Source organism: Chrysosporum bergii ANA360D (assembly GCF_029891735.1).
Classification (GTDB): domain Bacteria; phylum Cyanobacteriota; class Cyanobacteriia; order Cyanobacteriales; family Nostocaceae; genus Umezakia; species Umezakia bergii.
Genome location: NZ_JANQDH010000049.1, coordinates 1 through 57,615 on the forward strand (window position 1 = coordinate 1; position 57,615 = coordinate 57,615).

Sequence of the window (57,615 nt, forward strand, 5' to 3'; positions counted from 1 at the left end):
AGACAGTTAAATCGCCGTTTAGGTATAATTTCCCAGGATTTATTGTCACAGGTTCAACTCTTATCCTTATCACAGATAGAGACTTTAGGTGAAGATTTATTAGACTTTACCACCGTAAATGATTTGCAACAATGGTTACAGTCTCATCCAATTTAATACAGGCAAACTCAGAAATAAAGCAGAAACATCCCCTAGTGCGGGCAAAATGCCCGCTTACGTATAAAAAAGCCTGAAAGTTAGGCCTTTTACTCTTCCTTCTGCTGTAATTTACCAATTCATAAAAATGGTGCGTTAGGCATAGCCTAAACACACATTGATACTTCCATACAATCGGCAGTATTTATCAACTTGCTGATTCTGGCGAAGATTCCGATTTTTCCGGCTTGAGTAAAGGAAAGGCGATCGCATCCCGAATACTTGCACAATCAGTTAACAACATCACCAACCGATCAATCCCAATACCCAAACCACCTGTAGGAGGCATTCCATATTCCAAAGCTGTGAGAAAATCCTCATCAACACCCTGGGCTTCCAAATCACCAGCAGCTTTAAGGGCGGATTGGGCTTCTAAACGTTGTCTTTGGTCGATGGGATCTGTCAACTCAGAAAAACTGTTAGCAGTCTCTCGCCCCACAATAAATAACTCAAATCGTTCCACCAAACCAGGCTGAGAACGATGGGGTTTAGCTAGGGGGGAAATTTCTACTGGATAATCAATCACAAAAGTAGGCTGAATTAATTTTTCCTCTACCTTTTGTTCAAAAGCCTCATTCAACAACTTACCAATTGACGGCATATCTTCTATACCTTCTATCCCCGCATTATTACTAGCCGCCTTCGCCTCCGCCAAGGTAGAGAAAGAATTAAAGTCTAAACCTGTATGTTCTTTAACTAAATCGTGCATGGTCACCCGTCGCCAAGGTGGTGATAAATCTATCAGGGTTCCTTGGTAGGTAATTTGTAGTGTACCGAGTACCTCTTGGGCAACAGTGGTAATAATTCCCTCTGTGAGAGCCATCATATCCTGATAGTCGGCGTAGGCTTGGTATACCTCAATTGAAGTAAACTCAGGATTATGGCGAGTCGATACTCCCTCATTACGAAAAATTCGCCCCAATTCAAATACCTTTTCAAAACCACCCACAATCAAGCGTTTTAAATGAAGTTCTGTAGCAATTCGCAAATACAACTCCATTTCTAAAGTGTTGTGGTAAGTAATAAACGGACGCGCATCAGCCCCCCCGGCCTCACTTTGTAGAACAGGAGTTTCAATTTCCAGAAAATCCCGTTCTGACAAATAGCGGCGAATACCTGCCGTAATTTGAGCGCGACGGCGGAAAGTTTGCCGCACCTCCGGGTTAACAATCAAATCAACATAGCGCTGGCGGTAGCGTTTAGCAACATCTGTTAAACCATGCCACTTGTCCGGTAGGGGTAACAGGGATTTTGTGAGGATGGTGTATTCTGTGACGTAAACCGATAATTCGCCCTTTTCAGTCCGTTTAATTGTGCCCTTCGCTCCGATAATATCACCAGCATCGGTCAATTGTTTTAAGTGAGTAAAGGCATTGACATCAACATCTGCCATACCTTCTTGAATGCGATTTTTTTCTAGATAAAGTTGAATAGTGCCAGTTTCATCTTGCAAAGTGAAGAAAGCCAGTTTACCGAAAACACGACGCGCCATAATGCGCCCAGCAACGGCAACATCCAAATCAACCTCCTCACCACTGGCTAAATCGGCAAATTTTGCCTGCAATTCGGATGTGTTATGAGTAGACTCCCAACGATAGGCATAAGGATTAGATCCTAGCTGCTTGAGTTGATTGACTTTTTCCAGTCTAGTGGCACGGATATCTTCTTCCGACATGGTAACGAACTAAATAGGGCAAGATATTTAACAATACATTATAAATGCTGGAAAACTTGACCAACAGAATCTGATTAAAAGCTCTTCCTTCTAAGACAGCTTTTTTGGTTCCTATAGATTGCCATATTGAGAAATGCTTAGTTAAATTTATTGCCAACTTCAACCAATCAATAATTTGCTTGCCAAGACGATACTTCGCCCCGTCAGGGGCGAATTCTCATCTTCATTCTGAAATATATTTAAGCAATTTTCAAATCTGAATTGTTGAATTTTGCTGAAAATTGCCCATGGTTCAACTAGTCAGACTTTTTCATTTTGTTAATCTGTTCTTGCAATTCTTCAATTTGTTGGCGCAAAATTTCCGCTTCCTGTGAGGAATTTTCAGCCGTAACATCTACTGATCCTGATGCAGGCGATCGCTGATAATTTCCTGCGCGAATTTGCTGATAGTGTTCAGATACAAACCAATCTTGTAAATACCGTAAGCGTTCCCCCGGAAAAGGATGGCTCAACATCATGCCTTGAGCGCCATTATACAGCAAAAACTTATAAACCTGATTCAGTCCACTATCATCTAGTGAATGATAACTTTCTGACTGCTTAACAAATTCCGGTAAGCTACACTCATGAGCATATTTAATACTACCGCCAGAAACTTTCATCATGGATGACATAACAGTGTTTAAGTCATCCATGACCAACAAAGCAGCCCGGTCTGCCGTTAACTCGGCTTTACGTCGCCATTCAAAAAAGGCATAAATTAAAGCTTGAGAGACGAAATTGCCAATACCCAAGGTTAATTCCCCCAAGGCAGAAGCAGCACTCATAGCCCACATAGCCATTTGAATTAAAATAGTATGACCACATTTAATATGACCCAGTTCATGGGCTAAAACCGCCCTGATCTCAGACGGCTCAAGTAAGTCTAAGATCCCTGTGTTGATCACTATGTAAGGATTTTCTTGCCCCAGAGCATAACTATTAGCTTGGGGATTCTGCTCCACAAACAAAGCAGGTTCTGGGTAAACGTCCAAATCCCGCACACACTCCCGAAACATCTGGTAAATAGTGGAATATTGACGCGGACCAACTTGGATGGTGTTACCCATCAGATAGACTAATTGGGGGCGTTCGTAGACAAATTCCACAAATTTACGAGCTATTAAATCAAATCCTGGTAAATTTCGTAAAGCCTCCTCGGCTTGGCGATCCAGTGGATGCCTGAAAGCCTCGCTCGATATTCCTGTGTAAGTTGGCATAATTGAGGGTAATGGGTGATAGGTCTTGAGTAGTCGCTAACGACTAATCACAAGATAATAGAAATGGCACGATTGGAATTAGAAGTTACTTTGTATGGGATGAAAAGCTTGTGATTGAGGCTGAAGTTCACTTGTCACTACATAACTTCCTGCGATCGCAGGCGGGGTTTCCCTCCTGGCCGCATCATTTAACCATGGCGCGGTTAGTGGCACGCGCCTTGCGTCTAGGACGTAGCGCCTTAATTCAAGTCGGCGCAGTTTCTGGCTATCAAGGTCGGTATCGCACTAGTTTTGTGGCATCAGCCTTGATGTGGCACGGTCCAGTAATCATTGTCGCCCCAGAAGCAATCCAGCAAAGTCTTCTGCAAGTTGAAATTCCCCGGCTTCAGCCTTGGCTACAAGCTAACAAACCCATCCGAATCGGTGAAGTTTGGCCTGGATCAGACTTTCAAGGACTACTGCTAACCTCGCCTCAAGCATGGTTAAAAGGGCAGTTCACATTTGCTGATCATTTTCCTCCCAGTATTCCCACGATTATTGACGGAGTAGATGACTTAGAAGACTGGGTACGTCATCAACTTACCCAAGTTATTCAACCCCATGATTGGGATCAACTCATCTTAGCTTGTCCTCATCAAGCAGAAATCATTCGCTCTGCACAGGCAAAACTGGCTCACGAATTATTCCAGCACCCTGCTAATCCTTACCATTGCTATCTAATTTCTCCGTTAGAAATAGATATTTTGGGTGATCTATATTCACACTTGGACTCAGTATCAACATTACCAGATCCCTGGAAAAATTTCTGGCAGCAATTCCCACCGAATCATCACAATCCCTCCCCCTCATCCCCTTCTGCTCTATTTTGGGCAACCATTGCCCGTCGTCAAGGATTATTTTCTTTACACTATGCCCCCACGGAATTAGGAACAACTCTCGCCCCTATTTGGCAGAAACAACCAGTGGTATTAATTGGTAGCGCTTTAGAATCAGAAACTGAAGCTCCATTATTTCGTCAACGTCTGGGTTTAGCTCAAGTAACTTGCTTAAAATTCTCCAATGATACCCAAAACCCAGCAATTCAACTATATTTACCACCAAAGTTACCTCTACCCAATACCCCAGAATTTCAAGCCGCCTTTATTCACAAAGTCCGCACCCTGGTTTGTCTCAGTGCTACAGCCCCTGGTTTGACAGTGGTACTGGTGGGAGATGTACCACTAAAAGCTCAAGTCGGTGCCATTCTAGCCTCAGAGTTTGGTTCACGGGTGCAGGTGGAAAAAACTTGTTTAGATGAAAATGGAATTTTGGTCAGTGGGTGGGAATTTTGGCGATCGCATCAAACTGTTTTACCAGCACCCCATTTGTTCATTATTGCCACCCTGCCCCTACCATCTTTGGAAAATCCCCTGGTGGCTGGTAGAGTTGCTTATTACAAGCGATCGCATCAAGACTGGTTTCGTTTATTTTTATTACCAACTGCCTTAAATGAACTACAAAGAGCCATCGCACCAGTCCGAGAAAATCACGGTATTGTTGCTTTACTTGACAGTCGTGTAGTTAATCGCAGTTATGGCGCTCAAGTATTAGCTGTTCTCAGTCCCCTAGCCCGCATTAACTATCTTGATCCCAGTCTGTTTTCCCATCCAAATGATCAAAATTCTGATTAGCTAAGTATTTACGTTTTGTCAACTACCCCGCGATCCCGTCATAGCAAGCGCTATCATCAATTTTGGTGCAACTGTATTTAAACCTGATTAATTTTGAATTGAAATTTGAATTGCCGATTATGGGTGAAGCAAAGCGTCGTAAAACCACACTAGGAGAAAAGTACGGTCAAGAAGCCCGCATCTTGCCTTGGGTTCCCATCACCAAAAGCCAGTCTGAACAGTTTATGAAGTGGACAACTCGTGGAACCTGGTTCTGTATTGGTGTTATGGTAGTAGCTTGGATAACTATCCGTTTTATCGGTCCAGCTTTCGGTTGGTGGCAAGTGGTTTATTAAAATAACAACCGCTATACTCAAAATAACAGCTATGGCGGTGGTTTCCACTTTTAAAGTTTGTCACAATTTTTGACTTTAATTGGTTATGATCAAAATAGGTTTTATGTAGCCGATACAACCTTTTTTAATTACCCAGACTAAATTTTAGGTTTTTGGGTAGATGTTGTGGCAAAACCCCAAGCAGGGACAAAAGACTGGCAAAATGGCAACATACTGATCCAATGTTCAGTTATTGTCGGTATTAACTCACGGATGTTTATAGCATTTCTTAAACACGTGACATACAAATGTAAATGATCGTCTTGCAGTGCGGGCATCTTGCCCGCCAAGGATGTACCTCATTTGGGCAAAATTCGCCATAGGAGAAGTATTGGGCACTCTTGCGTAAATCACTTAAACATCCCTTGACCATTGCTCTTACATAGCCCATAGTCCTCAACCCCAAACTACCCAGTTATCCACCAAACCCTAAGAGGAGAAGTTGACTGTATGTACCCTATACCCGATCCCATGCCCACTAAATTCTCTTTTAGTCGCGCACAAATCATTTAACACTCTCCTCCCCAAAGCCTGAAAGACTCTCACCCTGAGTCTACTCACACCAGACTTCATAGATTCTATAAAAATGATATCCGTGGCTGTCCTGCTGTTGACCAATAACAAACTTACGTTGGGCTTAAGTCCGAATCATTTCAGGTAAGCATTGAATCGCACAGCGATATGTAAAGAAGATTTAAATTCCTGAAATCCGTCCGATAAGTCCGATTGGGAAACTGAATACTTTGATACAGAACAAAGCATACCTACAAACTAGCCTAGGCTGGGTAGTCAACTAAGTTTTTCATTAAGTTTTGCTAAATGTAATGAATAGTTTACAATACCAGTGGATGAAAAAATCTAAAGAAAATATAAAAGAAACTCAAATCACAGTGGTGTCTGGAGGAAAAACGTGTTTCTGAGACTAGCTTATCAACACCGACAATTCGTCCAAGACTTGGTAATGAACCTACAAGCCTTGGCAATCGTACTAGAACGACGTGGATACCCCGCGTCCTGTTACACCTGCGGCGACCAGATGAATAGTGCCTCGTTTATGGTTAGCTTGGGCGACAATCACTTGATTAGATTTTTGGTATCCGATTACGGGATTACTTGGACAGAAATGCGAGATGACAGGGAGTTGATGAAGTTAGAAGGCGCAGAGGCAATTAATCAACTACAAGAACTCGCTAATCTTGTCAAAGAATCCACACCAGCTATTTCAGGTAACAGAACCCTGTCCAAAAAGTATTAGAAATCGCTCTAATTGATGGGATAGCGGACACATCGAACAAAAAGATGTCAATGCAGCCAAAGTAATTTTAAATCCTGCAAACGCGGCTCCGTCCGGCAGACGGGAAGTAACCCCAGTAGAGATATTCCCTCTACTTCTATTGGACCTGCGTCCAGTAAAAGCAAGGAACGTCAGTGACACTGGAATCCCCCGTCTTTAGGCGTGGTGAGTGTCAATTGCTCATTATCGGGCTGTCACCCAACTTAAACTGGGTTAATAAAAACATTATGAGAAAATTAACTCAAAAATGTCCGAACAAAAACCAGGTTCAACACAACTACCACCAACTAGCTCCCTTGATGTTCCATCCCACCAGGACTTTGAGAGTTGGTTTGAGTATCCCGTCAGAGTCCAACCCCACCATACTGACTATGGCGGTATTGTCTGGCATGGTACTTACATTGCTTGGATGGAAGAAGCACGGGTAGAATCCTTACGCTCTATCGGCATTGAATTTGCTGATTTAGTCGCCCTAGGCTGTGATTTACCCGTTGTTGAACTTTCCCTACGTTATCACCGTGCAATTCAGTTGGGAATGGCAGTAATTGTTAAAACACGTATGGCCGAAGTTACTGGCGTGCGTATGAACTGGGATTATGCAATTGTCTCAACTGATGGACAGGAATTATATACTACAGCCAAGGTGACATTAGTAGCGTTAGATCGGGAACGGGGTAAGATCATGCGTCAGCTACCCACAAATGTTAAAGATGCCTTAGCTAAAATTACTAGGATACATATTTAGATTCGAGATTTGAGATTTGAGATTTGAGATTTTGGATTTTGGATTACTCCTATCCCAGCAAAAGCTTACTTAGATTTTTACTTTGGGGAAACTGTTTGAGCAAATTGCATAATCTGATCCCAAATATCTTGAGGTGTAATCCCAAACCCGATATTTAATAAAACCAGTATGGAAGCAATTATTAAGGCATTCTTCAACGTAGTTTTCAGAACTTTAAACAATATGACAAATACTATCCAAGCAACTATTAGGGTAGGAATCATAAAACTCAATTTCTTGAATGGTGTTTAAAAAATTTGAGGGATCAGAAATTTAAGTTAATTGCCTCACCATAACATAAATTATCGCAAAGTAGATAAAAGTCTCAGATGCTTATGTACTCATGACCAATGACCAATGATTAAACTAGCGAGAAGGTTTTTGTTAATAACCCTTCTCACTAGTACTTATGTACCGTAAATTGGTTTAGTGCAACGAAATCATCTGAGAAGAAGACTCTAACTTGTTAGCCGCGGTTAAAACTTCTTGTCTAGCCCATTGATCTGCTGCCAAAATATCATCTAACGAAGGATGATTACAGTTATGATGTAAGTGGCGATCGCAGACCATTTCGATACATCTGGGAATATCTAAAAATCGAATTTTTTCTGCCAAGAATAAAGCAACCGCCTGTTCATTAGCAGCATTTAACACAGCAGGCATAGAACCCCCAGCCCGACCAGCAGCATAAGCCAACTGCATACAAGGATACTTTTGGTGATCAGGTTCACGGAAAGTTAAATTACCAGCTTTGACCAAATCCAGCCTTTCCCAATCAGTGTAGATCCGCTCAGGCCAAGATAAAGCATAAAGTAAAGGCAAGCGCATATCAGGCCAACCGAGTTGAGCCAAAACAGATGTATCTTGTAACTCAATCAAAGAGTGAATAATACTTTGGGGATGAATGACAATATCAATATCTTGATAATCTAAGCCAAAAAGGAAATGAGCCTCAATCACCTCTAGTCCCTTATTCATCAAAGTAGCCGAATCTACAGTGATTTTTCGCCCCATTGACCAATTAGGATGCTTCAAAGCATCAGCAACTGTCACCTCTGCTAACTTTTCTACATCCCAATCTCGAAAAGCCCCACCAGAAGCCGTGAGCAAAATTCGCCGCAAGCCACCTTGGGGAACACCTTGAAGACACTGAAATATTGCTGAATGTTCCGAGTCAGCAGGTAATAGTTTTACACCATGTTTTTCCACCAGGGGTAGAACCACCGGACCTCCAGCAATTAAAGTTTCTTTATTTGCTAAGGCGATATCTTTACCTGCTTCAATAGCAGCGATGGTTGGTAGTAAACCAGCACAACCCACAATACCCGTAACAACAGTTTCCGCATCACCATAACGGGCCACTTCCATAACTCCAGAAATACCAGCTAGTAAAATCGGTTGGGGATCAAGGTCTTTGATAGCGGCTTGCAGTTCTGGTAATTTCTCCTCAGCAGAAATCGCCGCTATACTTGGCCTAAATTGGCGAATTTGATCCGCCAACATTTCCACATTGCTCCCAGCAGCCAATCCCACTATCCGAAACTGATCTGGGTACTGAGTAACGATATCTAAAGTTTGAGTACCGATTGAGCCGGTAGAACCAAGAAGAGTAATAGCTTTCACAATTTCTTAAGAATTTACACACAACTTCTAGTTTGACACTCTCCCGTACCACATTGTCCCGTATTTTTTCAGGATAAATCATCCCTTTGTGTTTTTCTCATTCATTCCTGACACATTTGAACCCAAATTTTGAGATAATACGTGAGTCTTAAGTAATAATTCCTATCACACAAATATGAATATGCTGACTAAAAATAATTTTTGGGTACGGTGGAAAAACAATGTCATTCACTCTGGTGTCGGTTGGATGATTTGTGTAAGTACTTTAGTGTTATTTGTCTGTAGCAGTTTAAGACACTTTTTATTTCAATCGACTGCTTTGGATTTAGCAGTGTTTGACCAATGGATATATTTAACGAGTCAAGGATTACCACCTATTTCATCTTTCTTCGGCTTTCACATGATCGGGGATCATGCTGCTTTTATTCTATATCTCATTGCTCTACCATATAGAATTTATCCAGATGTACATTGGTTATTTTTTATTCAAGCTTTCGCTCTAGGACTAGGATGTTTACCTATATACACCCTGGGTTTGCAAATCGGTTTATCTGTAACTTACGCCCGAACAGTAGCTATTTCTTACTTGCTATATCCCGCCTTATTTAATATTAATTTTTTTACTGATTTCCGCCCAGAGGCAATTGCAGTACCGGCAATATTATGGGCTATGTGGGCAGGAATTGCAGGCAAAAATAGACAGTTGATTATAGCTATTACATTAGTATTAATTTGCAAAGATACTTTAAGTTTAACTGTTATTGCTTTTGGAATCTGGTTGTGGTTGAGTCAGGATCGACGTATTTATGGAATTGGTTGTATATTAGCAGGTGTAGTTTGGTATTTCCTGACAATTGGTTATCTTGTTCCTCTGTTGAGAGGTGGAGAGGCAGGCGGTGTTATATTTTATAATTCTCTGGGTGATTCCCCTAGTCAAATTATATCGAATATAATCACTAATCCCGGCTTGATTTTAGGAAAATTCTTTTCACCTGACACAATCCTTTATTATTTGCTACTTTCATTACCAGTAATCATTGGCTTACACTGGCGGCAATTAATAACATTCTTACCAGCGCTACCCATGTTACTGCTTAATGTTATTTCCGACTATTGGGCTCAAAGAGATTTAATTCATCATTATTCTTTGCCAATTTTTCCGTTTATTATCGTGTGGCTACTGCGTTCATTAAAGCAGTATCAAAAAGAGAACAAAAGACGTTGGCTTAAGCCTCATACTTTAATAACCTGGGCTGTTCTTATGTTTCTGCTCTTAGGCAAGTATGAGTTTTTTGTCACTCGCTATTTATCAAATCTACCCAATCTTGATTCTTTGCATACGGCGGTTAGTTTAGTACCAAGTCAAGCCAGTGTCATCACCACCTCAAGAATAGCCCCCCATGTGAGCCAGCGACCAAATATTCAACTAACTAATACAAATTTAAATTCTGCAAAAATCAGTGACCAACAATTTGATTATGTGTTGTTGGATTTAAATAGGAATAAAAAGCACAATCTTGAGTTTAATCCTGATTTGCTAAATGAACTCAAAAATGACCAAGTATTTAATTTGCTCTATCACAAATCTAGTGTTTATTTATTTGTTAAATCACAGGTAAAAAAACTGATTACCAGAGAAAAAAAGAAGGTTTGAGGACAGGAATTAATTAAGGGGCGCAACTAAAGTAAACTCTTTATATGTGGCCAAAAATTTACTTTTAGGCAAATTCATATTTGCTAAAGTGGCATTATCTAATAGTAAATAACATTTATTTGACCACATTTGTTTTAATATAGGCTCACTGGCAGGTATGACTTGGCAATCACAGTAAAAATCTAAACTAGGACGACCATAAGCAAAAGAAGTATAAACTTTCGTTCCCGGAGAAACATGGGCGCGAATTAGTGCAGCAACCGGCTTGACCGGAAAGCTTTCGTTTAACTCCCAAATCCAAGACCCAGAACTCATTAATAATCCTAAAACTAAATACATCCCAAAAAACAGCACCAGAATAAAACCGCGATGGCGCTCTTTAATCAGCCATGCAGCCACAACCATACTGATAACTAACACAAAACTCATGACTATCAATATGGGCTGAGGATCAGCAAAGGTAAAGTAAATACATCCCCCCATACCTGCTATAGCGATGATAATTAAGAAGATCGCCCAATATTTATTAATTACATGGCGACGTTGCCAAACTTCGCTCAACTTTGCCCCAATAGCTAAAGCTAAAAAAGGATAAATCGGCATGATATACCAGGGTAATTTTGTTCTCATCACAGAAATACTGAAAAAATAAACAATTGTGCCGATGAGAATTAGACGCGCCCAAGTAGTATGATGTTTTTTTGCCGCTAGATGTAAACCACCCGGCAAAAATATTATCCAGGGAAAACCGTATTTAATTAATTCAATTAAATAGTACCAAAAAGGACCACCATGACCTTCTACAGATTGGGTTAGGCGATTAAAAGTTTGTGCCTGAAAATTGATTTGTAAAAAATTATCGCCATAATGTTGCCATTGGGCAATGTACCAACCTAAAGGACCAGCAGTTCCCAACAAAATTCCCCACCAGAAATAGGGGTTTTTCCACAGAGTTAATTCTCTCTCAGCAATCACGAATAAACAAGCGATCGCACCCAGCAATAAAACTAACATTCCTTTAGTCAGAGTAACTAGCCCCAAACAAATACCCACACCTAAAGCATACTGTTTATTTTTACGTGCTTTGAGTAAGAAAAATAACGATAAAAGAAAAAAAGAAATACTCGCCCCATCTAACATCGCTAATCTGCCATGACGTACCACAGGCAACATTGTTAAATAAACCAATCCTGCAAACACAGCTGGCAAATTTTCCTGAAAGACCAAACCTCCTATTAAATACAGTAGAGGTACTCCCAGGGCAGTTAATACAGCACTTGGTAAACGTGTTGTCCACTCATTCACACCTCCTAAAGAGTAAGCCCAAGCAATCAACAAGTGAATCAGGGGGGGTTTATTGTGATAAGGTTCATCTCCCAACGTGGGGTAAAGCCAACCCAGAGAACCAACTGAGTCCCGCCAAATTTCCCTGGCAACCTGCGCTACAGTACCCTCGTCCCAGTCTCGTAAAGGTAGGTTGCCCAAAAATATTAGCCACAGAATCAGAGATGCTACAACTAAGCTAAATAGCCATTCTTTGTCTCGGAATGGACGCATATCTAAAAATAAATGAGTAAATGGTATAGAGATTAACGACTTAGTTTAACTGAACAGTGGGAAACTATATACAGTTAATTATCGTCGTTTTATTTGGTAGCAGACAAAAGGTGGCACTCAGTCAGCTAAAAGTTTAACTTTTTCTTAAAACAGAACAATAGCATTCAGTAGTAAAATATACTATGTTTACTACATGATTGACCTGTTCTCCCATCTTGTTGCATAGATAACCCCAACCAGACAAAATACTTGGTTAGTGGAGAATAATCAGATTGTTAAATATCTACAAAATATTTACAAATATTACATGGCTATTGCTTATCCAAAGCCAAATGATTTAGGTTAAAGTTGAGTTCTTATCAACCCACAAACCATATTTATTGAGTTTTTACTAGTCTGTATCTAAAATTTCTGGATACTAGTAAAAATCTTTGTATTTAATATTTAGAAACAAGTGTGCTATTAAGTACCGTGAGAACCTTAATTAATTGGTTCTACCCTTGAAGGAGCTATGAAGTGGAAAATAATAAGTTTTTTCTTTGGCCACAAGGAATATTAATTGCATTGCTCGCCTTGAGTGCTACTTTTAGCCTCAGCTTAATGCTACTCATCAAGCCCAATGCTTCTGATGCACAGGGGCGAGCAAGTATAGATATAAATAATTGGCTACCTGCTAAAATCGGAACTCAGCAGCAAATTGAGAAATTTAAAGCCTCCATGCTTACCACTTGGCTGCAGGAAGCCAACACCAAAGGTTTTATCTCAGCTGCACCAGTACAGTTTCAAGGACAAACCCTCAACGAAGTCAAGCTGAATAAAGGTGAAAAAGTAATTGCTTTAACCTTTGATGATGGACCATGGCCAAAAACAACTTCACAAACGTTAGATATTCTCAAAAAAAATAATATTAAAGCCACATTTTTTGTCGTTGGAAGAAATGTCAAGAATTATCCCAATGAAGTTAAAAGAATCATCGCCGAAGGTCACGCCATTGGTAATCACACTTGGCATCATTGGTATCATTATATGAATCCCCAAGTAGCAGCCTACGAAGTCGCCCACACAACAGACCTAATTTATAAAACTACTGGTGTAAAAACAAATTTGTTTCGACCACCAGGGGGAATTATGCACAATGGAGTTGCAGCCTACGCTCGAAACAGTAAGTATGCCGTTATTATGTGGTCTTCTGACTCATTAGACTACTCTGTTCCTAGTGTTCCTAAGTTAGTTAATAATGTTTTTAGAAACGCAGCCCCCGGTGGCATCGTGTTATTACATGATGGAGGTGGGAATCGTTCCCAAACAGTGCAAGCTTTACCAGTAATCATTAATAAATTTCGCCAGCAAGGCTACAAATTTGTGACTGTTCCAGAACTTTTAGCCATGAAAGATCAGGAACAAGCAAAGATGGAAGGAAATTAAAAAAACATCATCAACCTCAGACACCCGACCTTTAAAAAAAAGTCGGGTATCTTATTGTTTTAAACTGAACTCAAATGTTTTTCTACCACAGCTTGGGGATTTGCTTCTGGACTATCAGCCTCAGAAGGTGGAACCAATTGCCAGAACTTAGGCAAATATTCTGGCCAGTTTTGGAGAATCATTTTCGCCTTTGGTGAACCAGTGCGATCGCCATGAGTTCTAATTAACTCTTGCAATTGTTTCGCCCCGGCTGCTGTTAGCACTCGCTGGATTTTGACAATTTCTGGATTGACTAACTCAGGGAATGAATTATCTTCATCCAAGAAATATGCTAGTCCACCAGTCATCCCCGCGCCCACATTACGTCCCACTTTACCCAGGACAACAATTACGCCACCAGTCATATACTCGCAGCAGTGATCCCCAGCACCTTCAATTACAGCCACCCCTTTAGAATTTCGCACAGCAAACCGTTCACCAGCCAAGCCGTTGACAAATAACACCCCACCAGTAGAACCATAAAGACAGGTATTGCCAACAATCACATTTTGTGATGGGTCATAAGTAGCATCACCAGGGGGTTGAATAATAATTTCACCACCGTGCATTCCCTTACCCACATAATCATTGGCTTCCCCTTCCAGTTTCAAAATCATCCCTGGGAGGTTGAAAGCACCAAAGCTTTGACCCGCACTACCATGGAAATTAAGATTAATTTGTCCCTCGAAACCACCATCACCATATTTACAAGCAATGGCACCAGCCAACCGCGCCCCCACTGTTCTGTCAGTGTTGACTAAGCATAAACTTTTGCTGACCGTGGATTGATTGCTAATAGCTGCTTGAATTTCTGGGTCAGCCAGCAATTGGTCATCCACCACCACACCGTTGCTGTGGACTTCTTCATGTACTAACCAGCTACGATCATTTTTGGTATCTGGTAATTGAAGTAAGCAGTCGAGGTTGAGGGCTTGGGTTTTGCTCACCTTTACCCCGTCGCGTATCTTCAATAAATCGGCACGTCCAATAATTTCTGACAGAGAACGATAGCCAAGTTTTGCCAGTATGTGACGCACTTCCTCAGCGATGAAGTAGAAGAAGTTGACCACGTGTTCCGGCATTCCTGTAAACCGTTTGCGGAGTTCTTCTTTTTGGGAAGCAACACCCACCGGGCAGTTATTGGTGTGGCAAATCCGCGCCATAATACAGCCTTCCGCAATCATGGCAATAGAACCAAACCCGAACTCTTCCCCACCCATCAAGGCCGCCATTACCACATCCCAACCACTTTTCAGTCCGCCATCTACACGCAAAATTACGCGATCGCGCAGTCCGTTTTGCAGCAAAACACGATGTACTTCACTTAAACCCAGTTCCCATGGTGAACCAGCGTGTTTAATAGAACTCAATGGTGATGCTCCAGTACCACCATCATGACCGGATATCTGAATAATATCAGCGTTGGCTTTGGCCACACCCGCAGCAATAGTACCAATGCCAATTTCTGCCACCAGCTTCACTGACACCTGGGCTTTAGGGTTAATTTGGTGCAAGTCAAAAATCAGCTGTGCTAAGTCTTCTATCGAATAAATATCATGGTGGGGCGGCGGAGAAATCAAAGTTACACCCGGCTTAGAACGCCTTAACATAGCGATGTAAGAACTAACCTTTGCTCCCGGTAGTTGTCCACCCTCTCCAGGTTTAGCCCCTTGGGCAATTTTGATTTCAATTTGTCTAGCGCTGCTTAAATATCCCGGAGTTACCCCAAAGCGTCCTGATGCCACCTGCTTAATAGCACTAGAGGCCGTATCACCATTTTTTAATCCATGTAAATGGGGTAAGGTAGCTGATTTACCACTTGCGTCTACATCCTTAAGCACCTCATAACGTACTGGATCTTCCCCACCTTCCCCAGAATTAGATTTCCCACCAATCCGGTTCATAGCGATGGCCAAAGTTTCATGGGCTTCTCGTGACAAAGCCCCCAAAGACATTCCCCCAGTGCAGAAGCGTTTGACAATTTCATTAACTGACTCTACTTCCTCCAGGGGAATTGACCCGCGTAGCTGGCTACCGTGGGTTGCAGTTTGCAAGTCCAACAAATCACGTAAAGCCGTAACAGGTCGGTTTTGTAAGTGTTGTTTGTAAACTTCATAGTGGTCATACTGCTTCCCCTCCACCGCCTTATGCAGCGTCTTAGCCAGTTCCGGGTTATTCATGTGGTATTCGCCCCTGGGAAGACACTGAACAAAACCCATATTTTCTAACTTCTTGACTGTCAATTCTGGGAAGGCTTTGCTATGGAAAGACATCACTTCTTGTGCCAATTCCCTGACACTCAAGCCACCGATGCGAGAAGTTGTGCCATAAAATCCCAGCGCCAATAAATTTCCACCGATACCAATGGCTTCAAAAATTTGTGCTGCTTGATAGCTAGAAAGCAAGGAAATTCCCATTTTGGAGAGAATTTTCAGTAAACCTGAGTTAACAGCCCGGCGATAATTACCCAAAGCTTCCTCTAGAGTCAGGCTAGGAATTTTACCCCGTTCCATAAACTTTTGGGTTTTCGGTTCAAACCACCAATCGCGGATACTATCCAAAGCCGTGTAAGGACAAACTGCATCCACACCATAACCAATCAAACAAGCAAAGTGATGTGTACTCCAGCACTGAGCAGTATTGACAATCAACGAAGTTTTAGTACGCAATCCCTCACGAATCAAGTGATGATGTACCGCACCCGCCGCCAACAAAGGGGGAATGTAACTATATTCTGCGCTGATGCCTTTTCCTGTCTTTAGGTATCCATCACTCAAAATCAAAATTTTTGCCCCCGCCTTGACAGATTCAGCAGCTTGTGTTTGTAAACACCGTACAGCCTCTTGCAAACCCTCTGGACCCCATTCAATGGCGAACAAAGTTGATAACTCAGCCGTAGCAAACCCTGATAACCGAATCGCCTCCAGTTCTGATTCCATCAACACCGGGGATTCTAACTTTAATTTGCGGGCGTGTTCTGGTTTCACCTCTAATAAGTTACCCCGTTCCCCTAATTCCACATTTAAGGACATGACCAATTTTTCCCGCAGGGGGTCAATGGCTGGGTTAGTGACTTGAGCAAAACGCTGTTTGAAATAGTCATACAACAAGTGGGGTTTTTCTGACAGCACCGCTAAAGGCGTATCATCTCCCATGCAAAAAGTCGGCTCTTTACCCTCAATTGCCATTGGTTGAATCACCATTTCTACATCTTCTGTGGTGTAGCCAAAAGCTAATTGATGTCGCAGTAAAGTTTGTTTGTCAATATTGTTGGTGGGAGTATGTCCCTTGCCATTAGAATAGTCTGAATCTTCTTCTACCAGATTTTTTAGTTCCAGGCGATATTTCTGCAGCCATTCTCCATAAGGGTATTGTTCGGCGACTCGCTGCTTAATTTCCCAATTCTTGAGGATTTCATGATTGACTAAATCCACAGCAATCATTTGTCCTGGTCCTAGTCTGCCCTTCTCGATGATGTTGGCTTCTGGGATGTCAACCACTCCAGCCTCCGAGGCTACAACAATATAATCATCTTTGGTAATGACATAACGTGCTGGTCTTAAACCGTTACGGTCTAATGTTGCTCCTACTTTTTCACCATCGCTAAATACTAACAGGGCTGGCCCGTCCCAGGCCTCTTGCAAACCGCTGTAATATTCGTAGAAATCAACTATTTCTGGATATTTAGCCAAAGAAGGCTGATTTTGGTATGCCTCTGGCACCATGATCATTAAAGCTTCCAGTGGGCTACGTCCTGATAGCACCATTAATTCTAGAACATTATCTAAGGTGGCTGAGTCGCTGTTATCAATGTGAACTATGGGCTTGAATTCATGGGAGCGATCGCCCCATACTGGATGATTCAAGGTAGCCTCTCGTGCCGTCATCCAATTAATGTTACCCAACAGGGTATTAATTTCACCGTTGTGACCTAAAAACCGCATTGGTTGAGCGAGAGGCCACTTAGGCATAGTATTAGTACTAAACCGACGGTGATAGACCGCAAAGGAACTTTTGTAAGCCGGATTTTTTAAATCCAGATAAAATTCTCCTAGTATAGCCGATCGCACCATACCTTTATAAACAATTGTCCGACTGGACAAAGAACAAACATAGGATTCCTCAGAAATCTGTTTAGTAGCTGTGGAGATTCTTCTGCGGGTAATGTAGAGTTCCCTTTCTAGTTCTTCACCCGTCTTGTCAGCTGACCCTAGAAAAATTTGTTCTATCTGGGGTTGATTTTCTCTTGCTTGTCTCCCCAGTACGCCAGGTTCCACCGGGACTACTCGCCAACCCAGTACCCTCAAATTTTCTTCCGCCGCTATTTGCTCAATTGTGGCTTTAACTTTTGCGGCTATCTCCGGATTTTGGGGCAAAAATAACATCCCCACTGCTATTTTGCCAGAGGAATAGTCTTTTGGGAACAATTCCCAAGGTATAGATGTCAATATTCCCGCACCATCACCAGAGTCTTGGTCAGCACTACAACCACCCCTATGTTCCAAGCAGGTCAAACCTGCTAAAGCCTTTGTCACAATTTCGTGGCTGGCATGATTCCGGCGATGAGCAATAAAACCTACACCACAGGCATCTCGTTCTTCTACTAACCACCTTTGTCCTTGGTAGTTGTCTTGAGAGTTGATATCCGAAATTTTCATTGTTTGTGATTGATGCATCGCTTTACGTTTCCTAGCCTCTTCCTGAGATGGTTAGTCACAAATATTGCCAGTATTTGTGAAAATATTAACAGTTATTTCCCTGATAAATACATAAATAACCGAAATTTAGGGAAAATTTTTCACTCCGGTCTGTTTTATTTTTTGACTCGATACCAAGAACGTAGTAATATTCTATACTATACTACTTGAACGCCAACTATCGCTGACCATTGGTGACCATTAAATATTCTCAACCAGCTTTCACCTCTCAAACTACTGTATATAGTTCGACTGACATTAGTGATAGTTAAAACACTTGGTAGCAGTGCTTTTGGTGGTAGGATTAATTTTTGAACTTTATAAGAGATAAAGATCCAATTTATAGAATATCATAATTTTTGCAAAAAATAAATCATTTTTTTTTAAGATTTATCCACAATTAGCTAATTGTTTTCATGACCTGGCAAAATGCAACATCTTCAGTGCTGAGTATCAACCCCAATGGCTAAATTACTTTCTTGCCATCAAGACCGTCTTCACCTATACGACTCAAGCTATAGTTGTCAAAAGTACGTAGTAAGTTATGGTAAAAATGTTTAATTGTCCGCTCCAAAAATCTGATAGTGCTGGTGCCAAAAAAAACAACCAAAAATTATTCCCGTCTCTAGGGAGAACAATTACAGCAATTATTATACTGTCCTTATCAGCCGCTGAGGTTACCGGCGCTCAGGAATCTCCAGTTAATACCAAAACCATTATTCCAAACCTGATTGTTCAATCAGGCACTGCAACAACCAGATTTCCGGCTTCTGGTAACCAAATTACCCTCAATGGTCGTACTTTATCAGGTGCTTGGTTACAGGAGATGGGAATAGACCGTCAGGTCAAAACATATTTGAGTGACGGAGCATTGGGACAGTTCATGGGAGTAGATTTTTTAAGCAGCAATAACCCAGCTAGACAACCAGTCAAGTGGTTTTCATCACCCACTTATCCTGTAGTGTTAGATACAAGAAATATGCAGGGGTATCGCTATGTAGATATTACTAATTTTGCTCAAACAGCAGGTTGGCAGATGCAAGCAAACAATAGTATCTTGGCCATTGCCTCCCCAAAAGCGCAAGTAAAAAATATTCGTCATAGTCAGCAGCCCTCAAAGGTCAATCATCTTCCCTTCCAGTCAGCTCGCATTGTTTTAGATTTAGATCGCCCCGCACCCTGGCAAGTTGCCCCAGGTTCACCCATAACCGATGTTGACCAGGACACACCCGCTGGATTTGCCAATCGAGAGTGGATAGTCACCGTGGAAGGTGTGGCTGATCCGGCTTTAATCCAACGCTACGCACTGGCTCCTGATTTGTCCAAACAACTACCACAACCACTAATTAGAAAGTTGGAGGTAGTCAACAACCGCACAATTATTAGTCTCAGTGTGCCTTTTGGTATGTCTCCCCAAATTATCACCCTACCAGATCCCCATCGGTTGGTGATTGATCTTCGTACCGATGCTTTGGTTAAAAAAGATATTACCTGGGCTACAGGATTGCGCTGGCGACAGCAATTTGTCAATTTAGGTACAGAACGCTTTCCTGTGGTTTGGTTAGATATTAATCCCCGGCAAGTGGGGATCACCGTAAAACCCATTGGCACAGACCCCAACAGCCAAACGGGTATTACACCGCTAATTAAAATGGCACAGCAGTATTCAGCTGTAGCAGCAATTAACGCCGGTTTTTTCAACCGCAACAATAAATTACCCCTAGGGGCAATTCGTCGAGATGGTCAGTGGTTGTCAGGGCCAATTCTCAACCGAGGAGCGATCGCCTGGAATGATTCCGGCCAATTTTACTTAGGTCGTCTCACCCTGCAAGAAACCTTAATTGTTGACGGTCAGAGATTACCGATTTTATTTCTTAATAGTGGCTATGTTCAAAGTGGTATTGCTCGTTACACCCCAACTTGGGGAACTAGTTATACCCCCTTAACAGATAACGAAGTCATCGTTGTTGTGGAAAAAGACCGAGTTACAAATCAGTTACCAGGCAGCAAAGCTGGTGAAACACCTTTTCCCATTCCCCGCGATGGCTACCTCTTAACTTTACGTGCCCATACCACTGCAACTGCCTCACAATTACCTATTGGTAAAGCAGTGACCATTGTTAGCACCACTAATTCGCAGCAATTTGAGCGTTACCCCCACATCATAGCAGCAGGTCCGCTGTTAGTACAAAATAATCAAATAGTGTTGGATGCTGAAAGCGAAAAATTCAGCCAGGCCTTTATCAGACAAAAAGCCATTCGCAGCGGCATTTGCACCACAGCCAACGGCTCTTTGATCATTGCTGCTGTACATAATCGTGCTGGTGGGTTAGGTCCGACCTTAGCGGAACACGCCCAAGTAATGCAAAATATTGGTTGTGTCAATGCCCTTAATCTAGACGGTGGTAGTTCCACTAGCCTTTATTTAGGAGGACAACTACTCGACCGTTCCCCCAATACTGCAGCTCGTGTCCACAACGGTATAGGGGTTTTCCTGCAAGCACCCTAATTTAAAGTTAAGAATAAGCAGCTATTTCTAAGATGAAGACTTGGTATGGAAACAGCCAGTTTAGCAGTAATCCTTTACACCTTTAAATTAGATTTTGCTATAGTTAGTCAGGGGTGAATGAATTAATGAGTTTTAGGTTGCAAAACTACAGCCAAATTTCCCACCAATACTTAACAATAATGACCGTTTGTTATGAATATCAATCAAGTAACTATGGCTCAAACTCAAGAAACCACACAAACAAACACTCTGTCTCTACCCGTTGCCATCGCTAATAAAAGTATTGCTGCAACCGAGCTGCGTCCTTGGGGTTCTTTTACAGTTTTGGAAGAAGGCAGAGGGTATAAAATTAAACGCATTGAAGTTAAGCCCGGACACCGCCTTAGTCTGCAAATGCACCATCACCGCAGTGAACACTGGATTGTTGTCTCTGGTACAGCTAAGGTGATTTGTGGCGACCAAGAAATTTTATTGAGCAATAATGAGTCAACTTATGTCCCCCAATGTACATCTCATCGTCTAGAAAATCCTGGTGTGATTCCTTTAGTGTTAATTGAAGTACAAAATGGCGAATATTTAGGTGAAGATGACATTATTCGCTACCAAGATGACTATGCCCGTAATAAAGGTTAAAACCGCAATAGAGATGCAAAGGGTGTAATAAATATCAACTTAATACCCCCTAATACTTGGTGCAGACCGTCTCAAGTAACTACATTCACATCCATGTCCCTGCTTAAATTTAGGTGGGGACTCAACAATAAATGGAAGCATAGGGAAAACTTCTGTAATATTTAAGAAGTGGTTTTTGATTGCCAACAATAATTCCATGATTCAACTGAGTCAAGCTGCCATCACTGAAATTGAACGATTACAACTGAAACATCCACCCCATAGTTTGCTAAGACTAACAATTAAATCAGGCGGTTGTTCTGGCTGGTTTTATGATATGTCTTTTGATCAAACTCTCAAAGCTGAAGATCGCCTCTTTGACTTGAATCCTATCAAAGTGGTCATAGATGAAGATAGCTTTAATTACGTAAACGGGTTGGCATTGGATTATTCAGAAGATTTAATGGGTGGGGGGTTTCGCTTCCACAACCCCCAAGCCATTGCTACCTGTGGCTGTGGTATCTCCTTCTCCATGGCTTCACCCAGTCCAGTTTAACTCAAAAATAAAAAATATAAGTTTGACATAAAAGCCCAAAAAAAGATATAATCAGGATTTGTTAAAACTTAGACACTCTCAACAGCTTTACGCGCTGTAACTCATGCCAACCATACAGCAACTCATCCGTACTGAACGCGAAAAAGCGCGTCAGAAAACCAAGTCCCCAGCCCTGAAGCAATGCCCACAACGTCGGGGTGTTTGCACCAGGGTATACACAACAACACCTAAAAAGCCTAACTCGGCTCTACGCAAAGTGGCAAGGGTAAGACTAACATCTGGATTTGAAGTAACAGCTTACATTCCGGGTATCGGTCACAACTTGCAAGAGCATTCAGTAGTCATGATTCGTGGTGGTCGGGTGAAAGACTTACCAGGTGTGAGATACCATATTATTCGTGGTACCTTAGATACAGCTGGAGTCAAAGACCGCAAGCAAGGGCGCTCCAAATATGGAACCAAGCGTCCGAAAGCAGCAAAGAAATAGAATTAGGCGATTAATCCCGTAGGCTGAAGATTTAGCGGATTCGGTGGGCAGCATTGAGAAAAGTGAGCCGAAAAAACACCCAATCCTGTAGAAAACAGCTAAAAGTAAGCAACTTGAAGCATTATTCAAGAAAGCAGTAGTAGCGGTTGCATCTAAATACTCAAATTTATGATGTTGTCGCCTTCTCTAGTTGTCGTCAGGCAATTTATAAGTCAGTTAAGCGACAACCGTAGAGAAAAAAAGTTTGCCCAACAGTATATCTAGTGTCTGATAGCATATAATTTCGTTGCCAAATCCGAATTAAAGGTGAAGTATGTCTCGTCGTGGTGTTATTCAAAGGCGTCCAGTTCCGCCTGATTCCGTATACAACAGTCGCTTGGTAAGCATGATGATTCGCCGGGTGATGCGTCATGGAAAAAAATCACTGGCTGCAAGACTGGTTTATGACGCGATGAAAACTATTGAAGAACGCACAGGCGCTGCTCCTTTAGAAACCTTTGAAAGAGCAGTGCGAAATGCCACACCCTTGGTAGAAGTAAAAGCTCGCCGGGTTGGCGGAGCAACCTACCAAGTACCAATGGAAGTGCGATCAGATCGCGGTACAACCCTAGCCCTGCGCTGGCTGGTAAAATTTTCTAGGTCTAGACCAGGCCGGACAATGGCAAGTAAATTAGCTAATGAGTTAATGGATGCTGCCAACGAAACCGGGAATACAATTCGGAAACGGGAAGAAACACACCGGATGGCAGAAGCTAACAAGGCTTTTGCCCACTATCGTTACTAAGACAATCGGCGGTATATCGTGCATCTAAAAGCGGTATATCCCGTACTCACAAAAAAAAATACGGTTTCCCGTAGAAGTATAGAATCTTAACAAAGAGTAATATACAAGATATCATGATGCAAAAACTATAATAGGAGGCTACTGTGGCACGTACAATCCCGCTAGAGAGAGTACGCAATATCGGTATTGCGGCGCATATAGATGCGGGCAAGACAACGACAACCGAGAGAATATTGTTTTACTCCGGCATAATTCACAAAATTGGCGAAGTTCATGAAGGAACTGCCGTCACAGACTGGATGGCTCAAGAGCGTGAAAGGGGAATCACCATCACCGCAGCTGCTATCACCACTAGTTGGAAAGATCATCAAATCAACATTATCGACACCCCAGGACACGTTGACTTCACCATCGAAGTAGAACGTTCCATGCGGGTGTTGGATGGTGTAATCGCAGTATTTTGTTCTGTAGGCGGCGTACAACCCCAGTCAGAAACAGTATGGCGACAGGCAGACCGTTACAAAGTACCCCGCATAGCCTTTGTAAACAAAATGGATCGCACAGGGGCGAACTTCTATCGAGTTCACGAACAAATGCGCGATCGCCTGCGGGCTAATGCCATTGCCATTCAACTCCCCATTGGCAGTGAAAATGAATTTCAAGGAATCGTTGATCTGGTACGCATGCGTGCCTACATTTACACCAACGACCAGGGAACAGACATCCAAGAAACAGAAATACCCGCAGAACTACAGGATAAAGCACAAGAGTACCGCGCCATACTTGTAGAAGCAGTGGCAGAAACTGATGACAATCTGATGAATAAGTACTTCGAGGGAGAAGAACTGACAGAAGAGGAAATTAGTACTGCCGTGCGTAAAGGTACAATTGCAGGTAGGATTGTCCCAGTCCTGTGCGGTTCGGCATTTAAAAACAAAGGCGTGCAGTTGATGCTGGATGCAGTAGTAGATTATCTACCAGCACCAACTGAAGTACCCCCAATTCAAGGTACATTGCCAACAGGTGAGACTGTGGAGCGCAAAGCGGATGACCAAGAACCTCTATCAGCTTTAGCCTTCAAGATTATGGCCGACCCCTATGGTCGTCTTACCTTTGTTCGTGTCTATTCCGGTGTACTGAAAAAAGGTAGCTATGTTTTCAACGCTACCAAAAATAAAAAAGAGCGCATTTCTCGTCTGGTGGTTTTAAAAGCAGATGAACGAATGGATGTGGAAGAACTGCGATCTGGAGATTTAGGAGCAGCATTGGGACTAAAAGACACCTTGACTGGTGATACCCTGTGCGATGAAGGATTACCAGTAATTCTGGAATCTCTATTCGTCCCTGAGCCTGTGATCTCGGTGGCGGTTGAACCCAAAACCAAGAACGACATGGACAAGCTCTCCAAAGCTCTGCAATCTCTTTCAGAAGAAGACCCCACCTTCCGCGTCAGTGTAGATCCAGAAACCAACCAAACCGTAATCGCTGGAATGGGAGAACTACACCTAGAAATTCTGGTAGACCGGATGTTACGGGAATTCAAAGTGGAAGCTAATGTGGGCGCGCCCCAAGTAGCTTACCGCGAAACAATTCGTAAACGAGTCTCCAAAATAGAAGGGAAATTCATTCGCCAAAGTGGTGGTAAAGGCCAATACGGTCACGTAGTGATCGATTTGGAACCAGGCGAACCCGGTAGCGGCTTTGAATTTGTTTCTAAGATTGTGGGTGGTGTCGTACCAAAAGAATACGTCAGTCCCGCAGAGCAAGGAATGAAAGAAAGCTGCGAATCCGGTGTGTTAGCAGGATATCCACTGATTGATGTGAAAGCAACTTTGGTGGATGGTTCATACCACGATGTAGACTCTTCGGAAATGGCTTTCAAAATTGCCGGATCAATGGCAATGAAAGAGGCCGTGCTAAAAGCTTCACCCGTACTCTTAGAACCTATGATGAAAGTTGAGGTGGAAGTACCCGAAAACTTCCTCGGGGATGTGATGGGCGACCTCAATTCCCGTCGTGGGCAAATTGAGGGTATGGGATCTGAAGAAGGACTGGCCAAAGTAACTGCTAAAGTACCATTAGCAGAAATGTTTGGCTACGCCACTGATATCCGCTCAAAGACCCAAGGTCGCGGTATCTTTTCTATGGAATTTAGCCACTACGAAGAAGTACCTCGCAATGTGGCTGAGGCAATCATAGCTAAAAGCAAAGGGAACGCTTAATTAACAAAGGAAACGAGTATTCATGGCACGCGCAAAGTTTGAAAGGACTAAACCCCACGTTAACATCGGTACAGTAGGCCACGTAGATCATGGCAAAACTACTTTAACAGCAGCCATTACCATGACCCTGGCAGCCCTGGGTCAAGCTACTGGTAAAGGCTATGATCAAATTGATAACGCACCAGAAGAAAAGGCGCGGGGTATCACTATCAATACCGCTCACGTTGAGTATGAAACGGGGGGTCGGCACTATGCTCACGTGGATTGCCCAGGACACGCGGATTACGTAAAAAACATGATCACGGGTGCAGCCCAAATGGATGGGGGTATCCTCGTGGTTTCCGCTGCTGATGGACCCATGCCCCAAACCCGTGAACATATCCTGTTGGCAAAACAGGTGGGTGTACCCAGTCTCGTTGTTTTCTTGAACAAAGAAGACATGGTAGATGATGAGGAATTACTAGAACTGGTAGAGTTGGAAGTCCGGGAACTATTATCTAGCTATGATTTCCCCGGTGACGACATTCCCATTGTCAAGGGTTCCGGTCTCAAAGCTCTGGAAAAAATGACTGAAAGCCCCAAAACACAACGGGGTGAAGATGTTTGGGTAGATAAAATCTATGAACTCATGGACGCTGTGGACTCCTACATTCCCACTCCTGAGCGGGCTGTAGATAAGCCCTTCCTCATGGCTGTGGAAGACGTGTTCTCTATCACCGGTCGTGGTACCGTGGCCACCGGACGGATTGAACGTGGTAAGGTGAAGGTCGGCGATAACGTCGAACTCGTGGGACTGAAGGACACCAGAAGCACTACAGTCACAGGGATCGAGATGTTTAAAAAGAGTCTCGACGAAGGTATGGCAGGTGATAACGCCGGCGTTCTTCTGCGCGGTATCCAAAAGGCTGACATTGAACGGGGTATGGTTATAGCCCAACCAAAGTCTATCACTCCTCACACTCAGTTTGAAGGTGAAGTGTACGTCCTGACTGAAAAAGAAGGCGGTCGGAAAACACCATTTTTCCCCGGCTACCGTCCTCAGTTTTATGTGCGGACAACCGATGTAACCGGCACAATCAAGTCCTTTACCTCCGATGATGGCGGCGCAGCAGAAATGGTTATGCCCGGCGATCGCATCAAAATGACAGTAGAATTGATCAACGCCATTGCTATTGAGCAAGGAATGCGGTTCGCAATTCGTGAAGGTGGCCGCACCATTGGTGCTGGTGTTGTCTCCAAAATTTTGAAGTAACACCTAATGGTCCGATAACAAGGAGCAGAGATGGTAAAGTTCCTCTCTGCTCCTTTCTCATCCTTTTATCAAAACCAGTGGAGCAGAGAAAATAACCAGTATTACCTCTCACTCTCCACTCCCTATTCCCCTAATTAATCAGAACCTGGAAAATTAAAGATGGCAACTCTACAGCAGCAAAAAATTAGAATCCGTTTACAGGCTTTCGACCGTCGCTTATTAGACACATCTTGCGAGAAGATTGTAGACACCGCTAACAGAACCAACGCTACAGCCATAGGGCCAATACCCTTACCGACAAAACGCAAAATCTACTGTGTGCTGCGATCGCCTCACGTAGATAAGGACGCACGAGAACACTTTGAAACCCGCACCCATCGCCGGATTATTGATATTTATCAGCCTTCTTCTAAAACTATTGATGCTCTGATGAAACTAGATTTGCCCTCTGGTGTGGATATTGAGGTAAAACTATAATTGAGTCACTGGTCCTCCGTGATTCAAACTCTTGTATAAACCAAATAAATCGCGTATTTGCCCTACCTTCCCTAAAATCAGCCACACTGATATTTTTGCAGAAATACGTTAATTATTGGTATGAATATTTACAAAGCCCTGAAAAGATTTATCTCAGGGCTTTTTATTAATGGGAAAACAAATGATAGAATGTGAACAAACTACGGAAAAAGCAAAGAATAATAAATTTTGAAATTATTTTAAAATAAACTTAAAATTAAATTAAATTAAATTAAATTAAATTTATACCAGGATAAAAATGACATCCTCTTCTCAAATTGCAGTTCGTGAACTACCTCTGTTCCCCTTACCCGAAGTAGTTTTGTTTCCCACTAGACCATTACCCCTACATATCTTTGAGTTTCGCTACCGCATCATGATGAACACGATTTTGGAAAGCGATCGCAGGTTCGGGGTGCTAATGGTCGATCCCGTTGAACATACAATTGCTAACGTTGGTTGCTGTGCAGAAATTATTCATTATCAACGGATGCCAGATGACCGCATGAAAATGTTGACCTTGGGACAGCAAAGGTTCCGTGTTTTAGAGTATGTACGCGAAAAACCTTACCGTGTTGGCTTAGTGGAGTGGTTAGAAGACGAGCCACCAACCAAGGATTTACGTCCTTTAGCTAACGAGGTAGAACAACTACTGCGAGATGTGGTGCGTCTCTCCGGTAAGTTAACTGAACAAAATATGGAACTACCAGAAGAGTTACCCGATCTGCCCACAGAACTTTCTTATTGGGTCGCAAGTAACCTTTATGGTGTTGCCGCAGAGCAACAAGCGTTACTAGAAACACAGGATACTGTGTTTCGCCTAGAAAGAGAAGCAGAAATCCTCACTTCTACCCGCAATCATTTAGCAGCCCGTACTGTTCTCAAAGACACTTTGAGTAATTCATGATTACTAGTTACTGCTCCATGGTGATTGGTAAAATGTTGTAGCTGCCAAAAATTTTTAAGACTTCTATGTGTTGAGTTAATTTCCCTAAAGCACTTTGCATTTTTGCTTGTTTGACATCAGCTTCTAAATCAATGAAAAACAAGTATTCTCCCAGCGATCGCTTCGTTGGGCGGGACTCAATTCGGCTGAGATTAATTCCCATGTGAGCAAATACTTGTAGAGGTTTTAGCAATGCACCGGGTAAATTGGCAGGTACACTAAAGGCTAAGGAGGTATGACTGGAACTTGCCGAACTATTGATTAAATCCTCTTCACTTTGACTCACCACCCAAAAGCGAGTACAGTTATCTGGATAGTCATTAATATTTCTGGCTAATATGGGCAGGTTATACAGTTGAGCCGCCCTGCTGGAGGCGATGGCAGCTGCTGTTAACTCCTGATCTAGCCCCTGGAGTGCTTCAGTAGTAGAATTGCTTTGTATTAGCTGCACATTTGGGAGAAACCGCCCCAACCATCCTTGACATTGGGCTAAAGCTTGTGGGTGAGAATAAACTGTTTGAATACCATGTAAACTAGCAGTACGAGAAATTAAAGCATGGGCAATGGGTAAGACCAAAGCCAACTGAATTTTTAAACTATCCAATTGCCATAGTGTATCCATTGTCATAGTTACACTTCCTTCAATCGAATTTTCTACAGGCACAACAGCTAACCGAGTTTGTCCCTTAGCCACAGCTTGGAGTGATTGAGCAATACTAGAATAAGGACATAACATAGCTTGATTTCCTGTACTTTTATGGAGCCAGTTAGCATAAAAAACAGTTGCCTGTTCTGCGTAAGTACCAGGGGGTCCTAAATGAGCAATAGATATGGTCATCGCATTCAATTCTGAGTTATGTTTAAATTAGCCAAAGGTTAAATTTTAATTTTCTAAAAAATAACAATATTAAACAATTATGATTTTTAATTCATGGCTACCCAATTTACTGCTTTCCAAACGGTAATAATTAATGTTCCACCACAACCCATTCCTATTCAACACTATTTGCGTCAGCCCCAACGTCTAGTTAATGCTTTAACCGATAATAGCCGGATATACCAGATGTCAGAGGAACTATTTCGCTTGAAAATGCGGCCTTTAAGTTTCATGTCACTGAGTATTCAACCTACCGTAGACTTGAGAGTTTGGGCAGAATCCAATGGCACTATTAACTTGCGATCGCAAGGTTGTGAGATCCTCGGTTTTGAGTATATCAATCGGCGTTTTTCCTTAAATTTACAAGGAAACTTATCACCACAGCAGTTAAATAATATCACCATCCTTCAAGGAAGAGCCGATTTAGAAGTAGTGGTAGACATTCCACCTCCATTTTACTTCACTCCCCAGCCCATTCTGGAAACCACAGGCAACGGTTTGCTCAAGAGTGTACTCATGACTATTAAACAACGCTTACTACATCAACTTTTAACAGATTATCGGTCTTGGGTAAAATCACAAATCCCAGAAAATGCCCTAGATAATAACAATGGGGAATTACCCATGTTTAATCCAGAATAACTTGTGACTTTTTCTGTGGGTTTATTTTTATACTACATCCACAATCAACCTGTTACCCATTGTCGAAGGGCTAATGACAATGGCGAAAAGATCGGCGATGTAGTGGCGATGGTCCGTATTTTTGTAGCGCCTGCAAATGCTTTTTACTGCCATAGCCCTTGTTATCCTCTAGATGATATGGAGGGTACTTTGAGGCTAGTCGTATAATCAAGTCATCGCGCCATACCTTAGCCACAATACTAGCAGCAGCAATGGTAAGCGATCGCTGGTCGCCCTTGACCATGGTTTGTTGTGCCATCGGCAAATCTTTGATCAGCTGATTACCATCAACCAAGCATAGCTGAGGCTGTACTTTTAATTTCAGCACAGCCCGCCTCATGGCCAACAGTGTCGCCTGCAAAATATTTATTTGATCAATTTCAGTAGTTGAAGCAAAACCAATCTTCCAGTCTATAGCCAGCTGACAAATTTCTGCTGCTAACTGAGTTCTTCGAGAACTAGAGAGTTTTTTACTATCCTTAATATTAGCTGCTATCAGGTGCGACCAAGCAGAACTGGGTAGAATCACCGCAGCAGCCACCACAGGACCAAATAGCGCACCTCGCCCAACTTCATCTATGCCCGCGACAAACCCCGGAGCCACCGATAAAGTTGAGGACAACTCCATCCAGATTGATTCCTGGGTTTGTGGTGGTGAACAAATATCTGCGGCAGTTTGCTCTGTCTGGACCAAATTAATTATCCTCTGGTGTGGACAAATCCGAATCTAAAGCCGATGAACGACGACGACGGCGACGGTTGATCATGGAACTTGTATTAACCGGACTTTCCTCGGTGCTTATAGATGTTTCCTCAAAGGTTTCTACAGGCGTTGAATTTGTAGTTCTCAATATTGGTTTTTGTTCTAACTCCAGTGGTGATGTGCTTACCTCAGCGCTCACTATTGAATCTGTAGTGGATTCAGTTGGTTGATGGGCTGATTCCCCAGGGCTGATAATATTGACAATCAAAGACTTAGGGACTTTAACCTCCTCCTCTAACTTCACCAAAGGAGAAACTCCCATCAATGCAAATACATCTTGCTCCTCTGAAGTCATTTCCACAGTTTTAATTTCCGGTGGTTCTACCACTGGCTTAAGCGGCTCAACTTTCGTCACTTTACTCCGCTCTCCCCGGTCGTGCCAACCTGATTTGCCTTGAGAAGGAGAGGGGATTTCTGGTGATGAATAACGACGTGATTCATTTTCAGAGTCCACTTCTAAACCTAGCTCATCCTCAATAAAACCCGCCGGCAAATGACTAACGTGACTTTCATCCTTCCCGTTAGTACCATTGAGACCAATTCGACTACGACGATTCCGGACACGACGCTTCTGATTGTCGCCTGATTCTTGATAACTAGGATGATTAATTAAATCTAAAGCACTTATTTCTGAATCACCATCAAACATTTCCCCAAAGCTATCATAACTTTCCTGTGGTTCAGTGATGCGTGGTGTAGCCAGACGTGGTTCTTTGTGATGAAAAGATACCAAATTATCTGGTAATTCTGCCGTTGTTGGCATTTGGGTTGTTCTATCTCCCGGCAATCGGGCAATATGCCCTAAACCACCACAGGTTGGGCAACTATGACCAAACAACTCGTAAATATTTTGACCTTGCCGTTTTCGGGTAAGTTCTACCAATCCTAACTCCGTGAGTTGGGCTATTTGAGGACGAGCTTTGTCTGCTTTTAGTGCCTTGTTGAAGTGTTCTAGAACTTGCAATTGGTCACGCCGCGATTCCATATCAATGAAATCCACCACAATCACCCCGGCTATGTTTCTCAAACGCAACTGACGGGCAATTTCCGTAGCTGCTTCGCAGTTTGTCCACAAAACTGTTTCTCTAGCTGTGGCGGAACGAGTGAAGGAACCAGAGTTAACATCAATTACTGTTAATGCTTCTGTTGGTTCAATAATAATGTAGCCGCCTGAAGGTAAATCTACTCTGGGTTTGAGTGCTTCTCTAATGGCTGCATTGATGCGGAAGTACTCTAATATGGGTGAGCGATCGCGATGATGGTCGAATAGTACCCCTTGTGGTGTTTGACCGCCACTCCAGTTTTGCAGGTAGTGTTTGACCCGTTTTAATCCGGTACTGGAATCGACAACGATGCGATTGACATCAGCGCCGTACATATCCCGCAGCACGCGCTGGATAAAGTCGTCGTCCCGGTTGAGTAGAGCAGGCGCACGAGTGGAATGTGCTTCTTGCTGTATGGACTCCCATTGTTTTTGCAAGTTTTCTAGGTCTTCTATGATTGCTTCTTCTGGTTTGCCTTCTGCTTCCGTACGTACGAGCAATCCCATTCCTGCTGGTTTGATCAAAATTGCTAGGGCGCGCAGGCGGTTGCGCTCAGTTTCACTTTTGATCCGTCGGGACAAATTTACCCCCCGACCATAGGGCATTAACACCACATAACGTCCTGGTGTAGTGATGTTACCTGTCAGCCTTGGCCCTTTTGTACCCGTTGGCTCTTTCATTACCTGCACCAACACTTTTTGCTGTGGTGCTAATAGTTCTGTAATTGCTGCGGATGTGCGCTTGAGCTTCAATGGACCTAGGTCTGTTACATGAATAAAGCCGTTACGTTCTGGATCTCCAATATTCACGAAGGCTGCATCTATCCCAGGTAAAACATTTTCTACCACACCCAAGTACACATCACCGATTTGGTGATGACCGGTGGCGACAACGAGTTCTTGTATTTGATCTTCAGAAAAGACAGCAGCGATTTGATGCTGTTCTGCTATGATAATTTGCTTTGGCATTCAATTTCCTCAAACTTTAAAATTAGCGCCTTGTTCTGGCGACGCGCCGCACCAATGGAGAAGCTTAGAGGTTTGTTGTACCTCTCGTCCCTACTAACCCCATCACGTGCTGCTTGCTGATCATAAGAATGGAGACTTCTTTGCTCAAATTTAAAGAGCTATTGACTAAAAGGTTGTGTTTACAGGTCTGATTATTGCAAAACGGCTGCATATTGTTTAAGTAAATATATCAACCGTCTTAGGCTGATTTTTTATACTGTACCACTACCACCCGGCGATTAGGCATCTGGCTACGCCACCCAAGCTATCAGCAGTTGTTTCAAAAGCAAAGAGGAAGAGTTACTGACCACAGCACTGTTTTTAAGTTACTAGTTCACAAGGTAGCTTTGGAGACTGTGGGTTCTTTAATATGCCTCACCCTTCGGTTGAGTGCTTATGTGGAAGCCTTGTCTGGGATACAATCCTAGAAATCACAACCTCATATCTTCGCTTTTCCTCCCTGATTACTAGAGGAGTAAACTAGTCCATTGAGTGCAGCGCCAAAAAATTCTCTTTCTCATATTTTAACGCAACTGAGAGGTTTAATTCCCATTCTCTTCTATGTGAGGGGAACTACTAGCAAGTTACCCTGTGTAACTAAGCGCGATGCCAGTCTACTCTCAGGGATTATACCCCTAAAACTAGCTGATTCCGGTGGATGTGTAGCAGTTGAAAATTTCCCCCTGCCACCATTTCCAGCATAGACAGGATTTGTTCGGGACGCAATATCTCACCATTATGGCGACAACTACCCAGATAACGCAGGACAGCTGTATAATCTTCAACATCGGTGTTACTTTTGACTAATTCCAGGTCAAACAACCGCGATCGCAGATTTATCCAGGACTGTTTGCCTGACTTGGTTTTTTTCTCCCACCAAAGCTCTTTTTTGGCTTTGATGGTATCAATCCACTGTTGCCATTGTCCTGCTGTTGCTGGTTGCGGTGCTGCTACTGTGATTAAATATTCCACCGCTTCCATAACTTGGTTAGCTGCGGGCATTTTTAAATCTATAGTAGCAACTTTATATATGGGTATGTCTGTAGGCAATTCCTTAACTAGTTTTTGCCGGAAAGTCTCTACTTCCACCGGCTCTGTTAACTCAAAATCCACTATTTCTCCACTACTGGTAGCTCCTAGAGCTAAAGCACTAGCGATGGCAATACGCGGGCTGGGATGAAATCCACCAGTAAAAGCAATTGGTAGGCCTGCTCTGCGGATCACTCGATCAAATAGGCGCATTAAATCCAAGTGACTGACTAAAGCCATTGCCCCTTGCTTGCCAAACCACACCCGCAGTCTTTGGTTTTTAGTTGTGTTGGCAACGAAACTACCTGCAAACTCTGGGATTGGTGGCGGTGAAATAACAATGTTATGTCCAAAGGTGGTGCCACATACGCCGCAGTGTGAACACTCTTCAAATGAGCAATCCGGGACTATTGCTGCTTGTAAAGCAAGTTTTAAGTCTTCCTGGAGCCATTTTTTCTCGATGCCTGTGTCTATGTGATCCCACGGTAGGGGTAGACTTAGGGACTCAGTAGAAGGAAGTGGGGGTGTAAAACAAGATGGTACTTCTTTGTTTTCCTCTTCTCTCTCTACTTCCACCTGCTGGGCATCAAACAGATTCCACTCACCTTTTTCTACTCGGCGATATTTCCAATCTAATCCAGCTTCGGTTATTGCGGTTTCCCAAGCACCAAAAGCTGCATCTAAATTTTCATACCAAGAGTCCATACCTGCCCCTAATTCCCAAGCCCGACGGATGACTTTTCCCAAGGAGCGATCGCCCCTGCCCACAAAGTCTTCCATTGCTGAAATCCGCACATCAGTGAAGTTTACTTTCACTCCCCGCATCCGGCGGAATGCTTGCTTGAGCAAGTTTTGTTTACGTTTAAATTCAGTAGTTGAAACTGAATGCCACTGAAATGGGGTATGGGGCTTGGGTGTAAAGTTAGAAATCGTCAAATTAAAGTTTAGCGGTTTTCTGCCTTTACCCCGACATTCTTGCTGTAGCCAGCTAACGGTTTCCGCAATGCCTTCTACATCAGCATCTGTTTCACCAGGCAAGCCAATCATGAAATATAACTTAATCTTATCCCAGCCTTGTTCCCAAGCTGTTTTTACACCTCTTAATAATTCTTCATTTGTTAAACCCTTATTGACAATATCCCGCATTCTTTGGGTTCCAGCTTCTGGAGCAAAAGTCAATCCTCCCTGCCGCGTCCCTCCTAGAATATTAGCAATATTTTCATCAAATCTGTCTACCCTTTGACTGGGAAGACTAAGGGAAATGTTTTCATTTTTTAAGCGATTTTTTATTTCCATACCCACCGCGGGCAGGGATAAGTAATCAGAACAACTTAGCGACAGCAGAGAAAACTCATTGTAACCCGTGTCCCGCATTCCTTGTTCGATGGCCGCTACTACTTGCTCTGGTTCCACGTCCCTGGCTGGACGTGTGAGCATTCCTGGTTGACAAAAGCGACAACCGCGTGTACATCCCCGGCGAATTTCCAGCGTTAGGCGGTCATGCACCGTTTCTATATAGGGAACCAACCCTATGGAATAAGCTGGGATTGGTGAGGCTACCCGGCGCACTATCCGTTCAGGGACTTCTGGAACTAGGGGATGAACTGAGCCATCCGCCGCTGTCTGGTAAAACTGAGGGACATATACCCCCGGTATCTGTGCTAAGTCCAGGAGCAGCTGTTCCCGGCTTAGTTTTGCTTGTTTCCCCTCTTCTAAGACCAAACCGATTTCTGGGAGTAGTTCCTCTCCATCTCCCAGGGCGAAGAAGTCAAAAAAATCGGCGTATGGTTCAGGGTTTGATGTTGCTGTTTGTCCTCCTGCGAATATTAACGGGTAGTTCCCTGGGCTTCTTTCTCTCCATGTGACGGGAATTTCCGCCAACTCTAACATTTCTAGGATATTAGTTGCTCCTAGTTCATAACTGAGACTGAAGCCCAATATGTCAAACTCTCTGAGCGATCGCTTTGATTCAACAGCAAACAACGGTGTGTTAGTTCCCCGTAGTTTTTCCGCCAGGTCGGTTCCTGGTAGATACGAGCGATCGCACAATTGCCGCGGTTGGGCATTCAAAATGTTGTATAAAATGATATGCCCTAAGTTGGATGATCCCACTTCGTATATTTCTGGGTAGGTTAACGCCCAGCGTATTGTTGCCTTATCCCATGGTTTATGTACTGCCAAACGTTCGTTACCCAAGTAACGGCCTGGCTTGAGGATATCCGGTGTGATTAATTTTTCAACTGCAACAGCCACTATGCTATCTTTAGCTACCTTAATTACAGCTAATCAAATCTAATTTAGCATTTATTTCAGCTTTTCGGTAGAATTTGTCCCTGCAAATTTCCACTCTTTTACACAAATTTACTTTTGCACTGTTGAGACAGACTATGTGCTAGATGATAACTGCAATTTTTACACACTTCATTACTATTGTGGATATTAACATGACCATTTAGAGTTATTACATCTTCAAACCGAGAATTTTATGAATGTAAACAGTTTTTCAGATATTCACCCAACTACTCCGGTATCTTTACTGAATCTTTATCACCCTAGTCAGTCTGTTTAAAGATTCTCATAAATACATGGTAAAATGTGTGGATAAATACTTTTTTCCTTGGTCAGCTGCAAAACAATCTACATAGACAGTCATACAGAGCTAAAAACTTACCTAAGTTATTATTCCAGCTAGTTTAGCCGTGTCTTAGCTGTAGATTCTCAGATTTAATTTTTCAGCCTCGCTGAAGTTGCATCAGGGTTAACTACAAATTCTCTACCTGATTTTTTAGTGATCTATATCACATAAATTGTGAGATTAGCATCACTTTTTATACTAAGTTCCATACTGGATAATTATTATCACATACAATTGGTTGACTAATTATGAGAACTAAGTACGTTATTCGTCAATTGGTGGAAAAAGCGCTAGACATCAAAAAATTGACCCCGGAAATCGAAAACGAAATCAATTCACAACTAACTCAAATGGGTCACATCTCTGATGTTGACTATGAAGCTCTAGAGTTGTTAATGGCAGAAATGGATGCTGGTCGGGTTAAGTTGGTACCTAGTTGGGGATATTAATCCGGTTGTTTTGACCCTAAAGAGCAACATTAAGCCCAAAAATAGAAAAAATAGATTAATAGCAGTGCTGATGGTAGCCACCACCGAATTGCTGGTATTTTCCTGTGAAGTTTATCTATTTCGCCAGTGTGCCGTAAACTGTGCTAATGAGCATTTATAACTTGCACTCATTTGTTAACTACCATGCAGCCTGCTAAACGTTTAGAAAAAATACCTCCCTATTTGTTTGCTGAAATTAACCGCAAACGGGAACAACTTGTGGCACAGGGAGTTGATATCATTAATCTGGCACTGGGTGACCCAGATCAACAAACTCCTACTCACATTCTTCAGGCCATACATGAGGCAATTGATGATCCTACCACCCATAACTATCCCCCCTATCAAGGGACAAAGGAATTTCGGGAAGCTGCGGTCAATTGGATGGAACATAGGTTTGGCGTGAACGGGCTAAACTCAGATACAGAAGTTATTTGTTCCATAGGTTCTAAAGAAGCAATACATAATACCTTCCTAGCCTTTGTGGAAGCAGGAGATTATACCCTCATCCCAGACCCTGGTTATCCCGTGTACCAGACAGCGACAATTTTCGCTGGTGGTCAACCTCATACTATGCCTTTGAAGGCAGAAAATAATTTTTTACCTGACTTAAATACGATTCCTGAACAAATTGCTCGTCAGGCAAAATTATTGTGGATTAATTATCCTAACAATCCCACCGGAGCCTTAGCCAGTTTAGAATTTTTTGAAGAGCTAGTAGGGTTTTGTAAACAGTATGATATTTTGCTATGTCATGATCATGCCTACTCAGAAATGGCATATGATGGCTATAAACCGCCAAGTGTCTTGCAAGTTGCTGGCGCAAAAGATGTGGCCATTGAGTTTCACAGTTTGTCTAAATCATATAATATGACCGGTTGGCGCATTGGCTTTGTAGTTGGTAATCCCATTGGCATTCAGGGCTTGAAACAGGTAAAAACCAACGTTGATTCTGGAGTGTTTAAAGCAATTCAAAAAGCAGCGATCGCCGCTTACTCCACCAGTGAAGTAGAACTTCAAGCCTTGATGTCAGTTTACCAAAAACGTCGTGATATTATTGTCCAAGGATTGCAATCTCTGGGATGGCCAATTCAGCCACCATTAGCTACACTTTACGTCTGGGTACCCGTACCCCCTGGATATTCATCAACAGAGTTTGTTTCTTTATTACTTGACAAATGCGGCATTATGGTTCCCCCTGGTAATGGTTATGGTGCTGGGGGTGAAGGCTTTTTCCGAATTTCCCTGACCATTCCTGATGAACGGATGTATGAGGCCATTCAACGCATGAGAGATGCTGGCATTCGTTACGCTTGATTTGGAGTAAGTATTCGGCGCTGGGCAATAGCTTAATATTACCTTAAATCCCAAATCCAAATATATTAAGTAACAAAATAGCTAACACATATCATATGTAATCCAAAATCCAAAATCCAAAATCTCAAAGTTGAGTAATCCAAAATCATAAAAATGCGGTATCATGATATGAACATACTTTAAAATTAAAACATCTATCTGCTAATAGGATAGATGGATAAAACGCGTGTCTTTAAAGCGAAGACACAGCACCAATGTATAAGTAAATCACTCTCAAGTAAATCATCGCCAAAAGAGCAAAGAGCCGTGTCAGTCGAAACTATTGAAAAGCCTTCCACGTCCCGTAAGCTCGCGCCTCGGTATCGAGTTTTACTCCATAACGACGACTACAACTCCATGGAACATGTAGTGCAGTCACTATTAACCACAGTACCCAGCCTGACCCAGCCCCAAGCCGTGAGTATTATGATGGAAGCCCACACCAACGGTTTGGCTTTAGTCATTACTTGCGCTCAAGAACACGCAGAGTTTTATTGTGAAACATTAAAAAGTCATGGTTTAACCAGCACCATTGAACCAGAAGAATAACTTAGTCCCGTTCCTAAACTTGGATGAAAATCAACCCAATTCGTTTAGCCCAACGCCCCTTCCCCATCAGAGTGGGTTGTTTTGTTTTAACTTTATTGCTGCTATGGCTACCATTTGCCGCACCAGTATACTTACTAGTCAATGATACAAACTTAGTAAGTATATTGACAATGGTGCTGTTATATGCACAATTCATTGTTCTTTTGCAGCTATGGGGTAAAAATGTCTATCAGCAGCCCCAGATACTCAAGCAATATGGCTGGGAAATCACACACATTAACGCTGTGGACTTGATCAGTGGTTTAGCTACCGGGATAATTAACATTTTGATAGTCTTTGGGCTACAAGGTTTTTTGGGTTGGCTGACATGGGAACAACCACAGGTTCTGTTAGTGAAAGTAATTTTAGAGGGTTTAATTGTTTCTTTAGGTATTGGCTTTGCTGAAGAATTGTTATTTCGAGGTTGGTTACTTGATGAGTTAGAACGGGACTATAGCCCTAGTGTGGCAGTTTGGATCAATGCTGTGGTTTTTGCTGCACTGCACTTTATTAAACCTTTGCAGGCAATTATTGACACATTGCCACAATTTCCAGCCTTAGTACTGCTGGGGTTAACGCAGGTATGGGCAAAGCGCTGGCGTAGGGGACGCTTGGGTTTACCAATGGGGTTGCATAGTGGTTTAGTTTGGGGCTACTACATCATTAATGTGGGGGGATTAATTGAATATTCCCATCAAGTTCCCGACTGGGTAACTGGTATCAATCAAAATCCTCTACAAGGATTGATGGGGGTAATATTCATGGGTATACTAGCTTTTTGGATGCGGAGGCGAGTAATAGCTTAATGGGGATATTTACTCAACTTTGGCAACCACAGTACCCACTAAACAAGCCCCCGCTAAATTAACACCGTTTAAGTTTGCTGCTTCTAACTCCGCACAAAGTAAATTCGCCCCTGTTAAGTTAGCCCCCGCTAAATTAGCACCCCGTAAGTCAGCTTCTTCTAAATTGGCTTCACTGAAGATAGTTCCTTGTAAATCCGCACAACTCAAATCAGCACCTTTGAGATTTGCCCCTGTGAGGTTTGCACCGCGCAGGTCAGCACCGCGCAAGTCAACACCTTGTAAATTGACGTTCATTAAGTTAGCCCCACTGAGGAAAGCACCGGCTAAACATACATTACTGAGTTTAGCCCCCATTAAGTTAGCGCCGCGCAAATTACTACCGCGCAAGTCAGCATTGGTTAAGTCAGCCTGCATTAAGTTAGCCCCCATCAGGTTAGCCCGCAAATCAGTTTTCTGCAGGTTTGCGCCCATCAAATTGGCTCCCTGAAAATGCCCCCCTTCCAGTTGGGAACCAATAAAGTTAGTACCCACCAAGGTAGCGCCGGCTAGATTGATGCGGCTTAAATCCAGTTGAGAAAGTTCCTCGTCTTCTAAATTGGCTCCGGGAAGTTGTTTCAGTTTTCCTGATTTAATGGCTTCGATATTCATTAGGTAATTCGTAATTTTATGATTGGGTTTGTGCTGTGGAAGTCTGTTTATAGTTATCCCATTGAGAATCTAGCAGCCATACACCCGTACTGAGTTTGGGTGATATGAGAGGTAAATCTAACCCTTGCTGTAAACCCATAACTAATAAAGCTAGTGCATCTACAAGTTTAGGGTCAAAGCGGGTTGACTGTTGTTGTCTGCATTGGTCTAAAGCTTGAGCAAATATTTCTGGGGGTGTTTTTTGGGATGATTTAAGCTGATTAACTCGCCATTGAAAATCCGCAACTAAGGACAAAATTCTCGACTCCAGGGGAATTTCATCCCCTGCTAAACTTGCTGGTTCTCCTGTACCGTTCCACCATTCGGTTTGGTGGGTGATAATTTGAGCAACCGCCCGCAGTCTGGGCATGGTGCGTAATACCTGCGCCCCTGGTATGAGGGGACAAGTTAAAGGACAATGGGGGGCTTGTTCTTGGTAGCGAGTGGATGTACCGGGAGTCAGGACGCTTTCCGCTTTTTGGAGTGGGTCTATACGATGTAAATAACTTGCTAGTCGCAATCGCTTGATTTGCCATGCGGGTAGTTCTAAAATCTGCCCCATTGTCTCAGCCAATGCTACTACTTCAGCCGCAGCCATGGGATTGTTGACATCCGCCATATCTATCAACTGGGCCATCCGCAAAAATGCTTGAACTTCGTTAGACACTAAGTTGTGGTCTAGTGCCTGTTGGCGCATGGCTGTGGGGATGGATAAATTATTTTGCCCTGTTTGCAGATAATCTACAACCCGCGTAACAACCGCGCTTAAATGTTCTGACGTGGCTAAACCAGGATGTATGGCCTTTTGATGGGTGGTGAGTTTTTCCCCTAGTTCTGGATTGTATTTGGCAATGTGGGCGATCGCTAATTGTGCTGTTTCTTGGACTAACTCTGGTTCAAATGTCCATAAGCCGTAGAATTTACGCTCTAAATCTGAAGCAGGGATTCCCCCAACACCATAATCAGCTGCTGATAATTCTTGACAAAGTACCATAGCTGTGTATTCTGGCGATAGGATCATTAAATGCCACTCTTGGGCTACTGAGTCTGTCGGATTTAATGGCACTAAGTCCACGTTAGGCAATTGGCTGGTGGGATGTTCAGCAAAGCCTGTATCCGGTGCTGCCATGATCACCACTTGCCTACTACACTTAGCAATATCTGCGTATCTTTCCGCTTCTTGCAAGTACCATTTACCTTGTTGAAAGGCTGTGATTACTAGGGCTTGACTATTTTGATTTAAAATATAGTCTTCTAGAGCGTGACATAAAGATACCAGAGTATTTTTGTAGTAGACCCCAAATCTAATTGGTCTAGTTGTATCACGGTGCTTCGTTTCTAGCTGTTGTAATATTGAACCTTCTAACATAAACTCTTATACTTGGTAAGTCATTATTTGTTAGGGGCTAGGGTGAGAAGGTGCTGTTTTCAGCTTTTTACTCAGTTCCCCAGTCCCTATATGCTATGATATCCCCGTTAGTTGTTTTTGTTTTTGCTCTACGGGTGCTGACAGTGCTTCTTCTAAGTCGGCACAACCCAATTTCTCTTCCAGAATTTTCATAACTTCCCGTCCGAAGTCATTGGGGTTTTGTCGCCAGGCTTGTAAGCAAACTTCTCCAAAGAACGAACCGAGGGGTTCAGGATTCCACAGAAGTTTTTTAGCTGTCCACGGCATCAAGCTCATGGGGTTATACCCCTGTTTAAGGATACCTGCTTTAAAGGCATATTCTTCCAAATGGGTATGGGGTTGTAAGCCAATAAAGAATATGGCAGGTTCAACTTTATCAGCGCCAAAAATTCTTTCTAGTTCCCGGTGGTAGGCGATGGTTTGGCGGATGGTTTCCGGTCTTTCGTCAATGACGTTAAAGGAGTAGTTGACGGAAACTAAATCATTAAAACCAGCCGCTTTTAAGTCCCGACAGTTTTGGAGGACTGTGCGTAAGTTGTAACCCATCCGCATTTTCCGCACCAGTTCCTGAGAACCACTAGTAATGCCGATTTCAAAATAGTTCATCCCGGTTTTGGCCATTAAATCACACAATTTTGGTGTGAGGTTGTCGGCTCTGATGTATGCTGCCCAGTGAATATCTGTCATACCGGAATCGACGATTTTCTGTAATAGTTCTACAGCATCGTCAATAAATTTACGTGCAGGGATGAACTGAGCATCAGTAAACCAAAAATTGCGAATGCCGCGATCGTATAATTGCCGCATCTCAGCCACTACTTCCTCTGCTGGGTTGATGCGTACTTGTTTACCTTCAACAACGGTGTAGACGCAATAACAACAGTTATGGGGACAACCGCGCTTGGTTTGTACACCTATATAAAAATCCTGTTCTTGCAGGTAGTAGTTAAATTCCGTCCAGATGCTTTCTATATAGTCGTAGTTACAAGCGGTTTTTTCGAGTGGGGTGGGTTGTTCGTGAATCATGCGTTGTCGTGGTTGAGTTTTTCCCACCACATAGCAACGCTCATCCTCAATTTCTTGGCCGCTTAACAGTTTGGTTAGCAGTGTTTCCCCCTCACCCACAGAAATAATTGTACCCACTGGTAAAGTTTTACCCAGTTGTTCATAAAATACGCTAACTGCACCACCACCAACAATAGCACGGGCATCAGCATGATATTTTTCGGCCCGTCGTAAACCGCGTTTGATTAATCCCTGGTTACGCCACAACTCCAGATAGTAGGCGATAAAAATTCGCAACCCCCCCAATGCTCCACGTAGTTTAATCAAGGGATTGTTGGCGTAATAAAATTCAAAGGCGTTTTGTAGCGGGTTACCCCCCCGTCCACCCACTGGGGCGTAGATTTGAATGTCACGCCAAGAAAATACTAGGAGTGTGGGTTGAAATTCATCAATACAAGTGTCTAGAGCAACTGCGTAATCTAAAGGTGGTACTGTTCCTAAATCAAAAATACGCTGTTGAATGCTGGGAAATAGTTTGTGGACATGATCCGAAAGATATACTACCCCAATGGGAAAGATGGGGTTACACGGAAGGCGGACATACAGAATGCGGTTTTCCATCATGGATTGTTTAAGTTCCATTTTGCAGTTCTTCAAAAATATAGAGGAATAAGCAGTTTAAAGCTGTTTCTTTGATTGTGCTGTGTTTCTCACTAATTTAAATTGGCATAGAGGCCGATTGCTGGGTTACGTCCCAATGGTTGAATTTGCTTGGCATCAAACAAGATAAATAGATTTTATGAAAAAGATTGTTATATATCTTTACCATAACATTGACTTTGGCTATTGAGCGATCAACCCTTGTACGACTAAGGATATATGAAACAAAATCACCACCATCCTCTGATCAAGCAGAAATCAAAGCATAATTATTGTAATAATGTAACATTTAATACTATATATATTGAAGGAAATCTAAAATTTATAAGTTGAACATATCTTTAGATAGAAATAACGCAGAAATTTTCAGATGGTAGTCGGAGTTACAGCATATGGGATCAGTCAATGTTAATTTGGCTGGTGTAAATTGAAATTCTGGCGTAAAGCTCCTCCGCAGTTATGGCTCAAATATTAGATCCTCTACCACCAGAGCAATCGGGGAATATTCTTTGTTGCTACGTTAATGCTACGAGCAAAATCCAAATCGCTCGCATCTGCAATATTCCCAACTGGTACTTTGAAAGAGTTGTTTTTCCTGGACAGCGCCTCGTGTTTGAAGCCCCACTACAAGCTCAAGTGGAGATTCATACGGGTATGATGGCCAGTTCAATTTTATCGGATACAATTCCGTGCGATCGCCTTGCTATTCAGCAACAGACCAGCAATGAGTTTCATACAAACTCCATAGGCAACGACGCTATCAGTACAAAACCAATGGCACAATCAATTAATACAAAAATTGAAAATACAACAAAATCCTTAACAATTGCTGGCTAAGGTTTCAGGAATTTAAAAAAACAATTTATATTATTTCAGGGTTGCAAATTTAGCAGCCCTTTTTATTGATTGACTCTATCAAGGTTATGAATTTACCTTCTTTTATTTGGTTGTGGAAAATAGCCGCCTGGTCTATGGGGTTGTCGCTACTGGCGTATTTGCTACTCTTGTTTACGGGTATTTGGATGTTTCAAGACAGAACTTCCCGGTATTTACCCGGTTTCCCTTGGTTATTGGGCGGACGGAAAGACGTGCGATCGCTGCACTATACAATTGGCATCACTATGGTTAGTTTAGTGCTGCTGCTGCTAATGATTGGAATTGTTGGCACTTTAGGACACTTTGGTTCTTTAGGCCACTCATCACACTTGATAGCTGGGTTAATGGTGGTAGTGCTGGTTTTACTGTCTGCTTTCGCTGCTAGACAAATTAACACCGGGCGTTCTTGGGCTAGACCTTTACATATTGGTGTTAATATGATTCTGTTTGCAGGTTTTACCTGGGTATGCGTGACTGGTTGGGTGATAGTACAAAAATATCTACCTTAGTAAATACCAAAAGATAAATACAGGTAAGTATCACGACTGGAAGATTTTAGTATTTTCTGGAATTGCTCATATCTGAGATGTATTCAGACTTGTAGTTAATTTTCCAATCAAGTCTTATGTCTAACCAACAAGCTAATTCTCAGCAAACATCTGATAAAAAAGTCAGTGAAACCACAAAAAATCAGCAAAAAAGACCTTTAAACAACGGTAGACCTGATAAAACAGATCAGTAACTGCTTAAACATTTTCATCAACACTGGGTACAACTTGGTTTCGGGACTACAACCCCATACGTTTACGTAGGGGGTTATTTTTATATTATCAACGAAAAATCCCAACTAACCCAAAATTCACCTGGCTAAGTTGCCAAAAATACTACTGCCACTAACAATATTGTTATTTGTGTTACTCTTTATAAACAAGTCACTGTATTGGAAAAATGAAGCTACTGTGATTAAATATTTAATAGTTGATCACAAAAACCTCATACAATCATTAACCACATCTTAATTAATACAACCACAAACCTAGACATTTGTGTAATCAATGTATACCAGTGAATTACTCAGGGATTCCACCAGAACAGATATCCAACAAAGGACTAGTATTCTGGTAGTAGAAGATGAGGAACTAATCCAAGAGATGCTATCTGTAGCATTGGAAGACGAGGGTTTCGCAGTAACCACTGCATCAGATGGGCGGTCAGCCATAAATTATTTGAACAGTTGCGAACCCAACTCATGGGCAATTGGTTTTGACCTAGTCATTCTTGATTGGATGCTACCTTATATCAATGGAATAGACATTTGCCGCTTACTGCGTTATAAAGGAAACACCGTACCAGTATTAATTCTCAGTGCCAAAAGCAGCGAAGCTGAACGGGTTTTAGGGTTAGAAGTAGGAGCCGATGACTACTTAACTAAGCCCTTTAGTATGAAGGAGCTAGTGGCGCGCTGTCGTGCTTTACTCCGTCGCCAAGGTTTAACTAACTTGCCAAACTTGCCAGTTCTGAAGTACAAGAATCTCACCTTGCTTCCTCAAGAGTGCCGTGTGCTGGTTCGTGGTCGGGAGGTAACTCTTGCACCGAAAGAGTTTCGCTTGCTGGAATTGTTTATGAACTACAGCAGACGGGTTTGGTCTCGTGAGCAATTGTTAGAGCAAATTTGGGGTTCAGATTTTCTGGGTGACACCAAAACTGTGGATGTTCATGTGCGCTGGTTACGGGAAAAAGTAGAGAGAGATCCGAGTAATCCAGAATACATTGTGACTGTGAGAGGTTTTGGCTACAGGTTCGGATAATTTATGGAAATAGTTGTTAGTTTTTAGTAGTCACAAAGCAACTAGCAACTTTCACTCGAATGCTTTTATTGGGTTTTTTTCTGGGTTTAGCGGTGGGTATTGGTTTGTGGATTTGGCAACAGGTTGAATTGAAGCGCTACTTGGTGGGCGTTTTGCAACCTTTAGGCCCTGGTCACTCTAAAGTAGTGCTACCGCTAATACCTCGTTTGCAGCTGGAAATAGCAAGAATAAGGCAACAGCGACAAGACCGTCAACATTCACTAGAAACTTACCAAGACCTGCTGGATTTTGCGCCGGTGGGATATTTGCAGGTAGATGAAGAAAATCAATTGCTGTGGTGTAATCAGGAAGCCCGAGAAATATTGTATCTGCAAAGCTGGCAACCAGGGCAAGTGCGACTGTTGCTGGAGTTGGTCAGGTCCTATGAACTGGATAATTTAATTGAGCAAACTCGTGATTGGCAACAACCACAAACAAATGAGTGGGTATTTCATCCCTCTTGTGATGACGCGGTACAGATACCAACTGTAAAATCCTTGAGTTTGCGAGCATCCAGTTTACCTTTACCTAATGGGCAAGTAGGGGTATTTCTGGAAAACCGCCAACCTTTGCAGAACTTGAGTCAAGAACGCGATCGCTCTTTTTCGGATTTAGCCCATGAACTGAGAACCCCATTGACTTCCATTCGTTTACTTGTGGAAACTTTACAAAACCGCTTAGAGCCGCCCTTAAATCGTTGGTCGAATCAGCTGATGCAGGAAGTTGATCGCCTGATTAATTTGGTACAAAACTGGTTAGAACTAACGGAAATGGAAGCTAACCCAACTATGCAACTGCATTTAGAAGTTTTGGAACTGCGATCGCTGATTGCATCGGCTTGGCAAACCTTAGAACCATTAACGCAAAAGCAACATTTGTTACTTGACTATTCCGGTCCTGAAAATTTATGGATTAAAGCAGATCCAGCCCGCATTTATCAAGTTTTTCTCAATTTGCTGGCTAACAGCATTAAATACAGTCCTCCTGGTACTTCCATCCAAATCCGAGCTAAAATCGTAGCAGCAGAAGGTAATCATAATGGCCATGGGGGAGGCTCGGTTTTAGAAATAAATCTGATTGATTACGGATTAGGTTTTTCTGAAGCAGATTTACCTTATGTTTTTGAGCGATTTTACAGAGGAGATAAAGCCAGGACCCATTCCTCCTTTCCTGAGAATAAAACCTTGGGGACGATTTTGGGTAATGGTTTAGGTTTGTCCATTGTCCGGCAAATTATTCTCGCCCATGGTGGTTCCATCCAAGCTATGAACCATCCTAAAACCGGTGGGGCTTGGGTGCAGTTTCAACTTCCTGAAGTCATGGCAAACTGCCGAAGCCAAGATTATATTTAATAATATCTTCAACTTTAAGATTATAAGTGTGATAGCCGCCTTGTATGATCACAACCCCAACCCGAAAAACACTCAACTAGCACGTGCCATTAGACGCTTAGAACGGGACGTGCTACGCATGGGGGCTTTGGTGGAACAATCCTTTCGCCTTAGCCATCAAGCCCTCTTTGCCCGTGATTTAACCGCAGTTGACGAACTCCCTCGATTAGAGCAGAAAATTGATCGTTTTTATAGACAAATAGAATTAGATTGTACAGCAATCATGACGCTGCAAACACCTACAGCTCAAGATTTGCGCTTTTTAAGTGCTTTTATGCAGTTGGTGCGAGACTTAGAGCGCATTGGCGATTATGCTGAGGATTTAGCTCATATTGCCATTAAAATCTTTCCTTATCCGCCTCATCAGTCTTTACCAGAAGTTGAAAATATGTCCCACCATGCACAAGCAATGTTAGCAACTAGCTTAAAAGCTTTAGCTGATTTGGATGAGGTTGGTGGACGAGGTTTAAAGCAACTGGATGATGCTGTGGACAATGCCTACGACCGTGTTTATCAAACCTTAGCCCAACAACGGGATGTACCCGGAGTAGTGGAGCCGATTTTACTCCTAGGACTAGCAATTCGTTCTTTGGAACGCATGGCGGATCACGCCACTAACATTGGACAAAGGGTAGCATATATCGTCACTGGACAACTTTTATAAACTACCCCAGCCTACTTTTGATGCTGGGGTTTCTACATCTTTTGGTATTTAACCTAAATTTAACCTAATCATAACCTTCTCTTAACCTTGCTCAATTATAGTATTTACAGACAATAAATATCCCAGATTTTGTCTATCAATGCTGTAGTCCAAGAGTTTTGATTGGCATCAGCACCACTGGTTGTACTTCTACCAAAAGTTGCATAATGTCTACCACACATCTAGCACCCAAGTCATTACTAAAAGTATCAAATACATATAGTAGTGCTGCGGATTTAACGCAAAGATTATTTTACCGTAAAGAATTGATTCCCTCTCAGAATGATGTACTCTGGCGCATTGATCGAGGAGTAGTTCGCACTTTAACCTTTAATGATGAAACATTTGTTACTCTTGGTTATTGGGGCGATGGGGATGTGATTGGCTACTCACTATCTAAGGTTGAACCCTACCAAATTGAATGTATGACAGATGTAAAGGTCAGCATGATACCCCGCCACCTCTGGTATACAAACCTTGAGGCATTTTTGTCTCATATTAGACATTCACAAGAGCTTTTAAGCATTGTACATCTCAAACCAATGTCCTTACGTGTGGGTAAATTTTTGCTGTGGTTAAGTGAAAAATTTGGCAGGGATCTACCACAGGGTAAATTGATTGACTATAACATTACTCATCAGGAACTAGCAGAAGTATTAAATATGACCCGTGTCACTGTAACACGGATGCTAACGGAATTTGAACACCAAGGAGCATTGTTTCGGTATAAGCGGCGAATTATTATTCTCTCGGCAAAGAAATTAGTTCTGAATTGTGATAGTGTAAAAAAATAAAGATTCACTTGTGCTGGTGAGCTAAATTTTGCTATATTGCTAACTGGAGACTTAAGTGAATCGGCTGAAAAAACAACAGTTTTTTCCTGACTTCAATGATTCGGTGTGAGTGAAACTAAAAACATGACAAAACTACTTTGGAATACTCTCAAGCTTAGTCCAGCCATTGCTGCTACATTGTTTGCTGCTAACAGTGCTTTAGCTGTTGAGGTTAATCAGCAAACAACCATTGCTCAATTGTCTCAAGATGGTAATAGCATTGGTCAAGTAACCTCTGTGTCTCAGTTTTCCGACGTACAACCTACAGACTGGGCGTTTCAAGCTTTGCAATCCTTGGTTGAGCGTTACGGTTGTGTGGCTGGTTATCCCAACGCCACCTTCCGTGGTAACCGTGCTTTAACTCGTTATGAATTCGCTGCTGGTTTAAACGCTTGCTTAGACAGAGTTAATGAACTGATTGCTACTGCAACCGCCGATGTAATTACAAGACAAGACCTAGCTACATTACAGCGCTTGCAAGAAGAATTTTCTGCCGAATTGGCAACCCTGCGCGGTCGTGTAGATGCTTTAGAAGCTCGTACTGGTGAATTAGAAGCGAATCAGTTTTCTACCACTACCAAGTTAAAGGGTGAAGCCATCTTTGCTCTAACTGGTGCTTTTGGGGATGAAAGAGCAGGTACAAGTGGTGGTAATATCCAAGATAATGTTATTTTCGCTAACCGCGCTCGTTTGAGTTTAGAAAGCAGCTTTACAGGCAAAGACAAGCTGCAAGTGCGTTTGAATGCCGGTAACATAACCCAATTTGATGGTGGTACTAGTGGTCCTCCTCCTCGTCTTAATGTTACAGGAACCGGAATGACCCGTTTAGGGTTTGATGGTGATGAGAATAACAATATTGCCATTGATAAAATTAACTACGCTTTTAACCTCAGTGATGCCATCCGCGTCCAAATCGATGCTGCTGGTGCAGAAGTTTATGAGAATGGAGTCGATTCCTTCAACCCTGACTTCAGGAGCAGTGGATCCGGCGCTCTTTCTCGCTACGGACGTTTTAGCCCCATCTATCGCCAAGGTGCTGGTGGTGCAGGTTTGACTGTACAACTCAATCCCAAAGGCGCTTTGAGTTTGAGTGCAGCTTATTTAGTACCCTCTGGATTCAATAATCCAGCCGATAAGAGTGGACTGTTTGATGGTAACAGTACCATCTTTGGACAGGTGGCCTTCAAGCCCAGCAAGGCTTTAAACCTAGGTTTAACCTACGCCCGCACTTATCAAAGGGGTGGTAGTGTAAACCTTTTTGGGAGTACTGGGTCTGCGACTGCTGGGAGACCTTTTGGTAATGTTGCGACTTCATCGAACAACTATGGTATTCAAGCTACCTTCAAACCTAGCTCTAAATTAACAGTTGGTGGTTGGGCTGGTTACACCACCGCAGAATCTGAAGTTGGTACTCCTGATGCAGATGTTTTTTACTGGGCTGCTAGCTTAGGTATCAAAGACTTTGGTAGAGAAGGAAACGTACTCGGTGTAATCTTCGGACAACCCCCGAAAGTAACTGGCGGTTCTGTAGCCTCGGAACCAAATACCTCTTATCACGTAGAAGGTCTCTACAAGATCCGCCTAACTGATAACATCCTTGTCACTCCTGGTTTATTGGTGATCTTTAACCCTGAACACAGGGACACTAACGAGACCATTTATGTAGGTACTTTACGTACTACTTTCAGTTTCTAAAACTGGTGTTAGCAATAGGTTAAAAAAAGCCCGCCTCAGTGTGGGCTTTTTATTAATGGTCTAAACACAAAACCTAATTTTGCTGAGAAGATAAAGTTTGATCTGCTGGTGGTCGATCGCTACTCCACGCCCACCAAACACAACCACATTGGCAATTATAAAACTCTTGCCATTTGCGATGACCGTCTTCCGTGACTACAGGCGATCGCCGATTCAGCCAAACTTGTACTGCTTCCAAGCTACTGGCGTGACAACGAGGACAGCAAAACTTGTAAGCGTGGACTGCTTCACCTGTCCATGTGGGTGGGATGGGAGCAAATGCATCCATTTAATATGAATTCTGAGTTAGTAGTTAAGGAGTTAAATATTATTATGTCATTAATACAGTAATTTTCAGGTACGAACCACAAATTATTACCATGGAACCAAAGGTTGAAATTCGCCGATTATTGGATATAATGCCCGCTTCTAGCCGCATGAACATAAAAATTGTCAGCAAGCCAGAACAGCCAAAAGTGATTGATGCTGCTTTTCCCTTACCTTGGAATCGGGAGCGACCAATATATATTAATTTTGATTTGTGGTTGCGCTTGACCAAACCGCAACGGGATTTATTACTGTTGCAGAAGTTAAGCTGGTTAACAGGGGTGGAGTGGTTTAAATTTGATATTTATCAAGGTGTCGTTGTGGCGGGACTTTTGGCGGGACTAGTAGAATCAGCCGATACAGATGTAGTTGGTGTGGCCATCGCCGGGGGATTAAGCGCCATGGCTTTAGTGCGGATTTGGCGCAATAACAAATCCTCTTCATCACAGTTAAACGCCGATTTAGCAGCGATACGCATAGCTCAACGCCGGGGTTATTCAGAAACCAAAGCCGCAGAGTATTTATTATCTGCCATTGAGGACATGGCTAATATAGAAAAAAATTCTACTTTAGATTTTGATCAATTAATTCGTTGTCAAAACCTGCGAGCGATCGCGGGTTTATCATCTGTGGGTGTACCAAAAAGTATGTAACTAATCGCAGTGATAAAGTTTATATACATAGCCGTTAATTGCTGGTAACTCTTCGGTTTCTGCATCACATTTTTTCACCTCTTCGGCTATGGGAGCATGAAAATTAACCAACCATAAATCAAAGGGGCGGGGTAAATTTTTTAAAGTACTATCTAAAGCTATAGTGGAAGTATTGGGGTCTTGGTCTTGATGGGCGAGAAGAAACAAAAAAGATGAACCAGGTAAATTTTGCATTTTAAATTCCCTAGCTATTCCCATCATTTCCCCAATGTGAACATGAGTGATTTGAGTAGTAGCAATCAGTACTTGACCAGGGGATGTTTTTTCAATCAGGTCAACAAATAAATCTGGACGGTAGTATTTTTGATAACCGAAGTTGCAAACAACAGTCACAGCACTAAAAAATCCCATTACCCACATCAGGATTACTGCTTGTTTCCCAGTGATTTTCCATTTACCTATACTTACATCATCCCAGCACACAGCGAGACTTGCGCCTAATAAAACTATAACTGCGGGAAAATAAACAAAGTTGTAGCGAGCGCCCCTAGTCAGATCAATGCCGAGAAAGTATGTAAATATAAAGAATATAGCCACTGCTGCCACAACTAAACCAGCCACTGTTTGAGTTATCAAAGGATTTTCTCCCCGCTGTAGTTGCACCTTCCACCCTTTAATGAGTATTGGTAATGCCCAAATGAAAAAAATCAGCATTACCAACCCGGAAGCAATCACAATTCCTACCTGTGGTGCTTCCACTGGTAATAAGTAGAACATTGTCAACCAAGCAGCGAAAGCCTGAAAAATTGGGCTAATCCAAGCAATACCCACCCGTGGCTGCTGAATCCACTCGGTTAATTTACTACCATAGCTGTTTTGTAAAAAAACTGGTAGCCAAACTAAACCAGCCACAAAAGTACCCGCAGCAACTATATATATACGCTGGAAAAAAGAGGAAAACAAAACAGAAAATTTCCCAGTGGTTCGGCTTTCATGCCAAACTATAAAAATGATTACTAATGCTTCTGTTAACAAAGTCAGAGCAAAGAAATAATGAGTAGCAATACCTAAAGCATTAATCACCACCCAGGAAATTACTAAAAAAACAGGTAATTGAGTTTGAGAGTGAATATGACGCGCCGCCACTACCAAACAAGCAAAAGAAGCAATTACCCACAAAATAGCTAAAGTATAATGACGCGCTTCCTGGGCGAGAAATATCCCAAAAGGTGATACGGCCATCATAGCAGCCGCCAAATGACCCACTAATCGAGAGCGAAAAGTTAGCCACCCCCAAGCATAAATAGCCGGAATAGAAACTGCACCAAAAATAGCCGCAAGCGATCGCGCCCCCCATAGAGACACCATACCGGCTGATGTAGGAAATAACTGCATCCACCAATGACCGAGAAAAAAGTAAAAGGGGGGGTGGTTAGTTTCTTGACTCAAGTGCAGCCATACATCTTGGATCTTAGCAGTGGATTGAGGTTGTAGTGGCTGTAATAAAACATCCGGTGTAATGACTTTATCTAACGGTACTTGTAAAAAACTATTTCCCAGACTAAACACCAAAGTAGAAAACTCATCAGTCCAGGGAGGCTTGGCGGTTAAGTTAGTCAAACGCAAGCCAAGACCAATGATCAACCACAGCAGCAGTAATAAAAGATGAAACCAGGAAGCAGAAACAATATAGCGCCAACGATTATGCAAATACATTTATGCAAATACATTTAGTTTGAGGTTTAATTTTTTCAGGCTAGAGGTAGACAGCCCACCACCCAGCATTTTATATTTTTAGTATTTATTTTTTTCCACACATATTTTTAACTTTAACCACAGTTCCTCTTTGTAATAACTCCGATATGGTAACAAATTCATATCCTTGGGGAATATAAGCACTCAAAATTTCTTCCACCACTTTAACAGTATTGTGGCGACTAGCATATACCCCTCCCCTGGCCACACCATCTGAATCATGTAAAAGTATGATGGAACCATTATGGAAATTTTGTGTAAATATATTCATCATTTCTGTAGTAGACTTAGCACGCCAATCTTGTAAATCAACATCCCAAAAAATAATCGGTTTGTGCATCCCCTTCAACACATTAGTTACCAACAGCCCCGCACGACCGAAAGGAGGTCGAAAATAAACATTGTTTGAATAGCCTAATTGATGAATTAAAGTATCTGTTGTTGAGATTTCCCGATAAATACTATCATAAAACTGACCATTGAGATTATCATGGCTCCAGGTATGGTTAGCTATTTCATGACCTTGTTTTTGCAAAGATTGAACAATTTTGGGATAATTGGCGCTGTGCTTGCCTAACACAAAAAATGTTCCCTTAGCTTGATAATCTAAAAGTATTTGGGCAATAGCTCTTGTGTATACTGGGTCTGGTCCATCATCAAATGTCAGAGCTAAAAGCTTCTGGGGTGTGTTGACACAAAAAACTGCATCTCCAAACCAAGCCGGAAGCAGAAACCTTTTTGGCCAAGCAAAAGTTAAAATACAGTAAATAGCTACGACCATCAATAATAGAACTAATAAGTTATTTAATTTGAGTTTGGCTTGACCATGTTTATTGCTACCCAGTAGAAAAAAATCCTGGGTTAAGGCTTTAAGTAAATCCATGAGCGCTGACGGATATTAGGTATATTTATTTGCCAAAATTATTTTGACTTTCAGAGTATATCAGATTACAGGTGAAGTTGTATATTTTCAAAAACAAATTTAACCCCCGACAAGATACCTGAGTATATAATTAGAAATCAACTACAAATCAAATCTATGGCCATCACAGCAGAACAGATAGAAGCATTAATGCCAGATTGCAGAGAGTTACTAAGTGATGAACCGGAAATGGAAAGTTCCTTACACTACACCCAATTACTAATATTAGTCACCTGCTTAGAGTGGTTGTGGCGAGATAGAGACAATTTCTTCATTGGAGCAAATCTGACAATTTATTATAGTCGGCAACAGTTAAAAAACCGAGAGTTCAGAGGACCAGACTTTTTTTTAGTTAAAAACACCGAAAAACGCCCCCGCACTTCTTGGGTAGTGTGGGAAGAAAATGGAACTTACCCCAACTTAATTATTGAATTACTTTCCAACTCCACAGCCAACGTAGATAGGGGGGTAAAAAAACAGCTATATCAAAACCACTTTCGGACTCCTGAGTATTTTTGGTTCTCACCTGATAGTTTAGAACTGTCAGGATTTCATTTAGTGGGAAGTGAGTATGAACCCATCACACCCACAGCAATGGGTTGGTTGTGGAGTCAAGAGTTAGGGTTATATTTAGGAATCTTCCAGGGTCAATTACGTTATTTTGAGCAAGAAGGAACATTAGTACCGACTCCTGAAGAAGCAGCTTTAGCAGAAATTGAACAGGTAAAAGCTGAACGTCAAAGGGCTGAATCTGAACGTCAAAAGGCTGAATCTGAACGTCAAAGGGCTGAATCTGAACGTCAAAGGGCTGATGAAGCAGAAACTAAAGCAGCGCTCTTAGCCCAACGCCTAAGAGAGTTAGGTATTGAACCTGACAGTTTGTAACTCACCGAAGGCGGGATGGATTACTTCACATCAGTTACCCGCCAACTCAGTTTTAAATTTACCCAGAAATTCCAAATAGTAGCAACAGCGATCGCAATTAGGTTAGCAATATAACGGTTAGGAATCAAAAAGTTAAATACTAAGTTCAATACTAAAACATTCAACACCAACCCAGCCAGACAAATTAAATTAAACTTGAAAAGACGTTTAAAACGTTGATGTAACTCCTGCTGCTTTTTACTAATATCAGCAAAAGTCCAAGTATCATTCCAGAAAAAATTATTAAAAATAGCAATTTCACCAGCAATAATTTTACTGCGAGTGAGGGGTAAAGCAAATGTAGTGGGATCGCTGAGTAAATACAGTATAGCCATATCCACCAACACCCCACTTAATCCCACTAAGCCAAAGCGCAGAAATCGACCAAAGGGAAAATTGATTTTTTGCTTGACTCGTCCTAACATTCCCGTAGACAATCGCAAGCTTAGTAAGTGGTGTAAGTATTCTACATATTGCTTCCATGTCACCTTACTTGCACCTTCTTGACGCTCACAAAATACATAACCAACTTCAGCAATTTCGCCTACATTTCCCCGCCCGATGACCTCTAACAAAATTTTGTATCCAACCGGATGAAGTGTCACACCTGCTATACAGGAGCGGCGCACTATAAAATAACCACTCATGGGGTCAGAAACTCTGCCTAGTATTCCTGGTAGTAGAATTAATCCTAATAGTTGAGCGCCACGAGATAAAAAACGCCTGATCACATTCCAACTACTAACCCCCCCTCCTTCGATATGACGGCTCGCCACTACTAAATCTGCTCCCTCTTGAATTGCCGTTAATAATTGTATTAATATCCCCGGTGGATGCTGTAAGTCTCCGTCCATTACTCCTAAAATACTACCCTGGGCTACTTGCCATCCCCGAATTACCGCTGAAGATAACCCCCGTTCTTGTTCCCGTCGCATTACCCGTAACTGTGGGTATATTAACCTTAAGGATTGTGCTACTTCCCAAGTGCGGTCAGGACTATTATCATCAACTACAATTAGTTCGTATTGTCCGGGGAGCAATTGATTGAGTATTTCTGTTAATATTTTGACAATATTTTGTATATTTTCCCGCTCTTGATAGGTAGGAATTACCAGGGAAAAATAGATGGGTTGACTATCAGCCCCTAAGCTGGAAGTAGGTAAGGGAGAAATTTGTAATGGGGTAGTTGTTCCTGGTAACAAGGCATTATTTTTCCTACTCATGCTAGTAAATTAAGATTATACGTTGACATACTCACCGACCTTGAAGGTCGGTGATTCTTGACAATTCATAGTAACTCGCTGCCGAAACAGTCTTACAGTCACTCGCTGTCCATTTTAGGTCGTGCCGATGCCCCATGCCGACCATTTCTATATTCTTAGCAGCATTCTCATCTCTGTCTGCAAGAGTATTGCAATTTAAACACAACACTGAGCGAACAGACAAGTCAATCTTTCCCCAACGATACCCACAGCCAGAGCAAATCTGGCTAGTAGGTTCCCATCTGTCAATTACTCGGAAATCCCTTTTAAGTTTCTCAGATTTAACCTCACAAAAAGTTCTGAATTGCCGCCACCCCTGCAGGCTAATCGCCCTAGATAGTCTCCGGTTTTTGAGCATTCCTGACACATTCAAGTCTTCCAAAACAATTACTTGGTTATCGTTAACTATTTTGGTTGATAGCTTATGTAAAAAATCTTTTCTGGTATCAGAGATACGGTTGTGTAATTTAGCTATCTTTATGCGAGTATTGTTTCTTCTTTTTGAATCTTTTTGTTGACGCGCTAATTTTCGCTGCCACTTACGAATCTTCCGGTCATGTTTTGAGTAGCTAGGGCTTAAAACTTTTTCTCCATTGCTCATTGTGGCAAAAGTCTTTAGTCCCAAATCAATACCTATGCTTTGGTTTTTGGACACAGTAATATTGGGTTCAACTTCTACAACGAAGCTAAGAAAATAACGGTTAGCACAATCCTTAATCACTGTAACTGAGCTAGGTTGAGATGGTAGGTCTCTTGACCAAATGGGTTTGATATTCCCAATTTTGGCTAGATACACTACTCCATCTTTTATCGAAAACCCCTGCTTAGTAAACACTGCTGATTGTGAGTTGGTTTTCTTTTTAAATCTAGGTATCCCCACCTTTTTACCTTTTCTCTTACCTTTAAGGGAATTGAAAAAGTTTTTGTAAGCAGTATCTAAATACCTAAGAGACTGTTGTAATGGCACTGAAGAAACATCAGATAGCCATTTTCTTTCTTCGGTCTTTTTAGCTTGGGTGAGCATCCCTGAGAGTTTGTTGTACCCTGGCAGCTTTTCAGATTGCTTGCAGAAATGTAGCGCATCATTCCAGACAACTCTTACACAACCATACAACCGAGCTAAACTCTGTTGCTGTTGGTCTGTGGGGTAAAATCTGTACTGATATCTAGCTTTCATGCTTTGTGCTAACATTAATCTGTTAAAATAGATTATACATTGTTAATG

At 42.3% G+C, this 57,615-nt stretch carries 48 protein-coding genes; 30 read left to right on the forward strand and 18 right to left on the reverse strand.

Annotated features, from left to right (window positions below; all coding sequences use genetic code 11):
* Positions 1–156 (forward strand): DUF4351 domain-containing protein (locus NWP17_RS07535; RefSeq protein ID WP_280654342.1); only part of this gene is annotated, 156 nt, incomplete at its 5' end.
* 187 nt (positions 157–343) lie between these two features.
* Here the strand turns inward: NWP17_RS07535 and lysS are convergent.
* Together lysS and NWP17_RS07545 are read right to left on the reverse strand one after the other, a co-directional pair.
* Positions 344–1,870 carry a lysine--tRNA ligase gene (gene lysS / locus NWP17_RS07540; RefSeq protein ID WP_280654298.1) on the reverse strand — a complete coding sequence of 509 codons (1,527 nt, stop codon included), beginning with the start codon at positions 1,868–1,870 and terminating at the stop codon, positions 344–346.
* Between the two features lie 296 nt (positions 1,871–2,166).
* Positions 2,167–3,129, reverse strand: a complete 963-nt coding sequence (locus tag NWP17_RS07545; protein WP_280654299.1) for a M48 family metallopeptidase — start codon at positions 3,127–3,129, stop codon at positions 2,167–2,169.
* A 110-nt stretch (positions 3,130–3,239) separates the two neighbouring features.
* On the opposite strand from NWP17_RS07545, the gene NWP17_RS07550 reads away from it, so the two are divergent.
* The 4 genes from NWP17_RS07550 (at position 3,240) to NWP17_RS07565 (ending at position 7,212) form a co-directional block, all read left to right on the forward strand.
* On the forward strand, positions 3,240–4,799 hold the full coding sequence (locus NWP17_RS07550; protein ID WP_280654300.1) for a helicase C-terminal domain-containing protein: 1,560 nt from the start codon (positions 3,240–3,242) through the stop codon (positions 4,797–4,799).
* Between the two features lie 119 nt (positions 4,800–4,918).
* Entirely contained in the window at positions 4,919–5,134 is a 216-nt protein-coding gene (locus NWP17_RS07555) for a DUF2839 domain-containing protein (protein WP_280654301.1), read from the forward strand.
* Positions 5,135–6,083: 949 nt separating this feature from the next.
* Positions 6,084–6,428, forward strand: coding sequence for a DUF1815 family protein (locus tag NWP17_RS07560; RefSeq protein WP_280654302.1), 345 nt, complete (start codon positions 6,084–6,086; stop codon positions 6,426–6,428).
* 286 nt (positions 6,429–6,714) lie between these two features.
* Entirely contained in the window at positions 6,715–7,212 is a 498-nt protein-coding gene (locus NWP17_RS07565; protein WP_280654303.1) for an acyl-CoA thioesterase, read from the forward strand.
* A 77-nt stretch (positions 7,213–7,289) separates the two neighbouring features.
* On the opposite strand, the gene NWP17_RS07570 is transcribed toward NWP17_RS07565, so the two are convergent.
* Both NWP17_RS07570 and dxr read right to left on the reverse strand, forming a co-directional pair.
* On the reverse strand, positions 7,290–7,475 hold the full coding sequence (locus NWP17_RS07570; protein ID WP_280654304.1) for a hypothetical protein: 186 nt from the start codon (positions 7,473–7,475) through the stop codon (positions 7,290–7,292).
* Positions 7,476–7,677: 202 nt separating this feature from the next.
* Entirely contained in the window at positions 7,678–8,874 is a 1,197-nt protein-coding gene (gene dxr, locus NWP17_RS07575; protein ID WP_280654305.1) for a 1-deoxy-D-xylulose-5-phosphate reductoisomerase, read from the reverse strand.
* A gap of 247 nt (positions 8,875–9,121) precedes the next feature.
* Here dxr and NWP17_RS07580 point away from each other — a divergent pair, with 247 nt between their 5' ends.
* Positions 9,122–10,528, forward strand: coding sequence for a DUF2079 domain-containing protein (locus tag NWP17_RS07580; protein WP_280654343.1), 1,407 nt, complete (start codon positions 9,122–9,124; stop codon positions 10,526–10,528).
* 9 nt (positions 10,529–10,537) lie between these two features.
* On the opposite strand, the gene NWP17_RS07585 is transcribed toward NWP17_RS07580, so the two are convergent.
* Positions 10,538–12,085: an ArnT family glycosyltransferase gene (locus NWP17_RS07585; RefSeq protein ID WP_280654306.1), complete on the reverse strand. Its 1,548-nt coding sequence runs from the start codon at positions 12,083–12,085 to the stop codon at positions 10,538–10,540.
* A gap of 516 nt (positions 12,086–12,601) precedes the next feature.
* On the opposite strand from NWP17_RS07585, the gene NWP17_RS07590 reads away from it, so the two are divergent.
* Complete coding sequence (locus NWP17_RS07590) at positions 12,602–13,510, forward strand: polysaccharide deacetylase family protein (RefSeq protein ID WP_280654307.1); 909 nt, start codon at positions 12,602–12,604, stop codon at positions 13,508–13,510.
* 59 nt (positions 13,511–13,569) lie between these two features.
* Here the strand turns inward: NWP17_RS07590 and gltB are convergent, their stop codons facing one another.
* Complete coding sequence (gene gltB / locus NWP17_RS07595; protein WP_280654308.1) at positions 13,570–18,207, reverse strand: glutamate synthase large subunit; 4,638 nt, start codon at positions 18,205–18,207, stop codon at positions 13,570–13,572.
* Between the two features lie 583 nt (positions 18,208–18,790).
* Here gltB and NWP17_RS07600 point away from each other — a divergent pair.
* The 9 genes from NWP17_RS07600 to NWP17_RS07640 all read left to right on the forward strand — a co-directional run bounded on the left by NWP17_RS07600 (position 18,791) and on the right by NWP17_RS07640 (position 28,091).
* A complete protein-coding gene (locus tag NWP17_RS07600) occupies positions 18,791–20,755 on the forward strand; it encodes a phosphodiester glycosidase family protein (RefSeq protein WP_425332655.1) in 1,965 nt (654 codons plus the stop codon).
* Positions 20,756–20,968: 213 nt separating this feature from the next.
* Positions 20,969–21,388, forward strand: a complete 420-nt coding sequence (locus tag NWP17_RS07605) for a phosphomannose isomerase type II C-terminal cupin domain (RefSeq protein ID WP_280654310.1) — start codon at positions 20,969–20,971, stop codon at positions 21,386–21,388.
* A gap of 196 nt (positions 21,389–21,584) precedes the next feature.
* Positions 21,585–21,923, forward strand: a complete 339-nt coding sequence (locus NWP17_RS07610) for a HesB/IscA family protein (RefSeq protein ID WP_280654311.1) — start codon at positions 21,585–21,587, stop codon at positions 21,921–21,923.
* 103 nt (positions 21,924–22,026) lie between these two features.
* On the forward strand, positions 22,027–22,410 hold the full coding sequence (gene rpsL / locus NWP17_RS07615; RefSeq protein WP_263748468.1) for a 30S ribosomal protein S12: 384 nt from the start codon (positions 22,027–22,029) through the stop codon (positions 22,408–22,410).
* 313 nt (positions 22,411–22,723) lie between these two features.
* Entirely contained in the window at positions 22,724–23,194 is a 471-nt protein-coding gene (rpsG, locus tag NWP17_RS07620) for a 30S ribosomal protein S7 (protein WP_280654312.1), read from the forward strand.
* Between the two features lie 143 nt (positions 23,195–23,337).
* On the forward strand, positions 23,338–25,416 hold the full coding sequence (gene fusA, locus NWP17_RS07625) for an elongation factor G (protein ID WP_280654313.1): 2,079 nt from the start codon (positions 23,338–23,340) through the stop codon (positions 25,414–25,416).
* Between the two features lie 22 nt (positions 25,417–25,438).
* Complete coding sequence (gene tuf / locus NWP17_RS07630) at positions 25,439–26,668, forward strand: elongation factor Tu (RefSeq protein ID WP_280654314.1); 1,230 nt, start codon at positions 25,439–25,441, stop codon at positions 26,666–26,668.
* 159 nt (positions 26,669–26,827) lie between these two features.
* Positions 26,828–27,145, forward strand: a complete 318-nt coding sequence (rpsJ, locus tag NWP17_RS07635; protein ID WP_006196404.1) for a 30S ribosomal protein S10 — start codon at positions 26,828–26,830, stop codon at positions 27,143–27,145.
* A 298-nt stretch (positions 27,146–27,443) separates the two neighbouring features.
* Complete coding sequence (locus NWP17_RS07640; protein ID WP_280654315.1) at positions 27,444–28,091, forward strand: LON peptidase substrate-binding domain-containing protein; 648 nt, start codon at positions 27,444–27,446, stop codon at positions 28,089–28,091.
* 7 nt (positions 28,092–28,098) lie between these two features.
* Here the strand turns inward: NWP17_RS07640 and pheA are convergent, their stop codons facing one another.
* The gene (pheA, locus tag NWP17_RS07645) at positions 28,099–28,968 is read right to left on the reverse strand and encodes a prephenate dehydratase (protein WP_280654316.1); all 870 of its coding nucleotides are present in this window, start codon (positions 28,966–28,968) and stop codon (positions 28,099–28,101) included.
* Between the two features lie 93 nt (positions 28,969–29,061).
* Here pheA and NWP17_RS07650 point away from each other — a divergent pair, with 93 nt between their 5' ends.
* Positions 29,062–29,649 carry a DUF1997 domain-containing protein gene (locus NWP17_RS07650; RefSeq protein WP_280654317.1) on the forward strand — a complete coding sequence of 196 codons (588 nt, stop codon included), beginning with the start codon at positions 29,062–29,064 and terminating at the stop codon, positions 29,647–29,649.
* A gap of 70 nt (positions 29,650–29,719) precedes the next feature.
* Here NWP17_RS07650 and NWP17_RS07655 read toward each other — a convergent pair whose 3' ends face one another.
* The 3 genes from NWP17_RS07655 to NWP17_RS07665 form a co-directional block, all read right to left on the reverse strand.
* Positions 29,720–30,382, reverse strand: coding sequence for a ribonuclease HII (locus tag NWP17_RS07655; protein ID WP_280654318.1), 663 nt, complete (start codon positions 30,380–30,382; stop codon positions 29,720–29,722).
* A gap of 1 nt (position 30,383) precedes the next feature.
* Positions 30,384–32,462, reverse strand: a complete 2,079-nt coding sequence (rne, locus tag NWP17_RS07660) for a ribonuclease E (protein WP_280654319.1) — start codon at positions 32,460–32,462, stop codon at positions 30,384–30,386.
* Positions 32,463–33,128: 666 nt separating this feature from the next.
* Complete coding sequence (locus NWP17_RS07665) at positions 33,129–35,783, reverse strand: TIGR03960 family B12-binding radical SAM protein (protein WP_280654320.1); 2,655 nt, start codon at positions 35,781–35,783, stop codon at positions 33,129–33,131.
* A gap of 630 nt (positions 35,784–36,413) precedes the next feature.
* Between NWP17_RS07665 and NWP17_RS07670 the strand changes: the two genes are divergently transcribed.
* The 4 genes from NWP17_RS07670 to NWP17_RS07685 all read left to right on the forward strand — a co-directional run bounded on the left by NWP17_RS07670 (position 36,414) and on the right by NWP17_RS07685 (position 39,403).
* Positions 36,414–36,614 carry a hypothetical protein gene (locus NWP17_RS07670; RefSeq protein WP_280654321.1) on the forward strand — a complete coding sequence of 67 codons (201 nt, stop codon included), beginning with the start codon at positions 36,414–36,416 and terminating at the stop codon, positions 36,612–36,614.
* A gap of 183 nt (positions 36,615–36,797) precedes the next feature.
* On the forward strand, positions 36,798–37,970 hold the full coding sequence (locus NWP17_RS07675) for an LL-diaminopimelate aminotransferase (RefSeq protein ID WP_280654322.1): 1,173 nt from the start codon (positions 36,798–36,800) through the stop codon (positions 37,968–37,970).
* A 306-nt stretch (positions 37,971–38,276) separates the two neighbouring features.
* Positions 38,277–38,558: an ATP-dependent Clp protease adapter ClpS gene (gene clpS / locus NWP17_RS07680; protein WP_280654323.1), complete on the forward strand. Its 282-nt coding sequence runs from the start codon at positions 38,277–38,279 to the stop codon at positions 38,556–38,558.
* A gap of 23 nt (positions 38,559–38,581) precedes the next feature.
* A complete protein-coding gene (locus NWP17_RS07685) occupies positions 38,582–39,403 on the forward strand; it encodes a CPBP family intramembrane glutamic endopeptidase (RefSeq protein ID WP_280654324.1) in 822 nt (273 codons plus the stop codon).
* 9 nt (positions 39,404–39,412) lie between these two features.
* Here the strand turns inward: NWP17_RS07685 and NWP17_RS07690 are convergent, their stop codons facing one another.
* The 3 genes from NWP17_RS07690 to NWP17_RS07700 form a co-directional block, all read right to left on the reverse strand.
* A complete protein-coding gene (locus tag NWP17_RS07690) occupies positions 39,413–40,051 on the reverse strand; it encodes a pentapeptide repeat-containing protein (RefSeq protein ID WP_280654325.1) in 639 nt (212 codons plus the stop codon).
* A 16-nt stretch (positions 40,052–40,067) separates the two neighbouring features.
* Positions 40,068–41,459: a DICT sensory domain-containing protein gene (locus tag NWP17_RS07695; protein WP_280654326.1), complete on the reverse strand. Its 1,392-nt coding sequence runs from the start codon at positions 41,457–41,459 to the stop codon at positions 40,068–40,070.
* 93 nt (positions 41,460–41,552) lie between these two features.
* On the reverse strand, positions 41,553–43,145 hold the full coding sequence (locus NWP17_RS07700) for a photosystem II high light acclimation radical SAM protein (protein ID WP_280654327.1): 1,593 nt from the start codon (positions 43,143–43,145) through the stop codon (positions 41,553–41,555).
* Positions 43,146–43,622: 477 nt separating this feature from the next.
* Here NWP17_RS07700 and NWP17_RS07705 point away from each other — a divergent pair, with 477 nt between their 5' ends.
* The 7 genes from NWP17_RS07705 (at position 43,623) to NWP17_RS07735 (ending at position 50,508) form a co-directional block, all read left to right on the forward strand.
* Positions 43,623–44,000 (forward strand): DUF1830 domain-containing protein, encoded by a 378-nt coding sequence (locus NWP17_RS07705; protein ID WP_280654328.1) that lies wholly within the window; start codon positions 43,623–43,625, stop codon positions 43,998–44,000.
* Positions 44,001–44,086: 86 nt separating this feature from the next.
* Positions 44,087–44,548, forward strand: a complete 462-nt coding sequence (locus NWP17_RS07710; RefSeq protein WP_280654329.1) for a DUF4079 domain-containing protein — start codon at positions 44,087–44,089, stop codon at positions 44,546–44,548.
* A gap of 546 nt (positions 44,549–45,094) precedes the next feature.
* A complete protein-coding gene (locus tag NWP17_RS07715; RefSeq protein WP_280654330.1) occupies positions 45,095–45,847 on the forward strand; it encodes a winged helix-turn-helix domain-containing protein in 753 nt (250 codons plus the stop codon).
* A 59-nt stretch (positions 45,848–45,906) separates the two neighbouring features.
* Positions 45,907–47,238, forward strand: coding sequence for an ATP-binding protein (locus NWP17_RS07720; protein ID WP_280654331.1), 1,332 nt, complete (start codon positions 45,907–45,909; stop codon positions 47,236–47,238).
* Between the two features lie 28 nt (positions 47,239–47,266).
* Positions 47,267–47,941, forward strand: coding sequence for a phosphate signaling complex protein PhoU (phoU, locus tag NWP17_RS07725; RefSeq protein WP_280654332.1), 675 nt, complete (start codon positions 47,267–47,269; stop codon positions 47,939–47,941).
* Positions 47,942–48,147: 206 nt separating this feature from the next.
* Entirely contained in the window at positions 48,148–48,774 is a 627-nt protein-coding gene (locus tag NWP17_RS07730) for a Crp/Fnr family transcriptional regulator (protein WP_280654333.1), read from the forward strand.
* A gap of 123 nt (positions 48,775–48,897) precedes the next feature.
* Entirely contained in the window at positions 48,898–50,508 is a 1,611-nt protein-coding gene (locus tag NWP17_RS07735) for an iron uptake porin (RefSeq protein ID WP_280654334.1), read from the forward strand.
* Positions 50,509–50,581: 73 nt separating this feature from the next.
* Here NWP17_RS07735 and NWP17_RS07740 read toward each other — a convergent pair whose 3' ends face one another.
* Positions 50,582–50,836 (reverse strand): hypothetical protein, encoded by a 255-nt coding sequence (locus tag NWP17_RS07740; protein WP_280654335.1) that lies wholly within the window; start codon positions 50,834–50,836, stop codon positions 50,582–50,584.
* A 91-nt stretch (positions 50,837–50,927) separates the two neighbouring features.
* Here NWP17_RS07740 and NWP17_RS07745 point away from each other — a divergent pair, with 91 nt between their 5' ends.
* On the forward strand, positions 50,928–51,527 hold the full coding sequence (locus tag NWP17_RS07745) for a DUF3318 domain-containing protein (protein WP_280654336.1): 600 nt from the start codon (positions 50,928–50,930) through the stop codon (positions 51,525–51,527).
* Here NWP17_RS07745 and NWP17_RS07750 read toward each other — a convergent pair whose 3' ends face one another.
* Positions 51,528–53,243 (reverse strand): glycosyltransferase family 39 protein, encoded by a 1,716-nt coding sequence (locus NWP17_RS07750; protein WP_280654337.1) that lies wholly within the window; start codon positions 53,241–53,243, stop codon positions 51,528–51,530.
* A gap of 85 nt (positions 53,244–53,328) precedes the next feature.
* Entirely contained in the window at positions 53,329–54,165 is an 837-nt protein-coding gene (locus NWP17_RS07755; protein WP_280654338.1) for a polysaccharide deacetylase family protein, read from the reverse strand.
* Between the two features lie 156 nt (positions 54,166–54,321).
* On the opposite strand from NWP17_RS07755, the gene NWP17_RS07760 reads away from it, so the two are divergent.
* A complete protein-coding gene (locus tag NWP17_RS07760) occupies positions 54,322–55,089 on the forward strand; it encodes a Uma2 family endonuclease (protein ID WP_280654339.1) in 768 nt (255 codons plus the stop codon).
* 20 nt (positions 55,090–55,109) lie between these two features.
* Here the strand turns inward: NWP17_RS07760 and NWP17_RS07765 are convergent, their stop codons facing one another.
* On the reverse strand, positions 55,110–56,351 hold the full coding sequence (locus NWP17_RS07765) for a glycosyltransferase (RefSeq protein WP_280654340.1): 1,242 nt from the start codon (positions 56,349–56,351) through the stop codon (positions 55,110–55,112).
* Positions 56,352–56,382: 31 nt separating this feature from the next.
* On the reverse strand, positions 56,383–57,582 hold the full coding sequence (locus tag NWP17_RS07770; protein ID WP_280654341.1) for an RNA-guided endonuclease InsQ/TnpB family protein: 1,200 nt from the start codon (positions 57,580–57,582) through the stop codon (positions 56,383–56,385).
* Between the last annotated feature and the right edge of the window lie 33 nt (positions 57,583–57,615).

Coding starts and splice junctions, on each gene's coding strand:
- lysS (WP_280654298.1), bottom strand. CDS start 1,870: ATGTCGGAAGAAGATATCCGTGCCACTAGACTGGAAAAAGTCAATCAA.
- NWP17_RS07545 (WP_280654299.1), bottom strand. CDS start 3,129: ATGCCAACTTACACAGGAATATCGAGCGAGGCTTTCAGGCATCCACTG.
- NWP17_RS07555 (WP_280654301.1), top strand. CDS start 4,919: ATGGGTGAAGCAAAGCGTCGTAAAACCACACTAGGAGAAAAGTACGGT.
- NWP17_RS07565 (WP_280654303.1), top strand. CDS start 6,715: ATGTCCGAACAAAAACCAGGTTCAACACAACTACCACCAACTAGCTCC.
- NWP17_RS07570 (WP_280654304.1), bottom strand. CDS start 7,475: ATGATTCCTACCCTAATAGTTGCTTGGATAGTATTTGTCATATTGTTT.
- NWP17_RS07580 (WP_280654343.1), top strand. CDS start 9,122: ATGATTTGTGTAAGTACTTTAGTGTTATTTGTCTGTAGCAGTTTAAGA.
- NWP17_RS07585 (WP_280654306.1), bottom strand. CDS start 12,085: ATGCGTCCATTCCGAGACAAAGAATGGCTATTTAGCTTAGTTGTAGCA.
- gltB (WP_280654308.1), bottom strand. CDS start 18,207: ATGAAAATTTCGGATATCAACTCTCAAGACAACTACCAAGGACAAAGG.
- NWP17_RS07600 (WP_425332655.1), top strand. CDS start 18,791: ATGGTAAAAATGTTTAATTGTCCGCTCCAAAAATCTGATAGTGCTGGT.
- NWP17_RS07605 (WP_280654310.1), top strand. CDS start 20,969: ATGGCTCAAACTCAAGAAACCACACAAACAAACACTCTGTCTCTACCC.
- NWP17_RS07610 (WP_280654311.1), top strand. CDS start 21,585: ATGATTCAACTGAGTCAAGCTGCCATCACTGAAATTGAACGATTACAA.
- rpsL (WP_263748468.1), top strand. CDS start 22,027: ATGCCAACCATACAGCAACTCATCCGTACTGAACGCGAAAAAGCGCGT.
- rpsG (WP_280654312.1), top strand. CDS start 22,724: ATGTCTCGTCGTGGTGTTATTCAAAGGCGTCCAGTTCCGCCTGATTCC.
- tuf (WP_280654314.1), top strand. CDS start 25,439: ATGGCACGCGCAAAGTTTGAAAGGACTAAACCCCACGTTAACATCGGT.
- rpsJ (WP_006196404.1), top strand. CDS start 26,828: ATGGCAACTCTACAGCAGCAAAAAATTAGAATCCGTTTACAGGCTTTC.
- NWP17_RS07640 (WP_280654315.1), top strand. CDS start 27,444: ATGACATCCTCTTCTCAAATTGCAGTTCGTGAACTACCTCTGTTCCCC.
- pheA (WP_280654316.1), bottom strand. CDS start 28,968: ATGACCATATCTATTGCTCATTTAGGACCCCCTGGTACTTACGCAGAA.
- NWP17_RS07650 (WP_280654317.1), top strand. CDS start 29,062: ATGGCTACCCAATTTACTGCTTTCCAAACGGTAATAATTAATGTTCCA.
- rne (WP_280654319.1), bottom strand. CDS start 32,462: ATGCCAAAGCAAATTATCATAGCAGAACAGCATCAAATCGCTGCTGTC.
- NWP17_RS07670 (WP_280654321.1), top strand. CDS start 36,414: ATGAGAACTAAGTACGTTATTCGTCAATTGGTGGAAAAAGCGCTAGAC.
- NWP17_RS07675 (WP_280654322.1), top strand. CDS start 36,798: ATGCAGCCTGCTAAACGTTTAGAAAAAATACCTCCCTATTTGTTTGCT.
- NWP17_RS07685 (WP_280654324.1), top strand. CDS start 38,582: ATGAAAATCAACCCAATTCGTTTAGCCCAACGCCCCTTCCCCATCAGA.
- NWP17_RS07690 (WP_280654325.1), bottom strand. CDS start 40,051: ATGAATATCGAAGCCATTAAATCAGGAAAACTGAAACAACTTCCCGGA.
- NWP17_RS07695 (WP_280654326.1), bottom strand. CDS start 41,459: ATGTTAGAAGGTTCAATATTACAACAGCTAGAAACGAAGCACCGTGAT.
- NWP17_RS07700 (WP_280654327.1), bottom strand. CDS start 43,145: ATGGAACTTAAACAATCCATGATGGAAAACCGCATTCTGTATGTCCGC.
- NWP17_RS07705 (WP_280654328.1), top strand. CDS start 43,623: ATGGCTCAAATATTAGATCCTCTACCACCAGAGCAATCGGGGAATATT.
- NWP17_RS07710 (WP_280654329.1), top strand. CDS start 44,087: ATGAATTTACCTTCTTTTATTTGGTTGTGGAAAATAGCCGCCTGGTCT.
- NWP17_RS07715 (WP_280654330.1), top strand. CDS start 45,095: ATGTATACCAGTGAATTACTCAGGGATTCCACCAGAACAGATATCCAA.
- NWP17_RS07720 (WP_280654331.1), top strand. CDS start 45,907: ATGCTTTTATTGGGTTTTTTTCTGGGTTTAGCGGTGGGTATTGGTTTG.
- NWP17_RS07730 (WP_280654333.1), top strand. CDS start 48,148: ATGTCTACCACACATCTAGCACCCAAGTCATTACTAAAAGTATCAAAT.
- NWP17_RS07735 (WP_280654334.1), top strand. CDS start 48,898: ATGACAAAACTACTTTGGAATACTCTCAAGCTTAGTCCAGCCATTGCT.
- NWP17_RS07740 (WP_280654335.1), bottom strand. CDS start 50,836: ATGGATGCATTTGCTCCCATCCCACCCACATGGACAGGTGAAGCAGTC.
- NWP17_RS07745 (WP_280654336.1), top strand. CDS start 50,928: ATGGAACCAAAGGTTGAAATTCGCCGATTATTGGATATAATGCCCGCT.
- NWP17_RS07750 (WP_280654337.1), bottom strand. CDS start 53,243: ATGTATTTGCATAATCGTTGGCGCTATATTGTTTCTGCTTCCTGGTTT.
- NWP17_RS07755 (WP_280654338.1), bottom strand. CDS start 54,165: ATGGATTTACTTAAAGCCTTAACCCAGGATTTTTTTCTACTGGGTAGC.
- NWP17_RS07760 (WP_280654339.1), top strand. CDS start 54,322: ATGGCCATCACAGCAGAACAGATAGAAGCATTAATGCCAGATTGCAGA.
- NWP17_RS07765 (WP_280654340.1), bottom strand. CDS start 56,351: ATGAGTAGGAAAAATAATGCCTTGTTACCAGGAACAACTACCCCATTA.
- NWP17_RS07770 (WP_280654341.1), bottom strand. CDS start 57,582: ATGTTAGCACAAAGCATGAAAGCTAGATATCAGTACAGATTTTACCCC.